This window comes from Streptomyces sp. NPDC003023, from assembly GCF_042888225.1.
Classification (GTDB): Bacteria; Actinomycetota; Actinomycetes; order Streptomycetales; family Streptomycetaceae; genus Streptomyces.
In genome coordinates, this window is record NZ_JBIAPL010000006.1 from 1 (window position 1) to 57,251 (window position 57,251).

At 71.5% G+C, this 57,251-nt stretch carries 48 protein-coding genes (1 of these 48 running past the window's edge); 10 read left to right on the forward strand and 38 right to left on the reverse strand.

Going from position 1 to position 57,251, the window contains the following annotated elements:
• Positions 1–152: 152 nt before the first annotated feature.
• From ACFYV1_RS20375 to leuA, 8 genes are all read right to left on the reverse strand, one after another.
• Positions 153–671 (reverse strand): hypothetical protein, encoded by a 519-nt coding sequence (locus tag ACFYV1_RS20375; RefSeq protein WP_389396917.1) that lies wholly within the window; start codon positions 669–671, stop codon positions 153–155.
• Complete coding sequence (locus ACFYV1_RS20380; protein WP_389396918.1) at positions 668–991, reverse strand: hypothetical protein; 324 nt, start codon at positions 989–991, stop codon at positions 668–670. The genes ACFYV1_RS20375 and ACFYV1_RS20380 overlap by 4 nt, the downstream gene beginning before the upstream one ends.
• Positions 992–1,808: 817 nt before the next feature.
• Positions 1,809–2,690 (reverse strand): serine protease, encoded by an 882-nt coding sequence (locus ACFYV1_RS20385; protein ID WP_389396919.1) that lies wholly within the window; start codon positions 2,688–2,690, stop codon positions 1,809–1,811.
• 124 nt (positions 2,691–2,814) lie between these two features.
• Positions 2,815–3,546, reverse strand: coding sequence for a response regulator (locus ACFYV1_RS20390; RefSeq protein ID WP_389396920.1), 732 nt, complete (start codon positions 3,544–3,546; stop codon positions 2,815–2,817).
• Positions 3,543–4,952, reverse strand: a complete 1,410-nt coding sequence (locus ACFYV1_RS20395) for a sensor histidine kinase (protein ID WP_389396921.1) — start codon at positions 4,950–4,952, stop codon at positions 3,543–3,545. Before ACFYV1_RS20395 ends, ACFYV1_RS20390 begins: the two co-directional genes overlap by 4 nt.
• A gap of 62 nt (positions 4,953–5,014) precedes the next feature.
• Positions 5,015–7,039, reverse strand: coding sequence for an MMPL family transporter (locus ACFYV1_RS20400; RefSeq protein WP_389396922.1), 2,025 nt, complete (start codon positions 7,037–7,039; stop codon positions 5,015–5,017).
• A gap of 260 nt (positions 7,040–7,299) precedes the next feature.
• Positions 7,300–7,992 carry a TerB family tellurite resistance protein gene (locus tag ACFYV1_RS20405; protein WP_389396923.1) on the reverse strand — a complete coding sequence of 231 codons (693 nt, stop codon included), beginning with the start codon at positions 7,990–7,992 and terminating at the stop codon, positions 7,300–7,302.
• Between the two features lie 204 nt (positions 7,993–8,196).
• The gene (gene leuA, locus ACFYV1_RS20410; RefSeq protein ID WP_389396924.1) at positions 8,197–9,960 is read right to left on the reverse strand and encodes a 2-isopropylmalate synthase; all 1,764 of its coding nucleotides are present in this window, start codon (positions 9,958–9,960) and stop codon (positions 8,197–8,199) included.
• 293 nt (positions 9,961–10,253) lie between these two features.
• Here leuA and ACFYV1_RS20415 point away from each other — a divergent pair, with 293 nt between their 5' ends.
• Positions 10,254–11,309 carry a M4 family metallopeptidase gene (locus ACFYV1_RS20415; RefSeq protein WP_389396925.1) on the forward strand — a complete coding sequence of 352 codons (1,056 nt, stop codon included), beginning with the start codon at positions 10,254–10,256 and terminating at the stop codon, positions 11,307–11,309.
• 59 nt (positions 11,310–11,368) lie between these two features.
• Positions 11,369–11,635, forward strand: a complete 267-nt coding sequence (locus ACFYV1_RS20420) for a protealysin inhibitor emfourin (protein ID WP_389396926.1) — start codon at positions 11,369–11,371, stop codon at positions 11,633–11,635.
• Between the two features lie 36 nt (positions 11,636–11,671).
• On the opposite strand, the gene era is transcribed toward ACFYV1_RS20420, so the two are convergent.
• The 8 genes from era to ACFYV1_RS20460 all read right to left on the reverse strand — a co-directional run bounded on the left by era (position 11,672) and on the right by ACFYV1_RS20460 (position 19,947).
• Complete coding sequence (gene era, locus ACFYV1_RS20425; protein WP_389396927.1) at positions 11,672–12,613, reverse strand: GTPase Era; 942 nt, start codon at positions 12,611–12,613, stop codon at positions 11,672–11,674.
• A gap of 279 nt (positions 12,614–12,892) precedes the next feature.
• Positions 12,893–13,246 (reverse strand): cytidine deaminase, encoded by a 354-nt coding sequence (locus tag ACFYV1_RS20430; RefSeq protein WP_389396928.1) that lies wholly within the window; start codon positions 13,244–13,246, stop codon positions 12,893–12,895.
• Entirely contained in the window at positions 13,243–14,229 is a 987-nt protein-coding gene (locus ACFYV1_RS20435) for a helix-turn-helix transcriptional regulator (RefSeq protein ID WP_389396929.1), read from the reverse strand. Before ACFYV1_RS20435 ends, ACFYV1_RS20430 begins: the two co-directional genes overlap by 4 nt.
• A gap of 128 nt (positions 14,230–14,357) precedes the next feature.
• Positions 14,358–14,714, reverse strand: a complete 357-nt coding sequence (locus tag ACFYV1_RS20440) for an MmcQ/YjbR family DNA-binding protein (protein WP_389396930.1) — start codon at positions 14,712–14,714, stop codon at positions 14,358–14,360.
• Positions 14,715–14,718: 4 nt separating this feature from the next.
• Positions 14,719–16,020 carry a hemolysin family protein gene (locus tag ACFYV1_RS20445; protein WP_389396931.1) on the reverse strand — a complete coding sequence of 434 codons (1,302 nt, stop codon included), beginning with the start codon at positions 16,018–16,020 and terminating at the stop codon, positions 14,719–14,721.
• Positions 16,017–16,514 (reverse strand): rRNA maturation RNase YbeY, encoded by a 498-nt coding sequence (gene ybeY, locus ACFYV1_RS20450; RefSeq protein ID WP_389396932.1) that lies wholly within the window; start codon positions 16,512–16,514, stop codon positions 16,017–16,019. Before ybeY ends, ACFYV1_RS20445 begins: the two co-directional genes overlap by 4 nt.
• Before the next feature lie 12 nt (positions 16,515–16,526).
• Positions 16,527–18,542 carry a PhoH family protein gene (locus ACFYV1_RS20455; protein WP_389396933.1) on the reverse strand — a complete coding sequence of 672 codons (2,016 nt, stop codon included), beginning with the start codon at positions 18,540–18,542 and terminating at the stop codon, positions 16,527–16,529.
• Between the two features lie 271 nt (positions 18,543–18,813).
• Positions 18,814–19,947: a carbohydrate kinase family protein gene (locus ACFYV1_RS20460; protein ID WP_389396934.1), complete on the reverse strand. Its 1,134-nt coding sequence runs from the start codon at positions 19,945–19,947 to the stop codon at positions 18,814–18,816.
• A 184-nt stretch (positions 19,948–20,131) separates the two neighbouring features.
• Here ACFYV1_RS20460 and ACFYV1_RS20465 point away from each other — a divergent pair, with 184 nt between their 5' ends.
• Complete coding sequence (locus tag ACFYV1_RS20465) at positions 20,132–21,430, forward strand: glucarate dehydratase family protein (RefSeq protein ID WP_389396935.1); 1,299 nt, start codon at positions 20,132–20,134, stop codon at positions 21,428–21,430.
• Between the two features lie 36 nt (positions 21,431–21,466).
• Here ACFYV1_RS20465 and ACFYV1_RS20470 read toward each other — a convergent pair whose 3' ends face one another.
• Positions 21,467–22,114, reverse strand: a complete 648-nt coding sequence (locus ACFYV1_RS20470) for a TetR/AcrR family transcriptional regulator (protein WP_389396936.1) — start codon at positions 22,112–22,114, stop codon at positions 21,467–21,469.
• A gap of 152 nt (positions 22,115–22,266) precedes the next feature.
• Here ACFYV1_RS20470 and ACFYV1_RS20475 point away from each other — a divergent pair, with 152 nt between their 5' ends.
• Positions 22,267–23,541: a YncE family protein gene (locus tag ACFYV1_RS20475; protein WP_389396937.1), complete on the forward strand. Its 1,275-nt coding sequence runs from the start codon at positions 22,267–22,269 to the stop codon at positions 23,539–23,541.
• An 80-nt stretch (positions 23,542–23,621) separates the two neighbouring features.
• On the opposite strand, the gene ACFYV1_RS20480 is transcribed toward ACFYV1_RS20475, so the two are convergent.
• The 3 genes from ACFYV1_RS20480 to ACFYV1_RS20490 are packed head-to-tail and all read right to left on the reverse strand — an operon-like array spanning position 23,622 to position 25,932.
• Positions 23,622–24,623: an adenosine deaminase gene (locus ACFYV1_RS20480; protein WP_389396938.1), complete on the reverse strand. Its 1,002-nt coding sequence runs from the start codon at positions 24,621–24,623 to the stop codon at positions 23,622–23,624.
• A gap of 25 nt (positions 24,624–24,648) precedes the next feature.
• Positions 24,649–25,557, reverse strand: a complete 909-nt coding sequence (locus ACFYV1_RS20485; protein ID WP_389396939.1) for a ribonuclease Z — start codon at positions 25,555–25,557, stop codon at positions 24,649–24,651.
• A gap of 15 nt (positions 25,558–25,572) precedes the next feature.
• The gene (locus ACFYV1_RS20490; protein WP_389396940.1) at positions 25,573–25,932 is read right to left on the reverse strand and encodes a histidine triad nucleotide-binding protein; all 360 of its coding nucleotides are present in this window, start codon (positions 25,930–25,932) and stop codon (positions 25,573–25,575) included.
• Between the two features lie 168 nt (positions 25,933–26,100).
• Here ACFYV1_RS20490 and ACFYV1_RS20495 point away from each other — a divergent pair, with 168 nt between their 5' ends.
• Positions 26,101–26,286, forward strand: a complete 186-nt coding sequence (locus tag ACFYV1_RS20495) for a hypothetical protein (protein WP_389396941.1) — start codon at positions 26,101–26,103, stop codon at positions 26,284–26,286.
• A 164-nt stretch (positions 26,287–26,450) separates the two neighbouring features.
• Here the strand turns inward: ACFYV1_RS20495 and ACFYV1_RS20500 are convergent, their stop codons facing one another.
• Entirely contained in the window at positions 26,451–29,654 is a 3,204-nt protein-coding gene (locus tag ACFYV1_RS20500; RefSeq protein WP_389396942.1) for a S41 family peptidase, read from the reverse strand.
• A gap of 45 nt (positions 29,655–29,699) precedes the next feature.
• Positions 29,700–29,930, reverse strand: coding sequence for a hypothetical protein (locus ACFYV1_RS20505; protein WP_389396943.1), 231 nt, complete (start codon positions 29,928–29,930; stop codon positions 29,700–29,702).
• 391 nt (positions 29,931–30,321) lie between these two features.
• Between ACFYV1_RS20505 and ACFYV1_RS20510 the strand changes: the two genes are divergently transcribed.
• Positions 30,322–30,717, forward strand: coding sequence for a hypothetical protein (locus ACFYV1_RS20510; RefSeq protein ID WP_389396944.1), 396 nt, complete (start codon positions 30,322–30,324; stop codon positions 30,715–30,717).
• Positions 30,718–30,769: 52 nt separating this feature from the next.
• Here ACFYV1_RS20510 and ACFYV1_RS20515 read toward each other — a convergent pair whose 3' ends face one another.
• The 4 genes from ACFYV1_RS20515 to hrcA form a co-directional block, all read right to left on the reverse strand.
• The gene (locus ACFYV1_RS20515) at positions 30,770–31,513 is read right to left on the reverse strand and encodes a 16S rRNA (uracil(1498)-N(3))-methyltransferase (protein ID WP_389396945.1); all 744 of its coding nucleotides are present in this window, start codon (positions 31,511–31,513) and stop codon (positions 30,770–30,772) included.
• Positions 31,513–32,586, reverse strand: coding sequence for a nitronate monooxygenase (locus tag ACFYV1_RS20520; protein ID WP_389396946.1), 1,074 nt, complete (start codon positions 32,584–32,586; stop codon positions 31,513–31,515). The genes ACFYV1_RS20515 and ACFYV1_RS20520 overlap by 1 nt, the downstream gene beginning before the upstream one ends.
• A gap of 177 nt (positions 32,587–32,763) precedes the next feature.
• Entirely contained in the window at positions 32,764–33,900 is a 1,137-nt protein-coding gene (dnaJ, locus tag ACFYV1_RS20525; protein ID WP_389396947.1) for a molecular chaperone DnaJ, read from the reverse strand.
• The gene (gene hrcA, locus ACFYV1_RS20530; RefSeq protein WP_389396948.1) at positions 33,901–34,926 is read right to left on the reverse strand and encodes a heat-inducible transcriptional repressor HrcA; all 1,026 of its coding nucleotides are present in this window, start codon (positions 34,924–34,926) and stop codon (positions 33,901–33,903) included.
• Positions 34,927–35,112: 186 nt separating this feature from the next.
• Here hrcA and ACFYV1_RS20535 point away from each other — a divergent pair, with 186 nt between their 5' ends.
• Positions 35,113–35,835 carry an MBL fold metallo-hydrolase gene (locus ACFYV1_RS20535; RefSeq protein ID WP_389396949.1) on the forward strand — a complete coding sequence of 241 codons (723 nt, stop codon included), beginning with the start codon at positions 35,113–35,115 and terminating at the stop codon, positions 35,833–35,835.
• A 39-nt stretch (positions 35,836–35,874) separates the two neighbouring features.
• Positions 35,875–36,687 (forward strand): DUF3097 domain-containing protein, encoded by an 813-nt coding sequence (locus tag ACFYV1_RS20540; protein WP_389396950.1) that lies wholly within the window; start codon positions 35,875–35,877, stop codon positions 36,685–36,687.
• A 171-nt stretch (positions 36,688–36,858) separates the two neighbouring features.
• On the opposite strand, the gene hemW is transcribed toward ACFYV1_RS20540, so the two are convergent.
• The 4 genes from hemW to lepA form a co-directional block, all read right to left on the reverse strand.
• On the reverse strand, positions 36,859–38,091 hold the full coding sequence (gene hemW, locus ACFYV1_RS20545) for a radical SAM family heme chaperone HemW (RefSeq protein ID WP_389396951.1): 1,233 nt from the start codon (positions 38,089–38,091) through the stop codon (positions 36,859–36,861).
• A gap of 14 nt (positions 38,092–38,105) precedes the next feature.
• Positions 38,106–40,268: a SpoIIE family protein phosphatase gene (locus ACFYV1_RS20550; RefSeq protein WP_389397287.1), complete on the reverse strand. Its 2,163-nt coding sequence runs from the start codon at positions 40,266–40,268 to the stop codon at positions 38,106–38,108.
• Positions 40,269–40,505: 237 nt separating this feature from the next.
• Complete coding sequence (locus ACFYV1_RS20555; protein ID WP_389396952.1) at positions 40,506–42,395, reverse strand: AMP-dependent synthetase/ligase; 1,890 nt, start codon at positions 42,393–42,395, stop codon at positions 40,506–40,508.
• A gap of 269 nt (positions 42,396–42,664) precedes the next feature.
• The gene (gene lepA / locus ACFYV1_RS20560) at positions 42,665–44,530 is read right to left on the reverse strand and encodes a translation elongation factor 4 (RefSeq protein WP_389396953.1); all 1,866 of its coding nucleotides are present in this window, start codon (positions 44,528–44,530) and stop codon (positions 42,665–42,667) included.
• A 258-nt stretch (positions 44,531–44,788) separates the two neighbouring features.
• On the opposite strand from lepA, the gene rpsT reads away from it, so the two are divergent.
• Complete coding sequence (rpsT, locus tag ACFYV1_RS20565) at positions 44,789–45,055, forward strand: 30S ribosomal protein S20 (protein WP_389396954.1); 267 nt, start codon at positions 44,789–44,791, stop codon at positions 45,053–45,055.
• A gap of 457 nt (positions 45,056–45,512) precedes the next feature.
• On the opposite strand, the gene holA is transcribed toward rpsT, so the two are convergent.
• The 3 genes from holA to ACFYV1_RS20580 form a co-directional block, all read right to left on the reverse strand.
• On the reverse strand, positions 45,513–46,496 hold the full coding sequence (gene holA, locus ACFYV1_RS20570) for a DNA polymerase III subunit delta (protein ID WP_389396955.1): 984 nt from the start codon (positions 46,494–46,496) through the stop codon (positions 45,513–45,515).
• Between the two features lie 108 nt (positions 46,497–46,604).
• Positions 46,605–46,850, reverse strand: coding sequence for a hypothetical protein (locus ACFYV1_RS20575; RefSeq protein ID WP_389396956.1), 246 nt, complete (start codon positions 46,848–46,850; stop codon positions 46,605–46,607).
• A 58-nt stretch (positions 46,851–46,908) separates the two neighbouring features.
• Positions 46,909–47,766, reverse strand: coding sequence for an arylamine N-acetyltransferase (locus tag ACFYV1_RS20580; protein ID WP_389396957.1), 858 nt, complete (start codon positions 47,764–47,766; stop codon positions 46,909–46,911).
• Positions 47,767–47,900: 134 nt separating this feature from the next.
• On the opposite strand from ACFYV1_RS20580, the gene ACFYV1_RS20585 reads away from it, so the two are divergent.
• Positions 47,901–48,356 (forward strand): pyridoxamine 5'-phosphate oxidase family protein, encoded by a 456-nt coding sequence (locus ACFYV1_RS20585; RefSeq protein ID WP_389396958.1) that lies wholly within the window; start codon positions 47,901–47,903, stop codon positions 48,354–48,356.
• Between the two features lie 107 nt (positions 48,357–48,463).
• On the opposite strand, the gene ACFYV1_RS20590 is transcribed toward ACFYV1_RS20585, so the two are convergent.
• From ACFYV1_RS20590 to leuS, 5 genes are all read right to left on the reverse strand, one after another.
• Positions 48,464–51,013, reverse strand: coding sequence for a ComEC/Rec2 family competence protein (locus tag ACFYV1_RS20590; protein ID WP_389396959.1), 2,550 nt, complete (start codon positions 51,011–51,013; stop codon positions 48,464–48,466).
• Entirely contained in the window at positions 51,010–51,678 is a 669-nt protein-coding gene (locus ACFYV1_RS20595) for a helix-hairpin-helix domain-containing protein (protein WP_389396960.1), read from the reverse strand. The genes ACFYV1_RS20590 and ACFYV1_RS20595 overlap by 4 nt, the downstream gene beginning before the upstream one ends.
• An 892-nt stretch (positions 51,679–52,570) precedes the next feature.
• Complete coding sequence (locus ACFYV1_RS20600; protein ID WP_389396961.1) at positions 52,571–53,416, reverse strand: DegV family protein; 846 nt, start codon at positions 53,414–53,416, stop codon at positions 52,571–52,573.
• Positions 53,417–53,504: 88 nt separating this feature from the next.
• Positions 53,505–54,365: a hypothetical protein gene (locus ACFYV1_RS20605; RefSeq protein ID WP_389396962.1), complete on the reverse strand. Its 861-nt coding sequence runs from the start codon at positions 54,363–54,365 to the stop codon at positions 53,505–53,507.
• Between the two features lie 117 nt (positions 54,366–54,482).
• Positions 54,483–57,251: the 3' portion of a leucine--tRNA ligase gene (gene leuS / locus ACFYV1_RS20610; RefSeq protein ID WP_389396963.1), read on the reverse strand. The gene runs 84 nt beyond the window's last position; the window shows 2,769 of its 2,853 coding nt (coding positions 85–2,853); the start codon falls outside the window, past its right edge — the gene reads right to left on this strand; its stop codon occupies positions 54,483–54,485.

A 57,251-nucleotide genomic window follows, 5' to 3' on the forward strand; every position in this document is an offset into this window, starting at 1 on the left:
GGGGGGGGGGGGGGGGTGGGGGTGGTTGGGGGGGGGGGGGTGGCGCGGCGGGGGGGGGGGGGGCGCCGCCCCCCCCCCCCCCCGCCGGCGGGGGGGGGGGGGGCGCGGCCCCGGGGGGCCCCCCCCCACCGCCGGTCTGCGCGCAGCGGGTCCTACCGGAGGTCGGCGCAGCGCTCGTTCGCCATGTCGAGGAAGTCGTCACGGCTCATCGTGGACGTGCCGCCGTCACCGTCGGACGTGAGCACCTCTCCTTCGGAGAGATCCTTCAACCGGTCGATACCGAAAGCGACCTTGCCGCTGACACCCCTGCCGTTGACGCCACCGTCGACGTCCGCGAAATAGCTGCCGCCCGGCGTGAAGCCCGTGAGGTCCGACACCTCACCGGCCCATCCCTCCGGCGCGTGGAACACCCGCACGGCGTCGACGTCAAAAGCCCCGGGTCCGCGTCGCACAGACCACGAGCGCAGGACGTCGCTCTCGTCGTCCAGATAGACGCCGAACGACTGGCCCGTGTACTCGGGGCAGGTCATCGTGAGAAGCCGGGCCCCGCCCTCGCCGTCGGACTCGACGGCGAGGATCTCCTTCGGGGCCGGCGAGCACGAGGCCGTCGCCCCCACGGCCACCGCCACCACGACGCACGCGCGGCCCAACGCGCTCAGCCGACGCCTCATGACACCGGTCCCATCGTCGGAGGTCCCCACGTCGCGTATCCGCCCCACCACAGATTCGCCTCTTGCTCGAACTTGTTGCTGCCGTATGCCGTGTCAGTGTCCCACCATGAGGAAACGGACTCCCTGGTGCAGTCGCGAAGGTACCCGGCGGTGCTGTCGTAGCGCGCCCACTGCTTGGAGTGCACCGCCTCGTGCTTGAGGATGTCGGGGCCGAACTTCTCGGCGGCCTTCTTGCCCGCCTGTGACTCGATCCAGCTGCGCTCGCCCTTGTCGTTCTGCATCCGGCACTGCAACGCCAAGAGCCCGAACTCGTTCCTCACCGACAAACCCTTCTTCGTGAAGAACAACCAGAACGGCTCCAACGACAAGGCCCAGTGGCTCTGGCGGTTCTGGAGTAACGGCGAGTGCGAGCGCGGCAAGTGGCAGGGCATCTGCTACGAGGGCTCACCCGGCGGCGAGCCGGAGAGGGCTGCTCACCGAGCGCGGGTCGGCGCACCGCTGCGAGGAGGGCGTCCACGCCTCGGTGAAACGCTGGTGCCCGTCGTAGGCGAAGCACTGGGTCTCGGCGGAAGAGGTGCCTCCGAGGGTCGTGGGGTCGGCGATGGACGTGGGCGGAGTAGTCCGCGTAGCAGACAGCCGGTGCTGCCGCCGATGGAGGTGACCTGTCCGAGGCCGGTGTAGCCGAACTGGACGATCTCAAAGAGCAGTCCGCCGAGGGCGGGCTCCGTGGTGTTCTGCAGGGTGCCGTCGATGTTGTAGGGGCTGGAGAGCTCGACGGACAACGGGCCTCCGGCCACGACGATCGGATCGTCGGCCGGCAGGGTGAGCCGGGTGGTGACGGGACGGGCCATGCTGTCGAAGGCGGTGACCGTCCGGGTGTACGCCTTGCCGGTCCTGCCGCCCAGACAGCGGGTGCTGGTGGCGGGCTGCCCCTTGAGGACCGTGTCGTAGGTGAAACCGGTCAGCTGGTTGGCGTCGGTTCTGGAACCCTCCCAGGTCAGGGGGGTACGGCCCAGGGCATCATATTGACCGGGTGGTCAAGGCCACCGACGCCCGCGACAGCAGTGTCCTGACCGGACCGCGGAAGCCGGGCCGGCAAGGGCCGGCCCGGCAGTCCTCCTCACCCCGCTCCACGCGCTACGGCTTGGGCACCGTGCAGCCCGCGCGGTTCAGGTCGATACGGCTGCCCGGCCCGATGCAGGCGGCCAGTGTGTACGTCTGCTGCCCGTAGTTGATGCCCTCGCGGACCGTGACGTTGCCGCTCTCGTCCACCTCGCAGGGGTTGTTGTCGGTGCAGCGGCCGCCGCTCTCGTTGCCGGTGTTGTTGACGGCCACCACCTTTCCGGTGGCGGTGTCGACGACGGGCGAGCCGGAGGTGCCCCCGATGGTGTTGCAGCTCGAGGTGTAGCGGACCGAGTCCTTCCAGGTCCAGGCGCCCTCCTTGAGACGGTAGGCGAAGCCGTCGACGGCGCAGCTGTAGATCCGCTTCCAGTACCCGGAGACGACCTTGATGTCGGTGCCCTGGGCGGGGCGGGCGGCACTCAGCTCCAGGGCCTTGATGCCGTAGCGCGACTCGATCTGGCCGTAGCTGGTGGTGAGTTGGTACAACGAGACATCGGTGTCGGTCATCGTCCCGTACGCGATCTTGCTCGCCCGGAGCGTGGCGACGCGGGTACCGGCCGAGTTGAGCAGGCCGAAGCTGCGGGAGGAGGCGCGGTCGAGCACGACCTCGCCAGGCGCGGGAAATCCGGTCTCCAGGCAGTGGCCGTTGGACATGACGAGCGCGGGGTCGCTCGGCAGGGACGCGGCCGTACGGACCACGGAGCCGGAGCAGTTGCTGAGCGCGACCGTACCGGCGAAGTCCACCGCCTCAACGGCGACGTCCTTCACAGCGACGTCCTTCACAGCGGCGTTCTTGACGGCGACGCCGGGTTCGGCGGGTGCGGCGGCGACGGCGGGTGCGGCGCCCGCTCCGAGGAGCGTGAGGGCGAGCAGCGCGCCGGCGAGAGGCTTGTTCATGTGGGGGTCCCCTCAATGCGACGGGTGTGGCCGGAGGATCACTCCGACTTGTCATGCGCATTGTTGGGGCGTGGGCCTGAGCCGACAAGGCAACGTTTTCGGCCACCCGGTGATCTCGACGACCTCACCGACGCGGCCCGGTCGGCGGGCCGCACCGCTCGGCCCCGGATCCCTGCTGTCCCCCGCCCGGCGTCACCAGGCCGGACTCGTAGGCGATGATGACCAGTTGGGCCCGGTCTCGGGCGCCCAGTTTGCTCATGATGCGGCTGACGTGCGTTTTGGCCGTCAGAGGGCTCAGGCCCAACGACTCGGCGATCTCCGTGTTGTTCAGCCCCCGGGCCACCAGAGTCAGGACCTGGCGTTCCCGGTCCGTGAGGCCGTCGGGGCCGCCCGCCACGTTCCGGGGAACGACCGGAGCGGAGAGCACCCGGGCGATCAGGCGCGACGTCGGTCCCGGCGAGAGCAGCGCCTCGCCGGCGGCGACCGTGCGGATCGCCGCCAGCAGATCGGCCGGCTTGGTGTCCTTCACCAGAAACCCCGACGCCCCGGCGCGCAGCGCCTCGAGGATGTGCTCGTCGGTGTCGTACGTCGTCAGAACCAGGACCTTGACGCCCGCCAGGTCGTCGTCGGCGGCGATCAGGCGGGTGGCCTCGATACCGTCGAGCTCCGGCATGCGGATGTCCATGACGACCACGTCGGCCCGTTCGCCGCGGGCCAGTTCGACGGCCTCCGCTCCCGTGCCGGCCTGGCCGACGACCTCCATGTCGCGGGCCGACTCCACCAGCATCGCGAACGCCGCCCGCACCAGCGTCTGGTCGTCGGCGAGCAGGACACGGATCGGGTTCACGGTGTTCATACGGCCTCCGACGGCTGCAGGGGCAAGATCGCGGCAACTTCGAAACCGGGCCGGTCCCCGCGCGGGCCGGCCGCCAGCGTGCCGCCCACGCTACGCGCCCGCTCCCTCATGCCGAGGATGCCGAAGCCCGAACCCGCCGTCGGCGCCGGTGCGTTGCCGTCGTCGGTGACCTCCACCCGGAGGGCGTCGTCGTCCCTGACCACCGTCACCATCACACGCACGCCCGACCCGCCGTGCCGCACCGCGTTCGTCAGCGACTCCTGCACGATCCGGTACGCGGCCGACGCCACGGCGGGCGGCATCGGAGCCTCCCCGACGCGCAGCGTCAGCTCGGCGCCCGCCCCCGCCGTCCGAACGAGATCGGGGAGCGCCGCCAGGTCCGGCAGCGGGCCGTCGCAGTCGGGGCCGTCGGTCCGCAGTACCTCCAGCGTGGTGCGCAGTTCACCGCGCGCGGTACGGCAGGTCTCCGCGATGTCGTCGAGCGCCTTGGCGATCGCGGCCCGGTCGAGGCGGTCGGGGTCGACGGTCAGGATGTGGGAGGCGACGGAGGTCTGCACGCCGATGAGCGTGATGGAGTGCGCGAGCAGGTCGTGCAGATCTCGGGCGATCCGCAGCCGCTCCTCCGCGACCCGCCGGGCCGCCTCCTCCTCACGGGTGCGCTCGGCACGTTCGGCGCGGCCCACCACGGAGGCGATGTAGCGGCGGTAGGTGCGTACGTCGACGCCGCAGACGAGCACGGCGAGGATCCAGCCGGAGGTGCGCAGCGACTCCAGTCCCTCGTGGGTCCCCACGTTGAACATGATCGTGAGGGTGATGCCCATGACGAGGCAGCCGACGAAGAACGTGTACAGGGGCCGTGCGGTGACGGCCAGGGTGTAGAGCGCGACGAGGGACGCCGGTACGGGAGCGGCATGGGTGTTGTCGAGAGCGTGGTACGGCCCGACGCAGACGAGCACCGCGATCAGGACGGGGCCGGGGTGCGCCCGCCGCCACACCAGGGGCACGACGCTTCCGGCGAGCAGTACCCAGCCGAGGGCGTCGGGCCTGCGGGCGTCGTCCACGAGGAGCGCGAGCAGGACGGAGAGCACCCCGATCGCCGCGGCGGCGAGGGCGTCGTTGCGGGTGCGGTTGGGAACGGTGAGCGGGTCGCGGCTGACCGCGTTCAGTACGCGCTCGCCGAGGCGGGGGCGGGGTGGTGTGTGCGGCACGGGTCCATCCTGGGCGGCTGTTGAGTTTGTCCCCACCCCGCCCCTCCCCGAACCGGGGCACGCCCCGCGGCACGAACCGACCCGCTCACGGGGGCGACTTCGGCCCAGCCGGCGTTTGAGGCGCGGGGATACGGGGGCCGAGCCCCCGAAACACCGCGCGGAGCGCGGTGAACGGGTCCGGGCGGCGGAGCCGCACATCGGCACAAAGGGGAAGGGGCGGGCAGGGGAAGGGCACCCGCAGGGCTACCACCGCGGCAGGGCTACCGCCGCGCCACCCCCTCCCCCGCCCGTCCCAGCGGCCCCGGCCACCACACCCGCCGCCCCAGCAGCAGACTCGCCGACGTCACCAGATACGTACGCACCAGGAACGTGTCCAGCAGGACGCCCACCGCCACCAGGAAGCCCATCTCGACGAGCGGCACCAGTGGCAGGTTCATCAGGACCGTGAACGTCGCGGCGAGGACGATGCCCGCCGATGCGATCACGCCACCCGTGGTGCGCAGCGCGGTGAGCGCCGCCTCCGCCGGCTCCGCGCCCGACAGGGACTCCTCGCGCATCCGGTGCATCAGGAAGATGCCGTAGTCGACGCCGAGGGCGACGAGGAAGACGAACGACAGCAGCGGCATGCCCGGGTCGAGCCCCTCGAACCCGAAGACCGGTTCGAAGAGGAGCCCGCCGAGGCCCATGACCGCTCCCCACACCGCGACCACCGCCGCGGTGAGCATCACAGGCGCGACGAGACTGCGCAGCAGCACGACGAGGATCAGCAGCACCGCGCCGAGGACGAGCGGGATGACGATCTTCTGGTCGCGGGCGTTGGTGTCGGCGAGGTCCAGCTGCTGGGCGCTGGGACCGCCGACGTGGCTGCCTTCGAGACCCGCGCGCAGCGCCTCGATGGTCGCGGTCTCGCCCGCTGTCCCGGGCGCGTCCTTCGCGAAGACCGTGATCTCCGTCCAGCCGCCGCCCGAGCGGCCGGGAAGGGCCGAGGCGACGCCCTCGGTCCCGCGTGCCTCGGCCAGCACGGCCCGCGCGCTGTCGGAGGGCGCGACGACGCCGATGGGCTGGCTGCTGCGCTCCGGATAGGCCTCGGCGAGGATTTTCATCGCGGTGACGGACCCGGGCTGCTCGGTGAAGGTGTCCTCCTGGGCGAGGTTGCCCGGCAGGTTGAACGCTCCCAGGGCCAGTGCGCCGAGGAGCAGCACACCCGAGACGAGTACGGTGGCGGGCCGCCGTCCGGCGGAGCCGCCCATCACGGCGAACAGCGAGCGGCGCTGCTTGGGCCGGGAGCCGTACGCGGGGACCAGCGGCCAGAACACGCGGCGCCCGAGCAGGACGAGGACGGCGGGCAGCAGCGTGAGCATGGCGGCGAGTGCGCACACGACACCGACGGCGCCGACGGGTCCGAGGCCGCTCGCACTGTTGAGGTCGGCGGCGAGCAGGCAGAGCAGGCCGGCGGCGACTGTGCCGGAGGAGGCGAGAACGGCCGGTCCGCAACCGCGCAGGGCGGCGAGCATCGCGTCGTACGGCTGCTCGACGCGGCGCAGTTCCTCGCGGTAGCGGGCGACGAGCAGCAGGGCGTAGTCGGTGCCCGCCCCGAAGACGAGCACGGTCATGATCGCGGCGCTCTGGCTGGTGACGGTGAGGTCGAAGCCCTGGATGAGGCCGTACACGAGGGCGCGGGAGGCCACTGCGGCGAAGCCGACGACGGTGAGCGGGACGAGCCACAGGAACGGGCTGCGGTAGGTGATGATCAGCAGCACGGCGACGACGAGGACGGTCGCGATCATGAGTGTGCCGTCGATCGTCTCGAAGACCTTCTCCATGTCGGTCATCAGGGCGCCCGGTCCGCCGAGTTGTGCGTCCAGTCCTGCGACGGGATCGGCCGCGAGCCGTTCGCGTACGTCGTCGACGAGGGCGATGCGGGCGTCGTTGTCGCTGCCGGGTTCGGTGGTCGACAGCGGGTACATCAGGGTCGTGCCGTCCCTGGACGGGATGCCCGTCGGCGGTCCGCTGTCGAACTCGTGGGCGCCGGTGATGGCTTCGGTCTGCGCTCGCGCGTGGGCGAGGTCGTCGGCGGTGAGCCCGGTGTCACGGTGGTAGACGACGACCAGTTCGGTCGACTCGCCACCGGGCAGGGCCTGTTCGATCATGGCGACCTGGGTGGAGTCGGCGCTCGCGGGGAGGTAGTCGACGATGTTGTCGCGCTGCGCGTCACCGAGCTTCCCGGCGAAGGGGACGGAGAGGGCCACAACGGCGATCCACAGGGCCAGGATCGCCCAGGGCACAACCGTGCGCCGTGAAGAGGCCGCCCTCCCCGGCGGTGACGGCGGTGACGGTGGTGCGGTCGCGGTCGCGGTCGGTACGGGCCCCATGGGTGTCTCCCCTTCGTCACGGGCGTCCGGTGGCTGGATCCGTCACCAGGCTCCCGCCGTCGAGGGGCGGTTTCGTCGCGCGTGGGGTCGAGATGGGGGTTACTGCGCAGGGTGGCACAGGAGGCGCCGTACTCCTGCGGGAGTACCGCGGGCGGAGCAGGCGGCGGTCGTGCTCAGAACGGCGTGCGCGCCGTCTCCAGGAGCCGCACCGTGTCGTCGTCGCAGAGCTGCAGGGCCGCGCCGACCGTGGTGAGCACCTCGCGCTCGGCCGGTGTGTACGGGCCGTCGGCGAGCGCGATCCGGGCGCCCTGCAACAGGATCGACTCCCGCCCGGCGGGAGCCAGGTGCGGGGCGAGGGGTTCGAGTGCCTCGTGGAGTTCGATGGCGAGGGCCGCGCCGTAGGGCCCGGCGTCCACGACGAACCGGCCGGTGTCGGCGGCAAGCGCTTCGATCAGCGAGGTGAGCTGGTCCTCCGTGCAGTCGTCGAGCCCGGCGGCGCGCACCGCGTGGACGGCGGTCTCACGGACCGTGCGCGAGGAGGTGCCGCCGGAGGCGAGGACGGCGAGGGCGACGGTGTGCACCGCGTCCCTGAGCATCGCGGAGAAGCGGCTGGTGGTGGGGTGGTCGAGGGCGTCCATGCCGAAGTGGCTGTGACAGGCGGCGCATTCGACGACCGGCCCGGCGAGGCCGCGGGGCAGCAGGGGCACCCCGAGGACGGTGAAGCGGCGGCGGCCGGTACGGCGGCGGTAGTTGCGGTCGCCTCCGCACGCGGAGCAGAAGAACTCGCCGTCGCCGATGGTGTTCCAGGACGTGTGAACGCCGCATACCCGCAGTTTTCGGACGAACATTCTCCGGGCTGGCAGCACGTCGCACCTCCATGAAGCTGCGGCAACGCTGCCGCGTTGACGTGATGTTAGCCACACGAACGATGTCGCGTCAGCACCCGGGCGAGGGTGCGAATCGACATGGCCGATTCCGCTCCCTGGGACAAGTGCGGGCACATCACCGCAAAACGCCGGGCCTGCTCGAGATCGAGCAGGCCCGGCGTCCGGAAGGAATCAGCGGTGTGTTCAGCGGGCCGCGCGGTTGACGGCCGAGACGACCGCCTTCAGCGAGGCGCGCGTGGTGTTGGCGTCGATGCCGATGCCCCACAGCACCTTTCCGTCGATGGCGCACTCGATGTACGAGGCTGCCTGCGCGGACGCGCCCTCGCTCATCGTGTGCTCCTGGTAGTCCAGCAGGCGTACGTCGACGCCCACGCCGTTCAGCGCCTCGAAGAACGCGGAGATCGGGCCGTTGCCCGTGCCGGTCAGCACCGTCTCCGTGCCGTCGACGACGGCCTCGACGGTCAGCGTGTCGACGCCGTCCTTGTCGGTGGTGGTCTGTCCGGAACGGATCTGGATGCGCCCCCACGGGTTCTCGGGGTTCGGCAGGTACTCGTCCCGGAAGACGGACCAGATCGCGCCCGGGGTGACCTCGCCGCCCTCGGTGTCGGTCTTGGCCTGGATGATCCTCGAGAACTCGATCTGCATCCGGCGCGGCAGGTCCAGCTTGTGGTCGTTCTTCAGGACGTAGGCGATACCGCCCTTGCCGGACTGCGAGTTGACGCGGATGACCGCCTCGTACGAACGGCCGACGTCCTTCGGGTCGATCGGCAGGTACGGCACGGCCCACTCGATGTCGTCGACGGTCTTGCCGGCGGCGGCCGCGTCGGCCTCCATCGCGTCGAAGCCCTTCTTGATGGCGTCCTGGTGGGAGCCGGAGAAGGCGGTGTAGACCAGGTCTCCCGCGTAGGGGTGGCGCGGGTGGACCTCCATCTGGTTGCAGTACTCGCTGGTGCGGCGGATCTCGTCGATCTGCGAGAAGTCGATCTGCGGGTCGACGCCCTGCGAGAAGAGGTTCATGCCCAGGGTGACCAGGTCGACGTTGCCGGTGCGCTCGCCCTGCCCGAACAGGCAGCCCTCGATACGGTCCGCTCCCGCCATGATCGCCAGTTCGGCGGCTGCGACGGCGGTGCCGCGGTCGTTGTGCGGGTGGACGGACAGGCAGACGTGCTCGCGGCGGGTCAGGTTCCGCGACATCCACTCGAAGCGGTCGGCGTGCGTGGACGGCGTGGAACGCTCCACCGTGGCGGGCAGGTTGAGGATGATCTCGCGGCCGGGGCCGGGCTGCCACACGTCGCAGACCGCCTCGCAGACCTCGAGGGCGAAGTCCAGCTCGGTGTCGGTGAAGATCTCCGGGCTGTACTGGTAGCCGAAGGCGGTCTCGTCGCCCAGCAGCTTCTCCGCGTACTCCATCACCAGGCGGGTGCCGTCGACGGCGATCTGCTTGATGTCGTCCTTCGAGCCGCGGAAGACGACGCGGCGGAAGGTGGGCGCGGTGGCGTTGTACAGATGGACCGTGGCGCGCTTGGCGCCGACCAGGGACTCGACGGTCCGCTCGATCAGATCCTCACGGGCCTGTGTCAGCACCGAGATGGTGACGTCGTCGGGGACCGCGCCCTCTTCGATGATGGAGCGCACGAAGTTGAAGTCGGTCTCGCCGGAGGACGGGAAGCCGACCTCGATCTCCTTGTAGCCCATGCGTACCAGCAGGTCGAACATCTCGCGCTTGCGCGCCGGGCTCATGGGGTCGATCAGCGCCTGGTTGCCGTCACGCAGGTCGGTGGACAGCCAGCGCGGGGCCTTGGTGATCCGCTGCTCGGGCCAGGTGCGGTCGGGGATGGCGACGGCCTCGTACCGGCCGTACTTGTGGATCGGCATCCCGGAGGGCTGCTGCGTGTGCGTCTGGCTGGTGATCGGGGTGGGGCGGCCGATCCACTGCGACTGAGACATTGCGTAGGGCTCCTCTGATCCTGCAGGAAGGGGGCCGACTGAGTCGAAGCAGCACCAGACTCCGCGGGGAGGGGGTCGGCCTACGACTACAGGCCCTCGCCGCGGCAGCTAAGGAGAAGCAGCCCGAAACGCATGATGCGAAGAAGACTAACCGAGCCTCGGCGGGAGCGTGGGTCCCGTTTCAGTATGCGGGACGACCGATCAGTAACGGTCAAATGTGGCTCATCACTCCATTTCATTAACCGGACTCGCTTTTCGTGACAGCACAATCACGCTGTGTCACATTGCCGGACATGGACATTCGCACCCCGGTCTTCTGCGGCATCGTGCCGCCGCACATCCTCGACAAGCTCGCCCGCTCCGGCGACCCGGCCGTCTCCGGGCCGGCGCGCCGCACCCTCCAGGCCGATGCCGCACACCGCACCGGCCGCCGGCTGACCACCGTTCTTGGCGCGCCCGCACGCACGGTCGCCTCCCCGGCCGACGGGCCGCGCCGCACCGTCCACGACGCGCACAACGGCACGGCGCTGCCGGGCACCAAGGCCCGCGGCGAGGGCGAGGAGGCCGTGAAGGACGCCACCGTCAACCGCGCCTACGCCGGCCTCGGCGCGACCTTCGAACTGCTGACCGCGTACGGACGCAACTCCGTCGACGGCGCCGGACTGCCGCTGGACGCGTCCGTCCACTACGACGAGAAGTACGGCAACGCCTTCTGGAACGGCGAACAGATGGTGTTCGGGGACGGTGACGGCGAGATCTTCCTCGACTTCACCGTGGCGGTCGACGTGATCGCCCACGAACTGGCGCACGGCCTGACCCAGTACACGGCCAATCTCAGCTACTTCGGCCAGCCCGGCGCCCTCAACGAGTCGGTGTCCGACGTACTGGGCGCCCTGGTCAAGCAGCGCACCCTGGGCCAGAGCGCCGACGAGGCCGACTGGCTGATCGGCGCGGGTCTGCTCGCCCCGCGGGTCGAGGGGGTCGCGCTGCGCTCCATGAAGGCGCCGGGCACCGCGTACGACGACGACGTGCTCGGCAAGGACCCGCAGCCCGCCACGATGGAGGACTACGTCAGCACCGGCCGCGACAACGGCGGTGTCCACATCAACTCCGGCATCCCCAACCACGCCTTCTACCTGCTCGCCACCCGGCTCGGCGGGCGCGCGTGGGAGCGGGCGGGCCAGATCTGGTTCGACGTGCTGACCGGCGGCGAACTGCCGGTGGACGCCGACTTCGGCAGCTTCGCCCGGCTGACGGCCGCCGCGGCGAAGGCGCGTTACGGCGAGGGCGAGGAGCTGGAGGCCGTGCTGAAGGCGTGGTCCCAGGTCGGCGTGAAAACGGCCGAGTGAGCGCCGGGGCCGGGCGGCCCGGCTGTCGCCCGGCCCCGTTCCGTACTAGAACGGGAACCATGCGTATCCAGGTAAGGCGTACGGGCGGCTTCGCCGGGATCGAGCGCCACGCCGAGGTCCAGACCTCGGGGCGGACCGATGCGGACGAGGTGCGGGCTCTCGCGGAACGGGCGATGGCCGACGGCCGGGAGACCCCGCCCATCGGGGTCCCGGACGGGTTCACCTATCAGCTCACCGTCGACGAGCGCACGGTCTACTGCTCCGATCCCCGGCTGACCGACGCTCAGCGGCGGCTGATCTCGCTCGTGCTCGAGGAAGGCTCCTGACCAGGGCGGAGAGCACCGCCCCGAAGACGGGTGCGCTCAGAAGCCCAGCTTGCGCAGCTGCTTCGGGTCGCGCTGCCAGTCCTTCGCGACCTTCACATGGAGGTCCAGGAAGACCGGCGTGCCCAGCAGTGCCTCGATGTGCTTGCGGGACTTGATGCCGACCTCCTTCAGGCGCTGGCCCTTCGGGCCGATGATGATGCCCTTCTGGCTGGGGCGCTCGATGTAGACGTTGGCGTGGATGTCCAGCAGCGGCCGGTCCGCCGGGCGGTCCTCACGCGGCAGCATCTCCTCGACGACCACCGCGATCGAGTGCGGCAGCTCGTCCCGTACGCCCTCCAGCGCGGCCTCCCGGATCAGCTCGGCGACCATGACCTGCTCGGGCTCGTCCGTGAGATCGCCCTCCGGGTAGAGCGGAGGGCTCTCGGGAAGCATCGGGATCAGCAGGTCGGCGACCAGCTGCACCTGCTTGTCGCCCACGGCGGAGACCGGCACGATCTCGGCCCACTCGATGCCGAGCTCCTTGCCGAGCCGGTCGATGGCGATGAGCTGCTCGGCGAGGGTCTTGGAGTCGACGAGGTCGGTCTTGGTGATGATCGCGACCTTCGGGGTCTTCCGGATCCCGGCGAGTTCCTTGGCGATGAACCGGTCGCCGGGACCGAGCTTCTGGTCGGCGGGCAGGCAGAAGCCGATCACGTCGACCTCCGCCCAGGTGGTGCGCACCACGTCGTTCAGACGCTCGCCGAGCAGCGTGCGCGGCTTGTGCAGTCCGGGGGTGTCCACCAGGATCAGCTGCGCGTCCTCGCGGTGCACGATGCCACGCACCGTGTGCCGGGTGGTCTGGGGACGGCTGGAGGTGATCGCCACCTTCTGGCCGACCAGAGCGTTCGTGAGAGTGGACTTGCCCGCGTTGGGGCGGCCGACGAAGCAGGCGAAACCGGCCCGATGGGGGGCTTCGGAAGACTGGGTACGAGCGCTCATGGCGCCCATTGTCCCTGATCCAACGGGCCTCCGGTCACGCGCGCCCGCGCCCCACCGGAGAACTCGCTCCGGAGGGAGTGCTCTCACGGGCTCCGGCGGAGATCCGGACCTTCACGGCACCCGGCGGCGCGGCACCGGGCGTCGACCCTCAGCAGGGCCGCCGACGGGCTTCGCCGCCCACCGGGAGCTCATGCCCGCCGCGGTCGCCGGCGGCGGGAGCCGGGGGTCATGCACCGCGGACACCCTCGTGGCCCGGCGCGAGACCTTGGTGCGGCGGTCTCAGCCCGCCGTGACGGCGGCCTTCAGCTCCCCGTCCGGGCCCGCCAGCAGCACCGGCGTACCGGCGCCGCCCAGGTCCCGCACCGCCGCCCGGTCCTCGTCACAGGCGGCTTCGGCCTCGGAGACGACCGCGGCGGCCTCCAGCGACTGTGCGCCGCTGGCCACGGCCATGGCGACGGCGGTCCGCAGCGCACTGAGCTTCAGCGAGTCCAGGGACACCGTCCCGGCGACATAGGTGCGGCCGGTCTCGTCGCGCACCGCGGCGCCCTCCGGCACCCCGTTGCGGGCCCGGGCGCTGCGCGCCAGCGTGATGATCTTGCGGTCCTCGGGGCCGAGGTCGGAACTCTGCGTCATGCCCCGAGCATAGATCGGCTCCGGGACCGGCCCGCCGGCGGATACACGGATCCGCGCCGGCCCTCGGGGCTCGCCAGCCACGCGAGCTTCGCCGCCGTGTCGGTCGTGTGCGCCGGGTCCGACACGTCCGGCGAATCCGTCGCACCCGGCGGATCGGCCACCGGGTCCGCCAGCGGCGTGTGCATCACGATGACCAGGTCCGGCCGGGCCGGCACCCTCAGCTGCGTCGACTCCAGGATCAACCGGCCCACCAGCGGATGCTCGAACTCCTTTCGGATCTGCCCGCCGGGCGCGATGTCGCGCCGCTCCCACAGCTCGGCGAACTCGGCGCTGCCCGCCTTCGCCTCCGCGATCAGCGACGGGAAGCCCTCGTCGTCGGGATGCTCCGAACACGCGGCACGGAACTGCGCGACGACCTGCGGCGCGATCTCCTCCCAGCGGGAGCTGCGGGAACGGTGGACGGGGTCCGTGAAGTAGGCGATCAGGCAGTTCTGCACGATGCCGGGTCGCATCCCCAGCACCGCTGCCGCGGCGTCGTTGTACACGACGATGTTCCAGTAGGCGTCCATGATGTGCGCCGGGTACGGCATCCACGCGTCGATCAGCCGCCGCAGTCCGGCAGACATGCCCCGGTCGCCCGGATCGACCTCCGGTGCGGGCGGGTTGAGACCGGCGAGGACGTAGAGGTGGCGGCGTTCCGCACTGCTGAGCCTGAGCACGCGGCCGACCGAGTCCAGGACCTGCGGCGAGACGCTGATGTCGCGTCCCTGCTCCAGCCACTGGTACCAGGAGACCCCCACGCCGGCGAGGACCGCGACCTCCTCCCGTCGCAGCCCCGGCGTACGGCGACGGGCGCCGCCGGCCGGAAGGCCCGCCTGCGCGGGTGTGATCCGGGCACGCCTGCTCATCAGGAACTCGCGCAGTTCGCCCAGGCGGTGCGCCTTCATGGCCTGCGTGGCGCCCTGTCCGGTCGGCGTGGCCATGTACTCCCCCTGTACGTCCGGCTGGTGGTGCGGCCAACAGGATAAGTTCCCGCTCCCCAGGGCCGGTTCGGCCGCCGGGGGTGGTGCCCGTGGCCGTGCTCCAGGGGCGGGGCGGGTCCCGGGAGGGCCTACGGGTGGTCGAGGCGGAGCCGGTCCGCCTTCGGCAGGCCCGCCACCACCAGGTCGTACGAGTCCTCGACGAGCTCCCGCACCGTCCGGTCCGGGAGGCGGCCCACCGTCACCGTGTTCCAGTGCCTCTTGTTCATGTGCCAGCCGGGCAGGATCACGCCCGGATGCTCCGCGCGCAGCTGCACCGCGAGGTCCGGCTCGCACTTGAGGTTGACGGTCAGGGGCGTCGAGTCCAGCGCGCTGAGGGCGAACATCCTGCCCAGGACCTTGAAGACCGACGTCTCCGGCCCGAAGGGGAACTCCTCCACCGCCGCGTTGAATTCCAGACAGAACGCCCTCAGCTGCTGCGCCTTCATCGCGTCACCCGCTCCGCTCCTCCGGCACCGGTTCCACCGGCTCCGACAGCACCGTCACGATCTTGTTCCGGCGGCCGGCCGGGGACTCCGCCGTCAGCCGCAGGGCCCGTCCGTCCGGCAGGTCCACGACGGCCGCCGCGCCCGCGATCGGTACCCGGCCGAGCGCCTTGGCCAGCAGGCCGCCGACCGTCTCCACGTCCTCGTCGTCGAGCTCGTCGGCGCCGAGACCGTAGAGCTCCCCGAGGTCGCCGATGTCGAGGCGGGCGGTCACACGGAAACGGCTGTCGCCCAGTTCCTCGACCGGCGGCAGCTCGCGGTCGTACTCGTCGGTGATCTCGCCGACGATCTCCTCGAGGATGTCCTCGATGGTGACGATGCCCGCCGTGCCGCCGTACTCGTCGATGACGACGGCGACGTGGTTGCGCTTCTGCTGCATCTCACGCAGCAGGTCCCCCGCGTTCTTCGTGTCCGGTACGAACACGGCGGGCCGCATCGCCGTGGAGACCAGGTCGGCCTCGGCGTCGCGGTTGATGTGGGTCTTGCGGACCAGGTCCTTGAGGTAGACGACGCCGACGATGTCGTCCTCGTTCTCCCCGGTGACGGGGATACGGGAGAACCCGGAGCGCAGTGCGAGGGTCAGTGCCTGGCGGACGGTCTTGTAGCGCTCGATGGAGACGAGGTCGGTGCGCGGCACCATCACCTCGCGGACCAGGGTGTCACCCAGCTCGAAGACGGAGTGCACCATGCGGCGCTCCTCGTCCTCGATCAGCGACTCCTGTTCCGCCAGGTCGACCATCGCCCGAAGCTCGGCCTCGGAGGCGAACGGTCCCTTGCGGAAGCCCTTTCCGGGCGTCAGGGCGTTGCCGATGAGGATGAGCAGCTGCGGTACGGGGCCCATGACGCGGGCCAGCGGCAGCAGCACGTACGCGGAGGCGGTCGCCGTGTTGAGCGGGTGCTGGCGGCCGATGGTGCGCGGGGAGACGCCGACGGCGACGTAACTCACCAGCACCATCACCGCGATGGCGACGAGCAGTGCCGACCAGGTCTCGTCGAGTTCCTCGAGGCAGACATAGGTCACGAGCACGCCGGCCGCCATCTCGCAGGCCACCCGCACCAGCAGGGCGACGTTGAGGTAGCGGGTCGGGTCGGCGGCGACCTGCTCCAGCTTCTCGGCGCCGCGCCGCCCGGACCGTACGGCCTCAGCGGCGCGGAAACTGGAGACGCGGGCGAGGCCGGCCTCCGCGCAGGCGGCCAGCCAGGCGACGACGACCAGGGCGACGGCGCCGACGATCAGTTGACCGGTCATGAGACGGTCGGCGCCGGGGAGGGGCCGGTGAAGCCCTTCTCCGTCCGCCAGCCGTCGACGATCGCGGCCTGCAGACCGAACATCTCGGCCTTCTCGTCGGGCTCTTCATGGTCGTAACCGAGCAGGTGCAGCACTCCGTGGACGGTCAGGAGCTGGAGCTCCTCGTCCATGGAGTGCTGCGTCGGGGCTTCCTCGCCCTGCCTCTTGGCGACCTCGGGGCAGAGCACGATGTCACCGAGGAGCCCCTGCGGGGGCTCCTCGTCGTCCTTGACCGGCGGACGGAGCTCGTCCATCGGGAAGGACATGACATCCGTCGGACCCGGCAGGTCCATCCACTGGATGTGCAGCTGCTCCATGGCTTCCGCGTCCACGACGATCACCGAGAGCTCGGAGAGCGGGTGGATTCGCATCCGCGCGAGGGCGTAGCGGGCGATGTCGAGGATCGCCTGCTCGTCGACCTCGGCTCCGGACTCGTTGTTGACGTCGATCGACATGGTGCGCGTTGACTACTTCCCGTTTTGGCCGTCGTACTTCTCGTACGCGTCGACGATACGGCCGACCAGCTTGTGCCGAACGACATCCTGCGACGTGAGCCGTGAGAAGTGGACGTCGGGAACGCCGTCCAGGATGTCCTGGACCTGACGCAGCCCGCTCTTCGTGCCGCCCGGCAGGTCGACCTGGGTCACGTCGCCGGTGATCACGATCTTCGATTCGAAACCGAGCCTGGTGAGGAACATCTTCATCTGCTCGGGGTTCGTGTTCTGCGCCTCGTCGAGGATGATGAACGCGTCGTTGAGCGTGTTGTGCGTCAGCAGGTAATCCTGCGTGACGTACAGCGAGTCCTCGGCCGCGACCTGGATGCAGACCGTCTCCTCTCGCCCCGCGGGCTCGATGGAGTCGATGAATCGCATGGGTCGACCGCCACCACCGGCCGCGCGGTACGCGTCCCGCTTGCGAGCGAGGCGGAAAGGCTCGATGCCTTCGGGAAGGCGAATGTCGACGACGTGGGAGTCGTAGCGGTGCTTGCCCAGAGCGCTGCCTTGCGGACGCCCCTCGGCCTCGCGACGCCGGGTGTACGCGACACCGCCGAGCGACCTGACCAGCGCGATCACGTCGTCGCGGAGGACGATCGATGTGGTCGAGTACTGGATCCGGCAGGTACGGTCTTTCTGCGTCACCGGACCGCCGTCGGCGTCCAGCAGCCCCTGGAGAACCGCGAGCCTGATCTCGGACGAGTTGGACAGGTACTGGTCCGGGACGAACTTCGAGTGGGACCGGGTACCGAGGAGGTCGAGCTGTCGGAGTATCCCCGTCACGGGGTTCTCCAAGGTGACGACGTCGCCGGGTGCCTTGGCCCTGTTCAGGACGTAGTCCGGACCGCCCTTCGCCCGGACCATTACGCCGGGCAGCGCTCCTTCCAGCGCCTCGGCGAGTTCGCGATCCTCGCTGGAGAAGGTCGGTGTAGTGGACCCGGTGAGGCAGCCGTCCCCGAGCAGCAGACCCAGCGCGTACGGATCCATCGGAACCTCGCGCTCCGGCAATTCCACAGGCGCTGTGAGCAGTGGCAGCTCGTACCGGCGGGCATGGGCAGCCCGCAGGTCGCCGATCATTTCCTGGGTCTCCAGGACACGCCACGGCTTGTCCCCGCGCTTGTCCGAAGCCGTACGGACCGTCCACAAGTGCTCGCCGCAGCAGAGGGTCCAGGAGCCGTCCTGGGCGGAGACCCGGTAGACGTCCCTTTCGCCCTGCGGGTAGACACCGAGGACGGGCGTCGGCTCACCATTGGAGCCGATGACCAGATCACCCACCTGAAGGTCACCGATGGGACGCCAGCCGTCCGGCGTCAACACATTCGTGAAGACAGGTTGACTGCGGCCGCGCATGTAGGCCAGGGGCGCGACCTCGATCGTGCCCGCCGCCATCAGGCGCGGGATGGAGTCGGGGTCGAGCATGTCGTGCAGCGCGTCGTACAGCGGCCGCAGATACGGGTCGATCTTCTCGTACAGCGTGCCGGGGAGGAAGCCGAGGCGCTCACCGGCCTCCACGGCGGGGCGGGTCAGGATGATGCGGTTGACCTGCTTCGACTGCAGCGCCTGAACGGCCTTGGCCATGGCGAGATAGGTCTTGCCGGTGCCCGCGGGACCGATACCGAAGACGATCGTGTGCTTGTCGATCGCGTCGACGTAGTGCTTCTGGTTGAGGGTCTTGGGGCGGATGGTGCGGCCGCGGCTGGAGAGGATGTTCTGCGTGAGTACCTCTGCCGGGGTCTCGGGCACGGCGTCCCCCGAGCCCTCCTCGGCCGCTCTGAGCATGGCGATCGAGCGTTCCACTGCGTCCTCCGTCATCGGCTGCCCGGTGCGGAGCACGAGCATCATCTCGTCGAACAGGCGCTGGATCAGAGCGACTTCCCGCGCGTCTCCGACCGCGCTGACCTGATTTCCCCGGACATGGATGTCGGCCGCCGGGAAGGCCTGCTCGATCACGCGCAGCAGGGCGTCACCCGAGCCGAGGACCGTCACCATCGGATGCTTGGCGGGGACGGTGAAGTGGGCTCGCGCCTGGCCCGGCGCTGGAGGTCCCCCCGCGCCATCAGGGCGCTGGGAGCGTGTCTGGTCTGTGGGTGTGTGAGTCATGGGCCGGCTCTGTGGCCTGCACATACCTCCCGTTGCGGGGTTCTCGCCGCTCGACAACCTCTGGACCCAGAGTACGTCGTGCGACTGACAGGGCCGAAGGCTTTTCGCTCTCCTCCGCGGCCCCCTCGCCAGCGGCTCAGACAGCGGCTCAGACAGCGGTTCAGACCGAGCGGCCGAAACCGATCGTCGGCACCGCGCGACGCAGTGGCCAGGGCCTGGCCGGCGCGGGCAGCAGGCGCTCGAGGAAGCCGTAGCGGCGCAGTGCGGCCGGGTCCTGGCCGGGCGCCGCCTGGACGTGCTGCCACCAGGCCGCGACCTCCGACCAGCCTGGCGCGGAGAGCGATCCGCCGAACTCCTGCACCGACAGGGCGGCGGTGAGGCCGGCGAAGGCGAGCCGGTCGGCGAGGGGCCAGCCCGCCAGTGTCCCGGTGATGAATCCGGCCACGAACACGTCTCCCGCTCCCGTGGGATCGAGCGCCTCCACCTGGATCGCGGGGACCGCCGCGCTCTCGCCGGTGGCCCCGTCCACGGCGTAGGCGCCCTCCGCACCGAGGGTGACGACGGCGAGCGGGACCCGGTCGGTCAGGGCGCGGGCGGCGGCGCGCGGGCAGTCGGTGCGGGTGTAGCGCATCGCCTCCGCGGCGTTGGGCAGGAAGGCCTCGCAGTGCTCCAGGTCGGTCAGGTCGTCGGGATCCCAGCGGCCCGAGTCGTCCCAGCCGACGTCGGCGAAGATCCGGGTGCCCGTGCGGGCGGCCTGCGCGATCCACTCGGCGCGGGTGCCGGGGGCGAGGGAGGCGACCGCGGCGCGGGCGGGGGGCGGGCAGTCGGGCGCCGGCTCAGGGGGCGGGGCCTCGTGGCCGTGGCTGACCATGGTGCGCTCGCCCTCGTACGCCATGGAGACGGTGACCGGGGAGTGCCAGCCGGGGACGGTGCGGGACAGCGTCAGGTCGATGCCCTCACCCTGTTCGAGGGCGTCCCAGCAGTACTCGCCGTAGTGGTCGTCCCCGAAGGCCGCGGCCAGGGACGTGCGCAGGCCCAGGCGGGCGAGTGCGGTGGCCATGTTGGCGACGCCGCCGGGGCTGGATCCCATGCCGCGGGCCCATGACTCGGTGCCGCGGACGGGGGCGGAGTCGAGGCCGGTGAAGACGATGTCCAGGAAGACGCTGCCGGTGAGGTACACGTCGCAGTCGGGATCCGCGGGCGTCCGGACGCCCGCGAGGGGATCGAGGCAGGTGCCCGCGAGGGGGTCGGGGCAGGTCGGCCGCGGCAGTTGGTCTCCGTTGCGAGTGGTCACCGTGTGCGCTCCCGTACGTGGTGCAGTTCCAGCCAGTCTGCCGGACGGCACCGACACGGGGGCGCAGGCGATGTCCTCGCCCCCATGGCGCGCGGGGCGGGACTGCGGCACCGTTGACGCTCGGGCGTTCGCCTACTTAATCTCTGTTCTCATACGTGCACGTAACCTCTGCGAGGAGCCAGCCATGGGGCAGGACCTGACCATCACCGAGGTACGGCTCACCCCGATCCTGGTCGCCGACCCCCCGCTGCTGAACACTCAGGGAGTGCACCAGCCGTACACACCGCGGCTGATCGTCGAGGTCGTCACGGCCGGCGGTGTGACCGGTGTCGGCGAGACCTACGGCGACACGAAGTACCTGGATCTGGCCGCGCCGTTGGCCGACGCGCTGCCCGGCCGGTCCGTCTCCGACGTCAACGGGCTGCACCGGCTGGCCGCACGCGTCTGCGGCGACTCCCCGGAGGCGACGGGCGCGGAGGCCGTCGACGTCGGCGGACTCCGCGGCGTGCAGACCGCCGGCAAACTGCGGCTGTCGGTGGTGTCGGGCTTCGAGGTGGCCTGCCTCGACGCACTCGGCAAGAGTCTCGGACTGCCCGTGCACGCCCTGCTCGGCGGCAAGGTGCGCGACCGGGTCGACTACAGCGCGTACCTCTTCTACCGCTGGGCCGAACACCCGGGCGGCGCGGGCGAGTCCGACGACTGGGGTGCCGCGCTCGACCCGGACGGCATCGTCGCCCAGGCCGGGCGCTTCGCCCGCGAGTACGGCTTCACCTCCTTCAAGCTGAAGGGCGGCGTCTTCGAACCCGAGCAGGAGGTCGCCGCCGTACGCGCGCTGGCGGAGGCGTTCCCCGGACGGCACCTTCGGCTCGACCCCAACGGCGCCTGGTCGGTCGCGACCTCGCTCGAGGTCGCGGGCCGGCTCGGCGACGTACTGCAGTACCTGGAGGATCCGGCGAGCGGCACGGCCCGGATGGCGGAGGTGGCCGCCGGCACGGACGTGCCGCTGGCGACGAACATGTGCGTCACCACGTTCGACGAGATTCCAGAGGCGTTCTCGCGCGGCGCCGTGCGGATCGTCCTGTCCGACCACCACTACTGGGGCGGGCTGCTGGCCACCCGCGAACTGGCCGCGGTCTGCCGGACGTTCGGCGTGGGTCTCTCGATGCACTCCAACACGCACCTCGGGATCAGTCTGGCCGCGATGACGCATGTGGCCGCGGTCGTACCGAACCTGGACCACGCGTGCGACAGCCACTACCCCTGGCAGACCGAGGACGTCATCACCGAGCGGCTCGCCTTCAGGGACGGGAGCCTTGCGGTGAGCGACCTGCCGGGACTCGGCGTCGAGCTCGACCGCGACAGGCTGGCCCGGCTGCACCGGCGCTGGCTGGACGACGACGGGACGATGCGCGAGCGGGACGACGCGGCGGCGATGCGGGTGGCCGAACCGGGGTGGACCACGCCGGTGGTGCCCCGCTGGTGAGCGGGGCCGGGTGTCCAGCCGGCTGAACTGCAGGCGTCACAGGGGTACCGGGCGGAGGATGCCCAGCAGCATCCGGACCAGTTCGTCGACGATCTCGTCGAGCGTCGCGTCCACCCATCCGGCTGTCCAGTCGTGGAGCAGCCCGTTGACGCTGCCGATGAACGCCGCCGCCGCGATCCGGTGGTCGCGCGGCTCCGCCTCGCCGCGCTCGACCGCCCGCGCCGCCTCCGCGCAGATGAAGTCGACCCAGCGGGACCGGCGCGCCAGCCGCTGCCGTTCCATCTGCGGACTGACCCCGATGATCTCGAGGAAAGTGATCCGGATGCGCCGCGGATCACCCGTCACGTTCGCCGCGTAGGCGCGGAAGACCGCCGCCGCGCGCTCCGCCACCGGCAGTGGTGCGGCCTGCGCGAGCGCGGCGAGCGCCGCCTCTTCCGCCCAGTCGTTGACCTGGAGGTGCAGAGCGGCCAGCACGTCCTCGAGGGTGCGGAACTCCTCGTAGAACTGCCGGGTGGACAGTCCGGCCGCCTCACTCAGCGCGGCGACGGTCGTCGCCCGGTAGCCCGGCGTGTCGCCGAAGAGCTGAAGGCCGGCGTCGAGGAACCGGCGACGCCGCTCGGCCTGGCGTTCCTCGGCGGACCTGCCGCCGTAACGGCCGGTCGGCTGTCTGAACCTGCCCGCCACGGGCGCCTCCCTCGTCGATCGCGGACTCATTTTCACGTGTCCGGGGTCTTGTGCAGCCTGCCACCCCTCGTTACTTTCCAGTAGCCAAATCTGAACGGTCACATTTTCAGACTGCTGCCCGCGCATGGGGCCGCCACCGCGGAAGGAACGAGATGTCTCTGTCCAGCACCAGGCGGGCCGTGGGTGCGGCCGTCGCCGCCCTGGCCCTGGCCTGCACCGGTTCGGTCACCGCGACCGCAGCGGACACGACCGGCCCCGAAGGCTCCGCGGGCCCGGCAGGACTGCGAGAGGTGATGTTCGTCGGCAACAACTGGGACGGCACCGCCGACGTCATCGAGGCCCGGGGCGACTTCGCGAGGATCGGACGCGTCGACGTCATCCCCGACAAGGAGGAACGGCTCAAGGAGATCTACCTCAACCCGGTGAAGCTGGCCTTCTTCCTCGGCATCCGCCAGGGCCCCGGCGAAGGACACGACCAGTTCGTCGACGACATGTACTCGACCCCCGACGGGTCGGCCATGGTCGTCTCCCGTCCCAGCTTCGCCGACGTGGTCTCCGTCGACCTCGCCACCGGAGAGATCAACTGGCGGTTCCCCGTCTCGGGCTTCCGCTCCGACCACATGGCCGTCTCCCCCGACGGCACACACGTCGCCGTCTCCGCGTCGACGTCCAACACGGTGCACGTCCTCGACATCGTGACCGGCGAACAGACCGGATCGTTCGCGACCGGGGACAAGCCGCACGAGAACGTCTTCACCGACGGCGGCAGGTACCTGTGGAACATGTCCATCGGTGAGGTCAACACCGCGCTCGACGCTCCCTGGCTCGACTGGACCAAGGGCGACCGACGCATCACCGTCGTCGACACCCGCACCTTCGAGCAGGTGAAGGTCATCGACATGCGCGAACGGCTCGACGCCTTCGGCCGCGAGGACCTCTCCGACTCCATCAGGCCCGTCGCCCTCACCCCGGACGAGTCCAAGCTGTACTTCCAGGTGTCCTTCTTCAACGGCTTCGTCGAGTACGACGTGGCCACCGACAAGGTCACCAGGGTGAAGACACTGCCCAAGAACCCGGCGACCAGCGAGGACCGCACCACCTGGGTCAACGACTCCCGCCACCACGGCATGTCCATGAGCCCCAAGGGGGACAAGCTCTGCGTCGCGGGGACCATGGACGACTACGTCACCGTCGTCGACCGGGCCACCTTGCAGGAGAGCCCGCCCGTGACCGCCTCCAAGCCCTACTGGGCGACGGTCAGCGGCGACGGCAAGTCGTGCGTCATCTCGGAGAGCGGCTCCGACGCCGTCACCGCGATCGACTTCGCCACCGGGAAGAAGGTGGCGACCGTGTCCGTCGGGGACCATCCGCAGCGGGTGCGCATCGCCCATGTGCCGGCCACCTGGACCGGCCCCGCCGCACGCTAGTGCCCCTCCCGGCACCAGTGGCGTGAGGGGCTCACCGGAGCGGGTCCGGACCGGCCGGCACGGGGCCGGTCCGGACCTTCCTACCCGTCGTGCTCGAACTCGTACGCCTCGACCTCGGCCAGATACCGGGCGCGGCGCTCCTCGTCGTCGTCCAGGAACGCCGCCAGGAACGAGTTGCGCGCCAGTTCGCGCAGCTGCTCGTCACCGAGCCGCAGCGCCTCGTGCACCGCGTGGAAGGTGTCGCCGACGTAGCCGCCGAAGTAGGCCGGGTCGTCGGAGTTGACCGTGCACATCAGCCCGGCTTCCATCATCCGCCCCAGCGGATGGTCCTCCAGCACGTCCACGGCCCGCAGCCGTACGTTGGACAGCGGGCACAGCGTCAGCGGGATCCGCTCGCGCGCCAGCCGGGTCACCAGCTCCTCGTCCTCCATGCAGCGCAGCCCGTGGTCGACCCGCTCCACGCCGAGGACGTCCAGTGCCTCCCTGATGTACGCGGGCGGCCCCTCCTCCCCGGCGTGCGCGACCTTGCGCAGGCCGAGCGCCGCGGCCGCCTCGTACACCTCGCGGAACTTCGCCGGCGGGTGGCCGGCCTCGGCGGAGTCGAGGCCCACGCCGGTGATCCGGTGCAGATACGGCTTCGCCGCCTCGAGCGTCGCGAGCGCCGATTCGGCCGGCTGGTCCCGCAGGAAGCACATGATCAGCCGGGTGGAGACGCCGTACCGCTCCTCCGCCCGGTCGAGCGAACGGGCCAGCCCCTCCACGACCGTGCCGAACGGGACGCCCCGGGCCGTGTGCGCCTGCGGGTCGAAGAAGATCTCCGCGTGCCTCACGCCCTGCGCGGCCGCGCGCTCCAGGTAGGCGTCCGCCAGGTCGGCGAAGTCCTCCTCCGTGCGCAGCACCACCATCAGCCCGTAGTACAGGTCGAGGAACGACTGGAGGTCCTTGAACAGGTAGGCGCGGCGCAGCTCCTCCGCGTCCGCGTAGGGCAGCGCGACACCGTTGCGCGCGGCGAGCGCGAAGGCGAGATCGGGTTCCAGGGTGCCTTCGACATGCAGGTGGAGTTCGGCCTTGGGGAGCGACATGATCCCATCCTAGGCCGGTGCCGCCTCAGGACCGCCGGGGTACGGGGACGCGCGACAGGTCCTTGGCGACGGTCACCTCGCCGTCGAAACCGGCCGCTCTCGCCTGCCGCTCGAACTCGGCGGCGGCATCGGTGTAGCGCTGGGAGAAGTGGGTCAGCACCAGGTGGCGCACGCCCGCCTCGTGGGCCGCGCCGCCCGCCTGGCCTGCCGTCAGGTGACCGTGGTCGGCCGCCAGTTGCGCGTCCTCGTCGAGGAACGTCGACTCGATGACGAGCATGTCGCAGTCCTTCGCGAGCGTGCGGACTCCGTCGCAGAGCCGGGTGTCCATCACGAAGGCGAACCGCTGCCCGCGGCGCACCTCACTCACGTCGTCGAGGGTGACACCGCCGAGCGCGCCCTCGCGCTGGATCCGGCCGACGTCCGGGCCCTTGATGCCGTACGCGGCCAGTTTCCCCGGCAGCATCCGGCGGCCGTCCGGCTCCACGAGGCGGTAGCCGTACGACTCGACCGGGTGGGACAGCCTGTGCGCGTACAGGGTGTACGCGCCGGTCCGCGCGACGACACCGTCGGCCGAGACGGGGGCCTCCACGAGTTTCACCGTCTCCCGGTACGCCGTCGCGTACCGCAGGCGGTCGAAGAAGCGCTGCCCGCTCTTCGGGTAGTGCGCGGACACCGGGTGCGGGACCTGGTCCAGATTGATCCGCTGGATCACACCGGCGACGCCGAGGGAATGGTCACCGTGGAAGTGCGTGACGCAGATCCGGTTGATGTCGTGCGCGGACACACCGGCGCGCAGCATCTGGCGCTGGGTGCCCTCACCGGGATCGAAGAGGAGACCCTCGCCGTCCCACCGCAGGAGGTAGCCGTTGTGGTTGCGGTGCCGGGTCGGGACCTGGCTGGCAGTGCCGAGCACCACGAGTTCGCGTACGGACAAGGCGCCGGCTTCCCGTTATCCGGGCGGCCACTCGAGGCCGCGGCCACCGAGCACGTGCGCATGGGCGTGGAAGACGGTCTGACCGGCGCCGGAACCGGTGTTGAAGACGACGCGGTAGCCGCTGTCCGCCGTCTTCTCTTCGGCGGCGACCTCACCCGCCTCGCGCAGCACGTCGGCGGCGAGATCCGGAGCGGCCGCGGCGAGGGCGGCGGCGTCCTTGTAGTGCGCCTTGGGGATCACGAGGACGTGGATGGGGGCCTGGGGGTTTATGTCGCGGAAGGCGAGGGTGGTCTCCGTCTCGCGTACGACGGTCGCGGGCACCTCCCCGGCGACGATCTTGCAGAACAGGCAGTCAGCCTGCGGTTCTCCGGCCATGCCCCGGTCCCTCCTGGTGCTTTGACGACTTGCAGGGGCATCGTATCGGCCGGTGCCCGGACCGGGGTTGATGCCCGGACCGGTTGATGCCGGGACCTGTTGACGACCGCACCGGTGACGACCGCACCGGTGACGACCGACCGGGGTCGGTGCCCGGGGCCCGGGTCGATGCCCGGCCCCGTTCAGCTTCAGCGGTGGCGGGCGGGTGGCACCGCGCCCGACATCTTCTCCTTCGACGACGACGACCGCCTCGTGTACGAGGCCGCCCCCTCGGACACCTGCGCGACGACGCCCGGAGGGCAGCCGCTCGTCTGCCCGATGCGGGCCGTCACCGTCACCCGGGGCACGCCGTGAGACGCGCCTCCGCCCCGGTCTCAGGCTGGTGACCGCGGGCGCTTGTCGGCCCCGGTCCCGAACGGCGGCGGGTCCCGGCCCGGGTGCCGAACGCGGCGGGGTCCCGGCCCCGGCTGCGCGGCAAGGCCGCCGGGGCCGTCAGGCCGTGAAGGGAGCGGGTCCGGCTACGGGAGCGACGGCGGTTGCTTCGCCGGGTTCTCCGCGAGGGACTCGAGCGCCAGGCGGATCGCCTCGTCCAGCTGCGGGTCACGCCCCGCCGCCTGGTCCTGCGGTGTCGTGACGACCTCGACGTCCGGGTCCACGCCCCGGTTCTCCACGTCCCAGCCGTAACCCTCCAGCCAGAAGGCGTACTTGGGCTGGGTGACCAGCGTGCCGTCCACGAGGGAGTAGCGGCTGTCGATGCCCACGACACCGCCCCAGGTGCGCGTGCCGACGACAGGCCCGATGCCGAGCGCCTTGATCGCCGCGTTGACGATGTCGCCGTCGGAGCCCGAGAACTCGTTGGCGACGGCGACGACCGGACCCCGGGGGGCGTCCAGCGGGTAGCTGGACGGCTGCATCCCGCGCGGCAGGTCCCAGCCGACGATGCGGCGGGCCAGCTTCTCGATCACGAGCTGGGACGTGTGTCCGCCACGGTTCTCCCGTACGTCCACGACGAGCCCCTCCCGCGCCACCTCGACCCTCAGGTCGCGGTGGATCTGCGCCCAGCCGGGCGCCTGCATGTCGGGGACGTGCAGATAGCCGAGGCGGCCGCCGGACTTCTCGTGGACATGGGCACGCCGGCTCGCGACCCACGCGTGATACCGCAGCGGCTCCTCGTCGGCGATGGGGACGACGACGGCGTGCCGCGCGTCGCCGCCGCCCGCGGGCGACACCGTCAGTTCGACGGGCTTGCCTGCCGCCCCGACGAGCAGCGGACCGGGACCCTTGACCGGGTCGACCGGCCGGCCGTCCACGGCGAGCAGCGTGTCGCCGGCGCGCAGGGCGACGCCGGGCGCGGCGAGCGGCGAGTGCGCGTGGGGGTCCGAGCTCTCCGACGGCAGGATGCGGTCGATGCGCCATGTGCCCTCGGCGGTGCGGGAGATGTCCGCGCCGAGCAGGCCCTGCCTGGTGGACGCGTCACCGTGCCCGCCCGGAGCCATGACGTACGCGTGCGAGGTGCCGAGCTCGCCCTGCACCTCCCACAGCAGGTCGACGAGGTCGTCGTGGGTCGCGACCCGCTCGAGGACGGGCCGGTAGCGCTCCAGAACCCCGTTCCAGTCCACGCCGCCGAGATCGGCCCGCCAGAAGTGGTCGCGCATGAGCCGCCCGGCCTCGTCGTACATCTGCCGCCACTCGGCGGCGGGCTCGACGGTGCCGCGGATGCGGGACAGATCGACCGTGACGCTCGCGGAGCCGTCGTTGTCGCTGTCGTCGTGCGAGACGTCACGGTCGCTGGGGACGACCTTGAGCTTGGCGCCGCTCCACAGCAGCACCCGCTTGCCGTCGCCGCTCACCCGGAAGTACGAGGCGTCGGAGGAGAGTTCCTCCACGCGCTGCTGCCCGAGGTCGTACCGCTCGAGGACGGTCCTCGGCCCCGGGTCCTCGGGCGTGGCGCGGGTGGTGCCGAGGACACCGCGCAACGGGTGGCGCAGCCAGAGCAGGCCGTCCTTGGCCGCGCGCAGGGTGGAGTAGCTGGCGGCCTCGACGGGGAACGGGATTATGCGGTCGGCGAGTCCGTCGAGGTCGATACGGGTGACGGGTGCCGCCGCGTCGTCCGACTCCGGCGTGCCGTCCTTGTCGGCGTCGAACGGCCGGCCGTGCCGCTGCGGCCCGAACGGCGAGGGCGTGGTCGCCGCGAGCGTGATCAGATGCGGTCGGCATCCGCCCACGAACGCCAGGTCGAAGACATGGGCGTCGTAGACGGGGTCGAAGGCGCGCTCGGAGAGGAACGCGAGGTGCTTGCCGTCGAGGGTGAAGGCCGGCTGGAAGTCGGCGAACCGCAGCGGCGTCGCCTCGGAGACCGTCAGGTCACCCGTGTTGGCGAGCTTGATCTGCCGCAGCGGGCTGGGACCGGGATGCGACCAGGCGAGCCAGGCCGAGTCCGGCGAGAAGACGAGGCCGTCGGCGTCGCCGTGCTCGCTGCGGTCCACCTCGCGCACCTCCCCCGTCTCCCGCTCCACGAGGAGCACACGGCCGTCGTGCGAGGCGACCGCGGCCCGGCTGCCGTCGGGGGCGACCGCCAGGTTCAGCACCCGTCCCAGCCTGCCCGCGGCGAGCCGGCGCGGTGTGGCGCCGGCGGCGGTCCCGGTGGCGGGCGCGAACTCGAGCGCGTCGTCGCCCTCCGCGTCGGTCACCCAGACGACGTGCTGCTCGCCGTCGACCTGGAAGGTGCGCGGCAGCCTCGCCCGCACACCGGGCTCCGCGGCGAGGGAACGTGCCGGTCCTTCGCGGTGGGTGAGCCAGTGGACGGCGCCCCTGACCTCCACGGCACTGCCGCGGCCGGTGTGGTCGGGGGCGGCGGCGCCGACGTCCTGGGCGGCGTCGACCGGCCGGGGCTGCAGGTCGGTGCGCTGTCCGCCGAGCCGCAGGTCCAGGCGGCGCGGTTCGGCGTCGTCCAGGTCGTCGAGGAGCCACAGTTCGCCGGCGCTCGCGTAGGCGACGCGGGTGCCGTCGGTGGCGGCGTGGCGGGCGTAGAAGCCGTCGAGACCGGTGTGGCGGCGCAGGTCGGAGCCGTCGGGCAGGGACGAGTACAGGGCGCCGGTGCCCTCGTGGTCGGAGAGGAAGGCGACGCGGTCGCCCACCCACAGCGGGTACTCGATGTTCCCGTCGACGTTCTCGTGGAGGCGGGTGAACTCACCGTCGCCCTCCCGGTCGATCCACAACTTGCCCGCGGTGCCGCCCCGGTAGCGCTTCCAGGCCGCTGCCTCGCGGCCCATGGTGGCCGACAGCAGCAGGGTGTGCGGCCCGTACGCGAGGCCGCCGACCGGCCCGTACGGAAGGACCTCGGCGGGCCCGCCGTCCAGCGGAACCGCCCGCGCCCAGGAGCGGCGCAGTGACGCCTGCCCGTGGGTGGTGAGCGCCAGGACCCGGCCGTCGGGGGTCCAGCCCCGTACGGAGGTCCGGTGGCTGCCCCAGTGGGTGAGCCGGTCCGACGGACCACCGTCGACGGACGCCACATGGACCTCGGGCGCGCCGTCGCGGTACGAGGTCCAGGCGATACGGGTGCCGTCGGGCGAGATCCTCGGATGGTTCACGGGCATGTTGTCGGCGCTGACGCGCCACGCCCGGCCGCCGTCGAGCGGCGCGACCCAGACGTCGTCCTCGGCGGTGAAGGCGATCAATTCACCGTGCAGATGCGGATACCGGAGGTAGGCAGGGTGCGTCACACCGTCACCCTAGGCAGGTGGAAGCCCCGAGGTGAGGGTTTTGGATCACTTGGCCGGAACGGCGGTCACGGTTTCCGTCACGGTCACCGTGACCGTGGGCCGAGCCGGTTCGGGTTCGGTGGTTCGGCCCGGCGCCGGGGTGGCGGGGCTGCCGCTCGGTGCGGCGCCGCAGTCCCCGAGCATGGTCGCCCGGAACACGATCTTCTTCTCGATCCTCGCGGTCAGATCCCCGCGGACGCACTTGCCCGCACGCTCCTCCGTCACCTTGCCGGTCACGGTGATGTCCTGCCCCGATCCGGTCTCGCCCTGGCAGTCGACGGTGGCGCTGCCGGGTGCCGAGGGCGCGCTGCCGGGCGAAGCGGTGCCGGGCGAAGCGGTGCCGCCCGCACCCGACGTTGGCCGTACAGCTCAGCCAGGCCACGTCGAACGTCAGCCGCTCGAGCGTGCTGGTCACGGTCCGGTCGGTGGTGAGCGCCACGGCGGCGGAGTCGAGGCCCCCGGCGGTGGGCCCACAGGCGGTCAGGGCGCCGACTGCCGTTGCTGCTGCGGCGGTTGCTACGAGCGCGCGCCGCGCTCTTGTCCGGGCGGGCATGACGTCAGAGTGCCACCGGCCGCCCCCGTGGAAAAGGGTGGTTGTGGCCACGGTGCAGCCCGTACGGTCGGGCTCATGACCAAGAAGCCGGACCGTGTGCGCCGCCTGGTGGTCGACGCGGAGACCGCCTGGATCTGGTCCGTACGGCACGGGCACACCCGCGTCGGGGACCGTGTCGGCGACTGCCGTACGACACTGGGCCTGCGGCGTGAAGGCACGCAGCAGCGGCTGGCGATCGTCTTCCGTGAAGGGCCGGGGCGGGTCGTCTCCGGTGGCTACTGGCATTTCGGCGCGGTCGCCTCGGGCGACAGTTGGCTCAATCTGCACCAACCGGGTGCGGCGAGGCGGCTGCTGGACGCGGCCGCGGCGCGCGGCCTGCTGCCGGACCGGCCGGGGACGACGGAGGTCGACGGATGGTCGCTGCTCGGCGCCGCGGCGGCGTCCGCCCAGGAACCGGGTGACGCCGCCTGAACCGCCGCCCCCGCCGTCCTGGTTCAGGACCAGCGGCCGGTGCCGTCCCGGTTCAGGACCAGCGGCCGGTGCGGCCCAGCAGGAGAGCCGTCGCCGCCGTGCCCGCCGTGGAGGTGCGCAGCACGCTGCGGCCCAGCCGGTACGGCTTCGCGCCCGCCTCCGCGAACACGGCGAGCTCCTCCGGTGAGACGCCGCCCTCCGGTCCGACCACCAGCACGATCGAGCCCTCGGCCGGAAGTTCTGCCGTCGCCAGCGGCTCCGCGCCCTCCTCGTGCAGCACCGCCGCGAAGTCCGCCGCCGCCAGAAGTGCCGCGACCTGCTTGGTCGTCGCCGTGTCCGCGACGTCGGGGAACCGCAGCCTGCGCGACTGCTTGCCCGCCTCGCGGGCCGTCGCCCGCCACTTGGCCAGCGACTTGGCCCCGCGCTCGCCCTTCCACTGAGTGATGCAGCGCGCCGCGGACCACGGCACGACGGCGTCCACACCGGTCTCCGTCATGGTCTCCACGGCGAGTTCACCGCGGTCGCCCTTGGGCAACGCCTGTACGACGGTGATACGGGGCACCGGCTGCTGCTCCTGCGGGCACTCGCCCACCTCGACGACCAGCCGGTCCTTGCCCTCGGTCGAGACGACGGACCCCGAGGCGCCACGGCCCTGGCCGTCCGTGAGGACGATGTCCTCGCCGGGCTGGAGTCTGCGCACGGAGACGGCGTGCCGCCCCTCCGGGCCGTCGAGCGTGACGGCCGTACCAGGCGTGACGCCTTCGAGCGAGTCGACGAGAAAGACTGGAGCAGTCATCACACACCACCTCCGAGTGCGAACGCGGCACGGGCCGAGTCGACTTCCGCGGCCAGCACCCCCACCAGTTGGGCGGCCGGCATCTCACGCGACAGCCGGTGGCCCTGGCCCGCCCACAAAGACATGCCCTGAGCGTCGCCCGCCTTCGCCGCGGCCTTGCGCAGACCACCCGTCAGATGGTGCACCTCGGGATACGCGGCAGGCGCGTACGGCCCGTGCTCCCGCATGAACCTGTTGACCAGGCCGCGCGCGGGACGCCCGGAGAACGCACGGGTCAGCTCGGTGCGGACGAACAACGGGTTGGTCATCGCCTGCTTGTGCAGCGCGTGCGCCCCCGACTCGGGGCAGACCAGGAACGCGGTGCCGAGCTGCGCGGCGCTCGCGCCGGCGGCCAGTACCGCGGCGATCTGGCTGCCGCGCATCAGGCCCCCGGTGGCGATGACGGGCAACTCGACGGTCCGCCCGACCAGTTCGAGAAGCGTGAGCAGACCGTAGCCGGTCCCGTCCGTCGCGGGGTCGTCCCGGTGCGTGCCCTGGTGACCGCCCGCCTCGATGCCCTGGACGCACACGGCGTCGGCACCTGCCCACTGGGCCGCCTGCGCCTCCTCGGGCGTCGTGACGGTCACGATCGTGTACGTCCCCGCCTTGGTGAAGGACTCCAGCACGCTGCGCGTGGGACAGCCGAAGGTGAACGACACCACCGGGACCGGATCGTCGAGCAGTATCGCGAGCTTCGCCTCGTAGCCGTCGTCGCGGCCACTGTCCGGATCGCCCAGCGGCGTCTCGTACCAGGTGGACTCACCGGCCAGCTGATCCCGGTAGACACCGACGGCGGCGGGGTCGGCCGTACCGGGCTGCGGCATGAACAGGTTGACGCCGAAGGGGCGGGCGGTGAGCCCGCGGACCTGCTTGACCTCCTGGTACATCCCGTCCGCCGTCTTGTACCCGGCGGCGAGGAAACCCAGCCCACCCGTCTCGGACACGGCAGCGCACAGTTGCGGGCAGGAAGCGCCGCCGGCCATGGGGGCCTGCACGATGGGATGCCGGAAGAGATCGGTCAGCGCGGAGGACATGCAGGCATCGTGCCATGTCCCCACGGCCTGGCCGAATCTCCCATTCCGGTCCCGCCCGACGCTCGGCGGCGCGGGGCGCCGTCCCCTACCCGCTCCACCGCGCGAAGCGCGGTACAGCGGGTGGGAACGGGAAGGGACAAGGCCGCCGCAGGCGCCACGCGCCTGCCGCGCCCCCGTCTAACGCCCGTTGAACGCGTCCTTCAGGCGCGAGAACAGCCCCTGCTGCCCCGGCTGGAACTGCCCCGTCGGCCGCTCCTCGCCCCGCAGCTTCGCCAGGTCCCGCAGCAGCCGTTCCTGCTCCACGTCCATCTTCGTCGGCGTCGTCACCTCGACGTGCACGATCAGGTCGCCGCGACCGCCGCCCCGCAGGTGCGTGATGCCGCGACCGTGCAGCGGGATCGACTGACCGGACTGGGTACCGGGGCGGATGTCGATCTCCTCCACGCCGTCGAGCGTCTCGAGCGGACACTTCGTGCCCAGTGCCGCCGCCGTCATCGGAATGGTCACCGTGCAGTGCAGGTCGTCCCCGCGCCGCTGGAAGACGGGGTGGGCGATCTCGTGGATCTCGACGTACAGGTCGCCCGCGGGGCCACCGCCCGGGCCGACCTCGCCCTCGCCCGCGAGCTGGATCCGCGTGCCGTTGTCGACACCGGCCGGGATCTTCACCGTCAGCGTCCGCCGCGAGCGCACCCGCCCGTCGCCCGCGCACTCGGGGCACGGCGTCGGCACGACCGTGCCGAAGCCCTGGCACTGCGGGCAGGGCCGCGAGGTCATGACCTGGCCGAGGAAGGACCGCGTCACCTGCGACACCTCGCCGCGGCCGCGGCACATGTCACACGTCTGCGCGGAGGTACCGGGCGCCGCGCCCTCGCCCGAGCAGGTCGTGCACACGACGGCCGTGTCGACCTGGATGTCCTTCGTCGTGCCGAAGGCGGCCTCGTTGAGCTCGATCTCCAGGCGGATCATCGCGTCCTGGCCGCGCCGCGTCCGCGAGCGGGGCCCGCGCTGCGACGCCGTGCCGAAGAACGCGTCCATGATGTCGGAGAAGTTGCCGAAGCCACCTGCTCCGAAGCCGCCCGCACCGCCGCCTCCGGCCTGGGAGAGCGGGTCTCCGCCGAGGTCGTAGACCTGCTTCTTCTGCGGGTCCGAGAGCACCTCGTACGCGGCGTTGATCTCCTTGAAGCGCTCCTGCGTCTTCGGATCCGGATTAACGTCCGGGTGGAGTTCGCGCGCGAGGCGGCGGAAGGCCTTCTTGATCTCGTCCTGCGATGCGTCGCGGCGCACGCCGAGTACGGCGTAGTAGTCCGTGGCCACTTACGACTCCGCCAGGATCTGTCCGACGTAACGTGCCACTGCGCGTACCGCTCCCATCGTTCCGGGGTAGTCCATGCGGGTCGGTCCGACCACGCCGAGTTTGGCAACTGCCTCGTCGCCCGAACCGTAGCCGACCGAGACGACGGACGTGGAGTTGAGTCCTTCATGGGCGTTCTCGTGACCGATCCGTACGGTCATGCCCATACCACCCGACTCATTCGCCTCGCCGAGCAGCTTGAGCAGCACCACGTGCTCCTCGAGCGCTTCGAGCACCGGGCGGATGGTCAGGGGGAAGTCGTGCCCGAAGCGCGTCAGATTGGCGGTGCCGCCGATCACGAGCCGCTCCTCGGTCTCCTCGACCAGGGTCTCGAGCAGAGTGGACAGCACCGTGGAGACGGTGCCGCGGTCCTCGTGCTCGAAGGAGTCGGGGAGTTCCTGCACCAGCTGCGGCACGTCCGCGAAGCGGCGTCCCACGATCCGGCTGTTGAGCCGGGCCCGCAGGTCCGCGAGGGAGGTGTCGCCGAACGGCGCGGGGCAGTCGATCATGCGCTGTTCGACCCGGCCGGTGTCCGTGATCAGCACGAGCATCAGGCGGGCGGGCGCGAGGGAGAGAAGTTCCACATGCCTGACCGTCGACCGGGTCAGCGAGGGGTACTGGACGACCGCGACCTGCCGGGTCAGCTGCGCCAGCAGCCGGACCGTGCGCCCCACGACGTCGTCGAGGTCGACCGCCCCGTCCAGGAAGTTCTGGATGGCGCGACGCTCGGGCGACGACAGCGGCTTGACGCCCGCCAGCCGGTCGACGAAGAGCCGGTACCCCTTGTCGGTGGGGATCCGGCCGGCGCTGGTGTGCGGCTGGGCGATGAAGCCCTCCTCCTCCAGCACGGCCATGTCGTTGCGGACGGTGGCCGGTGAGACGCCGAGCTTGTGCCGCTCGGTGAGGGCTTTGGAGCCGACGGGCTCCTCGGTGCCGACATAGTCCTGGACGATGGCGCGCAGCACCTCGAGCCTGCGTTCGCTGAGCATCCGCGCACCTCCAGTGGTTCCTCGGTGTGGCCTGGCACTCGATGCGTCCGAGTGCCAGCATTCCCCCGGCCAGTGTACGGCTGCCGGGTACACGGGTAGCAAGGGTGGCAGACCATGCGGTCGGACATGTCGCCGGGCGCGGCCCGCACGGGTCGGTGCGGGTGCGATGCGGATAGCGTCGTCCCTATGGACCTCGGTTGGGAAGACTTCGGCTGGGAGCGGCTGGCCCCCGGCGTCGGCCGCCGCCGTCTGCCGGGCTGGGACGCGACCGTCGGCCTGGTGGTCGGCGAGGACGCCGTGCTGCTGTACGACACCGGCTCGACGCTCCGCGAGGGCGCCGAGGTACGGGCTCAGGCACAGGCGTTGCTGGGCGGGCGCCGCGTGACGCACATCGCACTGAGCCACCCGCACTTCGACCATGTCCTCGGCACCGCGGCCTTCGCGGGCGCGGAGGTCTACGGCGCGGTGGGCCTGGACACCCTGCTGGACCGGGAACGGGACGAGATCCGGGCCGACGCGGTCCGCCACGGGGTCCCGGCCGACGACGCGGCCGAAGCGGCTGACCTGCTGGTCGCCCCGCACCACCCGGTGTGCGGGGAGTGGACGCTCGAGCTGGGCGGACGCCAGGTGCTGCTGGCGAACGTCGGCCCCGGCCACTCGGGCCACGACCTGGTGCTGCTGGTGCCGGGTGAGCCGGAGATCGTGTTCTGCGGGGACCTCGTGGAGGAGTCCGGCGAGCCGCAGGCGGGCCGGGACGCCTTCCCGTCCCGCTGGCCGGCCGCACTGGACCGGCTGCTCGATCTCGGCGGCGAGGACGCCCTGTACGTCCCGGGGCACGGCGCCGTCGTCGACGCGGCGTTCGTGCGGGCGCAGCGCGGCGAACTGGCGGCGCGTTTCAACGTGTCGTGACGGCGTGTCGTAGTGGCGTGCGGCCGTATCGTCGTCCGAATGCGCAGCTACAGCCCTGATCTCACGCCGCCGTGGAAGCGGTCGAAGCCCGTCGCCGAGGTGCCGGCCGAGCCTGATCTGGTGGTCGAGGAGGTGTCGACCGGCTTCTGCGGTGCGGTGATCCGCTGCGAGGCCGGGACCGTGACCCTGGAGGACCGTTTCGGCAAGCACCGTGTCTTCCCGCTCGAGCCGCGCGGCTTCCTGCTGGAGGGCAAGGTCGTCACCCTGGTCCGCCCGGCCGCGGCGACCCCCTCCCGCCCGACCCGTACGGCCTCCGGTTCGATCTCCGTGCCCGGAGCACGGGCACGGGTCGCCCGGGCCGGCCGCATCTACGTGGAGGGCCGTCACGACGCGGAACTCGTGGAGCGGGTGTGGGGCGACGACCTGCGGATCGAGGGCGTGGTCGTGGAGTACCTCGAGGGCATCGACGACCTGCCGGCGATCGTCGGGGAGTTCGCCCCCGGCCCGGACGCCCGCCTCGGCGTCCTGGTGGACCATCTGGTCGAGGGCTCGAAGGAGTCCCGTATCGCGGCGTCGGTCACCGATCCGCACGTACTGGTCGTGGGCCATCCCTACATCGACGTCTGGGAGGCGGTGAAGCCGTCCTCGGTCGGCATCCCGGCGTGGCCGACCGTCCCGAGGGGCCAGGACTGGAAGAAGGGCGTGTGCCGGGCGCTCGGCTGGCCGGACAACACCGGCGCGGCCTGGCAGCACATCCTGTCGAAGGTGACGAGCTACAGGGACCTGGAACCGTCACTGCTGGGCCGGGTGGAGGAGCTGATCGACTTCGTCACGGCCGGCGGTGAGGCCTGACTTCGGGGAGAGTGCCGGATCCGCCGGTGTCCGGCTTGCCGCCGAGTACGTCCAGCGGAGTCGCCGAACGTCGTCACTCGCTGGGCGCGTGCTGGACGGCGCGACGGGGCTTGCCGGGAGGGCACCAGGCACGGACGTGGTGTCTCGGCACCGATTCACTTCGGCGGGGGATCAGTCCACCAGGTCCCGCACCACCCCGTCCGCCAGCAGCCGTCCCCGCAGCGTCAGGACCGCGCGGCCCGCGTCGTACGGTCCGGGCTCCAGCAGCCCGTCGGCGAGCGCCCGCCCGGCCGACGCCAGTCCCGCCTCTCGCAGCAGTTCCAGCGGTACGCCCTCCCGCAGCCGCAGCTCCAGCAGGATGCGCTCGACACGGCGGTCCTCGGCCGACAGGAGCTCGCGGCCCGCGCCCGGGGAACGGCCCTTTGCCAGCGCGGCAGCGTACGCACCCGGATGCTTCACGTTCCACCAGCGCACGCCGCCCACATGGCTGTGCGCGCCCGGACCGGCGCCCCACCAGTCGGCTCCCCGCCAGTACAACTCGTTGTGCAGACAGCGGCCCTCGGGCGTCGTGGCCCAGTTGGAGACCTCGTACCAGTCGAAACCCGCGGAGCCGAGCACCTCGTCCGCGATCAGATAGCGGTCGGCGTGGACGTCGTCGTCCGTCATCGGCACCTCGCCGCGGCGGATGCGGCGCGCGAGCTGGGTGCCCTCCTCCACGATCAGCGCGTACGCGGAGATGTGGTCCGGCCCCGCGCCGACCGCGGCCTCCAGCGAGGCCCTCCAGTCGTCGTCGCTCTCACCGGGCGTGCCGTAGATCAGGTCGAGGTTCACATGGTCGAAGCCCGCCGCCCGCGCCTCGCCGACGCACGCCTCGGGCCTGCCGGGCGTGTGGGTGCGGTCGAGCACCTTCAGGACGTGCTGCCGGGCGCTCTGCATACCGAAGGAGACCCGGTTGAAGCCGCCCTCCCGCAGGGCCGCCAGGTACGCCGGGTCGACGGACTCCGGATTCGCCTCAGTGGTCACCTCTGCGTCGTCCGCGAGGGAGAACTCCTGACGGACCACGTCCAGCATCCGTACGAGGTCGTCGGCCGCCAGGAGCGTCGGGGTGCCCCCGCCGACGAAGACGGTTTGCACCGGCCGCGGGTCGTCGCCGAGGACCTTGCGGGCGAGGCGGACCTCGTCCGCGAGCGTCTGCGCGTAGTTGTCGCGGGAGGCGAGCACGCCGCCGGAGCCGCGCAGCTCCGTGGCCGTGTAGGTGTTGAAGTCGCAGTAGCCGCAGCGCGTGGCGCAGTACGGCACATGCAGGTAGAAGGCCAGCGGGCGGGCTTCGGCGCCGTGCAGGGCGGACGCGGGCAGCGCGCCGTCCTCGGGCATGGGCTCGCCGTCAGGCAGTACGGAAGGCATGCCCTCATTGTCCGTCACCCACGGGCACGCCCCGCCTGGAACACCAGCAGCGCCAGATCGTCACCCGGCGGAGTGGGCGCGAACGTGTGCACCGCCGCCCTGATCCGCTCGGCCACGCCCTGCGCCGTGAGACCGGCACACCCGGCGAGGACCACCGCGAGACCGTCCTCGTCGTCGAACATCCGCGGCCCCGAGCGCCGCTCCGTCACCCCGTCGGTGACGCACAGCAGAGTGTCACCGGGCTCCAGGTCGAAGCTGTGGCTCTGGTACGCGACGTCGTCGACGACCCCGAGCAGCACCTGCGGCTCGGCCGGCGTGCGGACGGAGCCGTCGGGGCGCAGCAGCAGCGGCAGGGGGTGCCCGGCGCTGGCCAGGGTGCAGCGGACGCCGCCGTCGCCGGACGACGAGGGCACGACCTCGCCGTAGAGCAGCGACAGGAAGCGGGAGTGCCGGCCTTCCGGCAGGCCGGGCCCGTGGCCGCCGGTGGCCGGCAGCGCCTCCGCCGCCTCCATCGCGTCGTCGAGCAGCAGGCCGTTCAGCCGGTCGAGGACCTGGCCGACCTCGTAGCCCTCGCGGGCGAGCAACCGCAGCCAGGGCCTGGCGAGCCCGGTGACGACGGCGGCCTCCGGGCCGCTGCCCTGTACGTCGCCGAGCATGAAGCACCAGCGGTCGCCGGAACCGGCGGGAAAGACGTCGTAGAAGTCCCCGCCGGCGACACCGTCGTCGCTGGGCTCGTAGACCAGGAACGTGTCGACGCCGGGGATCTGCCCCACCCGGCTGGGGAGCAGGCCGCGCTGGAGGACCCGGCTGATGGTGGCCTGCCGGGTGTACCTGCGGGCGGCGCCCACGGCCAGGGCGACCCGGCGGGCGAAGTCCTCGATCAGCGCGGCCACTTCGGCCGGGACGGACTCGTCGCCGCTCTGCGCCACCAGCAGTACCCCGAGCCTTCCGCCCGCGGTGCTCAGCGGGTACGCCAGGGCGGTGGAGGCATCGATCGGGCCGGCCTGGTCCGCAGGACCCACCGGGCCCGCCAGGTCAGCACGGTCCTGGTCCAGCACATCAGCCGCGTCCGGGTCCGCGGCGGCCGGGAGCCCCTCCCCCGGCTCGTCCCGGGACGCTCCGGCCTCAGCCGCCCGTAGGCCGTGACCGGCGAGGCGATCGGCCGCCTCGGCCGAGCAGGGCGCGACAGCGTCGGGCAGGCCCGCGGTCGCACCGGTGAGGGCCCCGGACGCACCGTCCGTCACCGGGCCCTCCGGCCACGCCACCCGCACCGGGCCGGTGCCCGCCGCGGCCGGCAGCGGCGGTGGCCCGGCGCCCAGCGCCTCCCGCAGCGGCTCCACCCGCGACTCGTCGCTGTGCCACACGCCGACGAGCCGAGGCGCGGTCTTGCCACCGCCGTCCCCCGATCCGCCGCCGTGCCCCTTGGCCCCGCCGTCGAGCCAGATCGCGCACCGGTCGGCGAGCCGCGGCACCAGCAACTGGCCCGCCAGTGCCGCGACCATGTCCTCGTCCAGCTGACCGGCGAGCAGGTCGGACGCCTCCGCGAGGAACGCCGGCGCCCCGCGGCTCACCCAGTCCAGGTCGTCCCGTCCGGCGTTGCCGACCGCCGTGAACACCTCGGAGCCGACAGCCTCATGGCGCTCGGAGAAATCGGTGAACGCGGCGGCGGGCGGCAGGACCTCGCGGCCGTCGAGCGGCAGGCGGGCCCACACCGTCTTGAGCGCGGCGTGGAAGGTCACTCCCCAGCGTTCCGCGAGGGTGGCGACGAGATGGAGGCCGCGGCCGTGGTCGGGAGTGCCCGACCGGTCCGCGCTGTGACTTCCGCCGCTGACTCCGCTCGCGGGATGGTGGTCGGAGACCTCGATCACCACGGCGCCCGGCTCGTCCTGCGTCGTCTCCTCGAAGCGGCAGCGCAGTTCGGCCGCGGTGCCGGCGTGCACGACGGCGTTGGTGACGAGTTCGCTGACGACCACGGCCGCGTCGTCGGCCAGCCGGCCGGTGCGACGGCCGCCGGGCAGGAACCCGAGACCCGTCCATTCGGCGACGGCGTCGCGCACGAAGCGGCGCCCGGCGGCCGGGGCCAGAAGGTTGCCGGGCAGGACGGTGTACGCGACCGGCCCGGAGTCGACCCGTGCCGGTCGCACGGAGGTCGATCGGTTGCCGGTTTCGCGCTGCATCGGAATGGACCCCACGTGCGGCTCCTGATCGGTGCTGGCGGGCGCCGTTCATGACACCGACAGAGTGACAGACCGAGCGCGTCCATAAGCACCGAGTCACCGAAGTGGGTGGAAGGAAACCGGTCGGGGGGAACGAGATGAACGGGCGGGAGCGCCGGAGCGGCTGCCTCGAGAGCCCCTGCCCGGGCCCTTCCGGCATCGCTCCCGCGCTCCCGCCCGGTCACGTGTTTTCTGAGGTCACGCCTCGCGGGAACCCGCGTACATCTCGTCGATCAGGTGCTTGTACTCGCGCTCCACCACCGGGCGCTTGAGCTTGAGGCTGGGCGTCAGCTCGCCGTGCTCGATGTCGAGGTCGCGCGGGAGGAGCCTGAACTTCTTGATGGTCTGCCAGCGCTGGAGACCCTCGTTGAGGCGCTGCACATAGCCCTCGATGAGCTGCTCGGCCTGCGGGGAGGCGACGACCTCCGCGTAGCTCTTGCCGCCGAGGCCGTTCTCCTTGGCCCAGCCGAGGATCGTCGGCTCGTCCAGGGCGATCAGCGCGGTGCAGAAGTTACGGTCCGCGCCGTGCACCAGGATGTTGGATACGAACGGGCACACCGCCTTGAACTGGCCCTCGACCTCGGCCGGCGCGATGTACTTGCCGCCGGAGGTCTTGATCAGGTCCTTCTTGCGGTCCGTGATCCGCAGGTAGCCGTCGGCCGACAGCTCGCCGATGTCGCCGGTGTGGAACCAGCCGTCGGACTCGAGGACTTCGGCCGTCTTCTCGGGCAGCTTGTGGTAGCCCTGCATGATGCCGGGGCCACGGAGGAGGATCTCGCCGTCGTCCGCGATGCGCACCTCACAGCCGGGCAGCGGCTTGCCGACCGTGCCGGTGCGGTAGGCCTCGCCCGGGTTGACGAAGGATGCGGCGCTCGACTCGGTCAGTCCGTAGCCCTCGAGGATGTGGATGCCGGCACCGGCGAAGAAGTAGCCGATGTCGGGTGCGAGCGCGGCGGACCCGGAGACCGCGGCGCGCAGCCTGCCACCGAACGCATCGCGCAGCTTGGAATAGACGAGGGTGTCGGCGACCTTGTGCTTGGCGCTCAGCCCGAAGGGGGCGGAGGCGTTGCCGGTGCGGCGGAAGTTGTCCTGGGTGACCTTCGCGTATTCGCGGGCGACGCCGGCCGCCCACTGGAAGATCTTGTACTTGGCGCCGCCGCCGGCCCGGGCCTTGGCCGCGACTCCGTTGTAGACCTTCTCGAAGATGCGGGGTACGGCCGCCATGTAGGTCGGCTGGACGACCGGAAGGTTCTCGATGATCTTGTCCACGCGGCCGTCGACCGCCGTGACATGGCCGACCTCGATCTGTCCGGAGGTCAGCACCTTGCCGAAGACATGGGCGAGGGGCAGCCAGAGATACTGCACGTCGTCCTTGGTGACCAGCCCGGTCGCGGCGATGGCCTTCGCCATGTAGGACCAGTTGTCGTGCGGCAGCCGCACGCCCTTGGGCCGACCGGTGGTGCCCGAGGTGTAGATGAGCGTCGCCAGCTGGTCGGACGTGATCGCCGCGACCCGCTCCTTGACGGCCTCCGGGTTCCTGGCGAGGTACTTCGCGCCACGGGCCTCGAGATCGGCGAGGGTGACGACCCAGCCCTCCGGGTCGGCGGCGTCCGGCTCCACGCCCTCCGGGTCGATGACGACCACGTGCTTCAGCTCCGGCAGATCGGCACGCTTCTCGCGTGCCTTCGCCAGCTGGGAGGCGTCCTCCGCGATGAGCACCCGGCTCTCGGAGTCGGAGAGGATGTACGCCGACTCCTCGGCGTTGGTGGACGGGTAGACCGTCGTGGTGGCGCCGCCGGCGCACATCACTCCGAGGTCGGCGAGGATCCACTCGACACGGGTGGAGGAGGCGAGCGCGACCCGCTCCTCGGCGCCCACCCCGAGGTCGATCAGTCCGGCGGCAATGGCGTGGACCCGCTCGGCGGCCTGCCCCCAGCTCAGGGACTTCCAGTCGTCGGGACCCGAGCCTGAGGCGGCGGGCACCGGATAGCGGTAGGCCTCGCCGTCCGGCGTGGCTGCCACGCGCTCGGTGAAGAGGGTCGCCACCGAGGGCGGCCGGTTCTCGATCAGGGTCTGGGTTTCGCTCACGACGTCCTCCGGGCCGGCGGCAGCACTGCACGACTGACTGGTTGTTTAACTGGCGAGTAACCTTCGAGTCGTGCTCAGGGTAAAGCCCGTTCGACCGGCGCGTAAGTGCCTGCGGGCCGCCGCTTCATAACGAACGGAACGCGGATCCACCGCTTGGAGCAGCGGATCAATGCAACAAGCACATACCGATTGGTACGGTTCCGCAAGACCGAAAAGCGCCCATCCCTGAACGGGACGGGCGCTTTTGGGAACCCAGCGTGACGCGGCGGCTACTTCTTGCTCTTGCCGCCTTCGTCGCTGGAGAGCACCGCGATGAAGGCCTCCTGCGGGACCTCCACGGAACCCACCATCTTCATCCGCTTCTTGCCCTCCTTCTGCTTCTCCAGCAGCTTCCGCTTACGGGAGATGTCGCCGCCGTAGCACTTGGCGAGGACGTCCTTGCGGATGGCGCGGATGGTCTCGCGGGCGATGACCCGCGAACCGATGGCCGCCTGGATCGGCACCTCGAAGGCCTGCCGCGGAATCAGCTCCCGCAGCTTGGCGACGAGCCGCACGCCGTACGCGTAGGCGGCGTCCTTGTGGGTGATGGCCGAGAAGGCGTCGACCTTGTCGCCGTGCAGCAGGATGTCGACCTTGACCAGGCTGGAGGCCTGCTCGCCGGTGGGCTCGTAGTCGAGGGACGCGTAACCGCGTGTCTTGGACTTCAACTGGTCGAAGAAGTCGAAGACGATCTCGGCGAGCGGCAGGGTGTAGCGGATCTCGACCCGGTCCTCGGAGAGGTAGTCCATGCCGAGCAGGGTGCCCCGGCGGGTCTGGCACAGCTCCATGATCGAGCCGATGAACTCGCTGGGCGCCAGGATCGTGGCGCGCACCACCGGCTCGTGGACCTCGTCGATCTTGCCCTCGGGGAACTCGCTCGGGTTGGTGACCGTGTGCTCCGTGCCGTCCTCCATGGTCACGCGGTAGACCACGTTCGGGGCGGTGGCGATCAGGTCCAGGCCGAACTCGCGCTCCAGCCGCTCCCGGATCACGTCCAGGTGCAGCAGACCGAGGAAGCCCACGCGGAAGCCGAAGCCGAGCGCCGCGGAGGTCTCCGGCTCGTACACCAGCGCGGCATCGTTGAGCTGGAGCTTGTCCAGGGCGTCACGCAGCTCCGGGTAGTCGCTGCCGTCCAGCGGATACAGGCCCGAGAAGACCATCGGCTTCGGGTCCTTGTACCCGCCGAGGGCTTCGGTGGCTCCCTTGTGCAGGCTGGTGATCGTGTCACCGACCTTGGACTGGCGGACGTCCTTCACACCGGTGATGAGGTAACCCACCTCGCCGACGCCGAGACCGTCGGCCGGCAGCATCTCCGGCGAGTTGGTGCCGATCTCCAGCAGCTCGTGCGTGGCGTTGGTGGACATCATCCGGATCCGCTCACGCTTGTTGAGCTGTCCGTCGATGACACGCACGTACGTCACGACACCGCGGTACGAGTCGTAGACGGAGTCGAAGATCATCGCGCGGGCGGGGGCGTCCGCGACACCCACCGGGGCCGGGACGTCCTTGACCACCCGGTCCAGCAGCGCCTCGACACCCAGACCGGTCTTGGCGGACACCCTGAGCACGTCGTCAGGGTCGCAGCCGACCAGGTTCGCCAGCTCCTCCGCGAACTTCTCCGGCTGGGCGGCCGGCAGGTCGATCTTGTTGAGCACCGGGACGATCGTCAGGTCGTTCTCCATCGCCAGGTACAGGTTGGCGAGGGTCTGTGCCTCGATGCCCTGAGCCGCGTCGACCAGCAGGACCGTGCCCTCGCAGGCCGCCAGGGACCGGGACACCTCATAGGTGAAGTCGACGTGCCCGGGGGTGTCGATCATGTTGAGGATGTGGGTCGTCCCCTGACCCTCACCCTCGGTGGGGGCCCAGGGCAGACGGACCGCCTGGGACTTGATCGTGATGCCGCGCTCGCGCTCGATGTCCATCCGGTCGAGGTACTGGGCGCGCATCTGCCGCTGTTCGACCACACCCGTCAGCTGGAGCATCCGGTCGGCAAGGGTCGACTTGCCGTGGTCGATGTGCGCGATGATGCAGAAGTTGCGGATCAGAGCCGGGGCGGTACGGCTCGGCTCGGGCACGTTGGTAGGAGTCGCGGGCACGCAGGGTCCTGATTCTTTGGCAGACGCCGGGTCGGTGAGCTCGACTCGGGCACGGCTCGGGTCGATGTCGGATCGATACGTAAGCTCCATGGTCCCATGGAGCGGGGACTGTGCCCGGTTTGGGCCGCCCGAGGGACGGCTGGTAGCCTGAGCAGCTGTGTCTCGTGCCCTCCCTCTCTGGGCGCGCCTCCCACACCCTGAGGGCTGCGGGAAAAGGGACACACACTCGAAGATCATCGATCCTGAAAAGGCTCTTTCGTGGCGAACATCAAGTCCCAGATCAAGCGGAACAAGACGAACGAGAAGGCGCGCCTGCGCAACAAGGCCGTCAAGTCTTCGCTCAAGACCTCGATCCGCAAGGCCCGTGAGGCTGTCGCCACTGGCGACGTCGAGCAGGCGACCGTGGCGGCCCGTGCCGCCTCCCGCCAGCTGGACAAGGCCGTCTCCAAGGGCGTCATCCACAAGAACGCCGCCGCCAACAAGAAGTCGGCGCTGGCTTCCAAGGTTGCCTCCCTCCAGGGCTGAGCACTGATGTGATCGCCGGAAGGGATTCAGCGGGCCCTCTCATCCGCTCCTGACCGGCACCCCAAGCGCCGCACGCGGCCTGCGTTCGCCACGCGGGTGCGGCGCACCAGAGCTCGACGCGAAGGCCCCGGCCACCGTCCTTCCCCAGGACGGCGACCGGGGCCTTCGCCATGCACCGCGGCGGGGCGCCCTCTAGCGGGGCGGTGCCCTGCGCGGGCCCGAACAGAGCCCGTCGTGGTCCGGCGACCAGGGGCCCCGGGGCCGGTCGGCATCCGCCCTGTGCGCCGACGGGGCTCAGCAGCCGGGACGGCCGCGCGGGCCGGGAGCCGTAAGCGACCCGGCCCGCGCGGGCCGGTATCCGTCAGCAGCACGGACGGCGCGGGACGGTATCCGTCAGCAGCACGGACGGCGCGGGACGGGAAGTCGGCGGCCCGGAACCCGGGCGGGGCGGCATTCGTCAGCGGCCCGAGCGGGCGGCCATCGCGATCGCCACCACGGCCTTCTCCAACGCGTACGCCGGGTCGTCGCCGCCGCCCTTGACGCCCGCGTCCGCCTCAGCCACCGCCCGCAGCGCCACGGCCACACCGTCGGGGGTCCAGCCGCGCATCTGCTGGCGGACACGGTCGATCTTCCACGGCGGCATGCCGAGCTCTCGCGCCAGATCGGCCGGCCTGCCGCCCCGCGCGGACGACAGCTTGCCGATCGCCCGTACGCCCTGCGCCAGCGCGCTGGTGATCAGCAGGGGCGCGACTCCCGTCGACAGGGACCAGCGCAATGCCTCCAGCGCCTCCGCCGCCCTGCCCTCCACCGCCCGGTCGGCGACGTTGAAGCTCGACGCCTCCGCACGGCCCGTGTAGTAGCGGCCGACGACCGCCTCGTCGACGGTTCCCTCCACATCCGACGTCAGCTGTGAAACCGCCGAAGCCAGCTCGCGCAGATCGCTGCCGATGGAGTCGACGAGGGCCTGGCAGGCTTCCGGCGTGGCGGACCTGCCCAGCGCGCGGAACTCGGAGCGCACGAAGCCCAGCCGCTCCGCGGGCTTGGTCGTCTTGGGGCAGGCGACCTCACGCGCTCCCGCCTTACGGGCCGCGTCGAGCAGGGCCTTGCCTTTGGCACCACCGGGATGCAGCAGCACGAGGATGATCTCCTCGGCCGGTGCCGCGATATACGCCTTGACGTCCTTGACCGTGTCGGCGGAGAGGTCCTGCGCATTGCGCACGACCACCACCTTGCGCTCGGCGAAGAGCGACGGACTGGTCAGCTCCGCGAGGGTGCCCGGCTGGAGCTGGTCGGCGGTGAGGTCGCGTACGTCGGTGTCCGGGTCTGCGGCCCGCGCCGCCGCCACCACCTGCTGAACGGCACGGTCGAGGAGCAGGTCCTCCTGGCCCACGGCAAGCGTCACGGGGGCGAGCGGATCGTCGGTCGAATTCTTGGTGGCCATCGCGCACCAGCATCCCACGCGCCACCGACAGCCCCCGCGAAACCCGGGGCCCGGTCACTTTGCCGCCGGCGGCGGGAGGAGCATAAGCGGTCCCGGCCCCGGCTGCGGTCAGTGTGCCTCGCGCCATCCGTCCCAGTCGGAGACGAACTCGTCGAGTGCGGCGGCGTCCAGCCTGCTCTCCGGGTCCTCGACGACCACCAGCCACTGCGCGTCCTCGGCGTCGTCCTCACCGGCCAGCGCGTCCCGCACCAACTGGGGCTCCTCGGCCACCGGGAAGTGGTCGCCGATCGTCTCGGCCACTTCTTCCGCCGCGTCACGGTCGGGCAGCACCAGAACATGTCTCACATCGCTCACCGCCATATTGTGCCGGGGCCCGTCGGCCCGGCGTCACGGCGGCCTGCGGGTTCCGCCGTCAGCGCGGGACCGGCCGGACCTCCGGCACCCGGTCGAGTTCCAGGCCGAAGTGACCGCGGTAGGCAGCGAGCACCTCGTCGTCGCTGTCCAGTGGCCGCTCCCGCCGTTCCCCGCCCTCGGTCGTGACGAGACTGCGGCCGGTCAGCGTGACGCGGCCCTTCTCGGTCAGCCGTGAGCAGACCAGCGAGCGGGTGAAGTGCGAGGCGGGCGAGGTGCGGTGCCACCAGGCACCGGCCTCGAAATCCGGCAGCTCACGCGGCCTGGTGTCCAGCCGGAACTGGGGCTTGCCGTCCCTGAGCACGTCGAGGTCCCCGTAGCCCGTCTCGACGATGCGGAACGTCCCCGCCGGGTCGGCCTGCTCACCCCGCTCGGCGAGGGCGAGTGGATGGTGGCTGTGGTCGCCGAACCCGACGTCCGCCAGCCACGGCCCTGTACCGTCCACGGTCTCCACCCGCAGCGCCATGTGGTCGTACGGGATGCCCAGCCGGCCGCCGTCGCCGTAGACCCTGGCCTGGAGCAGTGTCACGCCGAAGCCGAGGCCGCGCAGCAACGCGGCGAAGGCCCCGTTGAGTTCGTAGCAGAAGCCGCCGCGGCGTGCCGCGACGATCTTCTCGAGGAGCGGCGCGTCCTCCAGCACGAGAGGCTCGCCGAGGTGGATCGACAGGTTCTCGAACGGCACGGAGAGCAGGTGCCGCAGCTGGAGCTCCCGGAGCGCGGCGGCGTCGGCGCGCCCGGGGCGTCCGCTGCCGATGCGAGCCAGGTACGCGTCGACCGACGGCGGAGCGGTGCCGCCGCGCGGGGAGGCGGACGGTTCGGCGGACGGGGGAGCGTCGGACGAGGTCGGCGGTGTGTCCATGCACGCAGTCTCCTGCGCGATCGACCGCCGTGCCAGGCGTCGTTGGTCCTGGGCCCGGTCCTAGGTCCGATGGCGGAGAGCCCTCCGTCGTGGGCCCGACGCGACACGGTGCCGGCTCCCCGTAGCGTGCGGCCATGACGACTCGGGAGCCGGCGCGAAGCCGGGAAGAGCGCCGGCAGGACACCGTCGCAAGGCTCGTGGAGGACAAGGACGCCTGGGTCGCCACGGCCTCACCGGACGGACAGCCGTGCTTGATGCCCCTGTCGTTCGTCTGGGACGGCGCGACTCTGCTGATGTGCACCCGGCGCACCAATCCGACGGCGCGCAACCTGGTGCCACGAGGCGAGGTCGCGGTGACCCTCGGCCATACCCGTGACGTCGTGCATGTCGAGGGAACGGCCGAGGTGGTCGAGGGGTCCGCGCTGTCCGCAGCATCCGCCGACGCGTTCGCGGCGAAGCTCAAGTGGGATCCCCGGGACCGGCAGCCCTGGGTGTATCTGCGCATCACTCCTCATGTCGTCAAGGCATGGCGTGAGGTGAACGAACTGCCGGACCGGGTGATCATGCGGGACGGCCGCTGGCTCGACTGACGAGCGTGGCCACGCTCCCGCGTCCGATGCGGCGCTCGTTCCCCCTCCTTGTCCCTCCCTCCCCGCCCCTCCCACCCCTCCCGCCTCCCTTCCTATGCCGCTCCCTCTCATCCGGAGCCGCGCGCGACGGCCCTCAGGTCGTCCCCGGCGCCCAGGACCGCGATGGCCCCGTCCCGGTCCGTACGGAGCACGAGCGCGCCCTGCGCCCGCAGGGCGCCGACCGTGCGGGGTGCCGGGTGGCCGTACGGGTTCTCCCTTCCGCAGCTGATCAGCGCCAGCCGGGGCCGGGCACCGGCCAGCAGGGCCGGGTCCTGGTACGCCGACCCGTGGTGGGCGACCTTGAGGACGTCGACCGCGGGGAGCATCGGATGAGCCCGCATCAGCCGCCGTTGGGACGGCGGTTCGAGGTCCCCGAGGAGCAGCGTCGACAGACCGCCCGCCGCCCGGACGAGCAGCGCGACACTCGCGTCGTTGGGGCCCTGGGGCACGGCGCCCCGTGACAGGTCGGGCCACAGGACCTGCCAGGTGAGCAGCCCTGCGCGGCGCCGCTCCCCCGGTATCGCGTGGATCACCGGCACGCCGGCCGCGGCCGCCGTGCGACGGACGAACGCCACCTGCCACGGCGGTTCCTCGAAGGCGGTCGTCTGGATCGCTCCCACCGTCCGGCCGCGCAGCACTCCGGCCAGGCCGGCGACATGGTCGGCATGGAAGTGGGTCACCAGCAGCAGCGGGATCTCGCTGACACCCAGTTCGCTCAGACAGCGGTCTGTGAGCCGCGGGTCCGGCCCCGCGTCCACGACGACGGCCGCGCCGTCACCTGCCGCGAGCACCATGGCGTCGCCCTGTCCCACGTCGCACATCACCATCGCCCAGCCGGGCGGCGGCCAGCCCGTGAGGCGCTCGGTCAGTGGGGCGGGACGCACCACGGCGAGCAGGAGCAGCAGCCCGCAGAGGGCGGCCGCCCAGGGATGCCGTATCAGCCTCCGGACCAGGAGGAGGATCACGCCGGTGAGCGCCGCGAGCAGCAGTCCGCCGGGCCAGCCGCCAGGCCATTCGATCTGGGCGCCGGGCAGGGAGGCCCCGGCGCGTGCCACCGTGGCGATCCAGCCGGCCGGCCATCCGGCGCAGTGTGCCAGCAGCTCGGCGACCGGCATGGCCGACGGCGCCGCGGCCAAGGCGGCGAATCCGAGGACGGTCGCCGGGGCGACGGCGAGTTCGGTGACGAGGTTGCAGGGGATGGCGACCAGACTGACCCTCGCCGCGAAGACCGCCACCACGGGGGCGCAGACCGCCTGTGCCGCGGCTGCCGCCGCCAGGGCCTCGGCGAGCCTGCGCGGCACCCGGCGCCGCTGGAGCGCCTCGCTCCAGCGCGGGCCGATCGTGAGCAGCGAACCGGTGGCGAGGACGGACAGCAGGAAGCCGTAACTACGCGCCAGCCACGGGTCGTAGAGGACGAGCAGCAGGACGGCGGCGGCCAGCGCGGGGATGAGCGACCTGCGCCGTCCGGTGCCGATGGCCAGCAGGGTGATGAGCCCGCACGCCGCTGCCCGCAGCACACTGGGCTCCGGTCGGCACACGATCACGAAGGCGAGTGTGAGCGCGCCGCCGGCAAGCGCCGTCCCCCGCAGTGTGATGCCCAACCGGGGAGCCAGCCCGCGCCGTTCGGCCAGCAGGGCCGTGCCTGGCGGTCCGATCAGCAGGATGAGGACGATGGTGAGGTTGCTGCCTGATACGGCGAGGAGATGGGTCAGGTCGGTCGCCTCGAAGGCGTCCTGCAGGTCGGCCGGGATGCGTGAGGTGTCGCCGACGACCAGCCCCGGCAGCAGGGCACGGGCGTCCGGCGCCAGGCCGTCGGTTGCCTCGCGCAATCCGGCACGCAGGTCGCCGGCGACACGTTGCAGGGCGTTCGGCGGGGCGACGGTGAGGGGCGGACCGCCGTCGGCTCTCAGCACGGCCGCGAACGGGTCGTCCGGGCGCAGTGGCGGCGCGAGACGGCCGCCCACTCTCAGCCGTGTCGAGGGGAGGATCCGCTGCCAGGCCGCAGCCGCTTCGCCCGGGGACACGAGCAGCAGGACCGGGGTCCGGGTCGCGGTGACGGCTTCGCCGGGTGCGGTGACCCGGGTCGCGTCGGCGTTCAGCACGAGTCCGGGCGGTGCGGCCCGCTCGCCCACGACCTTGGAACGGGTGGGCCGCGGGTCGGAGGTGACGGTCAGCTCGAGTGTGACGCGGGCGTGCCGGTCCGCCAGATCGGGCAGCGGTCCACGGCTCAGGTCCGCCGCGTGCAACCCGGCGGAGGCGGCCCCCGCCGCGGCGCACAGCCCGACGGCGGCGAGGACGGTGGCGCTCCGCGGCCACCAACGGGCGCGGGGCGCGGCGGTGGACGGTGGTGCGGCGCACCGCCTGGACACCGGTGGTGCGGCAGCACGGCGCACCCGGCGCCGTACGGCCGCTTCCCGCAGCGGGAGCAGGGCCACGGCCACCAGGCAGATCGCCACACCGGCTGCCGTCCACCGGCCGGGCGTTCCCAGGGCAAGGGCGGACGCCGCCCAGGCCGCCAGCACGGGAGGTACGAGCCGCAGATCGGCCGGGCCGTCCTGGCGCGGGTCGGCGGCGCCGAGTCTGTGCCCTGCCCCTGCGTGGATCGCCACCCGGGTCATGGCCGCACCAGATTCCGGAGGTCCTCGAACCGGCGGTCACCGATCCCGTTGACGTCACGCAGTTCGTCGACCGAACGGAAGCCACCATGCTGTGTGCGGTGCTCGACGATGTGCTGCGCGAGCACCGGGCCGACTCCCGGCAGTGCCTCCAGTTGCTCCGTCGTGGCCGAGTTGAGGCTGATCGGCCGGGCGGCGGCCGCGGGACCGGACGCCGGAGCTCCTGTGACCCCGGTCGACGCCGGTGGGGCGGGGACGCCCACGACGACCTGTTCCCCGTCCATGAGCACCCGTGCCCGGTTGAGCCCGGTCAGGTCGGTGCCTTCCTTCACGCCTCCGGCTGCCGCGAGAGCGTCGGCGACTCTTGATCCGGGCGGCAGTTCGAGCACCCCCGGACGCCGCACCTTCCCGCTCACGTCGATGACGATCGGGGCCGCCTGCCGGGGCTCGGCGGGTGTCGCCCCGGGCGAGGGCGACGGTTCCGCCGCGGGGCCCTCGGGGACCGATACCGGTTGGGCGGCTCCGTGCCGGACCAGGTCGGGTGCGCGTACGGTCTGCGGCCGGCCCGTCCAGAAGTGCTGAGCCGCGAAGACGGCCGCCGCCACGAGGACCACGGCAAGCGCGGCAAGGGTCCTCGGCTCGAGCCCGCATCTCAACTGGACCCACACCGGCAGCCGGTCCCGCAGGGCGAGCCGCAGGCGCGGCAGTGTCCCGTGCCCGGATGCCTCCGTGTCGGTGGCGGGCCCGACGGCGTCCGGCCCGTCTCGGCCGTCGCAGGGGAGCGCAGCCGGTGAGGGTGAGGGTGACGGTGGCGGCCTGCGGGCGGTGGACTCCGGCGGCCAGGGCGGTGCCGCTGCTCGTACCCGGCCGCCGGCGCTGCTCCGCCCCGGCCCCGTGCCCGCCCCCGCACGCCGTCCCCGCGCATCATGGCCCGGCGCCCCAGGCGGGTCCGGTGCCGTCGCGGACGCGCTCGGCAGCGGCGTCGGACGTGGCACTGTGCGCGCGCCAGGAAGCGCAGCCGCCTCGGGGCGCCCGTCGTCGGCGCCCTCGGCACGCACACCCGCGCCCACTGTGTGCGGCCCGGCCGCGAACAGGGCGTCGGCCCGTCGGCGCAGGGCTGTCGCCTGTGCCGTCGGCGCGCGCCCTCCACGCAGCCGAACGGCTCGTAAGCCGCGCGGGTCCCCTCCCGGACCACGGCCGGGACGAACGCCTGCATCCGCGCCGGGCGCCGCCCCGTGCACCTGCCCCTGCCGCTGCCCCTGCCCCTGCCCCTGCCGCTGCCCCTGCGTACGGTCCGGCGCGTGCACCGGCTGATACACGGGCACGCGCCGCCGGACATGGCCGGGACCGTCCCCGTCGCGGAGGCCGTGACCATGGCGTGCGCGGCTGTCGGAGGCCGGGGCGCGGCCCGGGCCACTGGTTGCGTAACGTGATCGAAGAGCCATGCCACAGGACGGTAGGCACGATTGCCCGGACCTGCTGATCATGCTCAATTCCGGTGGAAAACGAACCCGTTGTGCATAACTCGCTCACCCTCGCGGGTGAGTGGCGCCGACTGCCTCAGCGCGGTGACACCACGACGCCCAGCAGCCCCGGCCCCGTGTGCGCCCCGATCACCGCGCCCACCTCGCTGACGTGCAGGTCGGCCAGTCCCGGTACGCGCTCGCGCAGCCGGTCGGACAGCGCCGCGGCCCGTTCCGGCGCCGCCAGGTGGTGGACCGCGATGTCCACCGGCGCGGTGCCGGCCTGCTCGGCGACGATCTCCTCGAGCCGGGCGATGGCCTTCGACGCCGTGCGCACCCGCTCCAGCATGTCGATGCGGCCCTCGTTCAGCTGGAGCAGCGGCTTCACCGCGAGCGCGGAGCCGAGCAGTGCCTGCGCGGCGCCGATCCGGCCTCCGCGGCGCAGGTAGTCGAGCGTGTCGACGTAGAAGTACGCGGATGTGCCCTCCGCCCGCTTCTCTGCCGCGGCCACCGCCTCGTCCAGCGAACCGCCCGCCTCGGACACCTCCGCGGCCGCCAGCGCACAGAATCCCAGGGCCATGGCGATCATTCCGGTGTCGACGACCCGCACCGGCACGGGCGCCTCCCTGGCGGCCAGCGCCGCCGCGTCGTACGTCCCGGACAGTTCCGAGGAGAGGTGCAGCGAGACGATTGCCGTGGCACCGGCGTCCGCGGCGGCCCGGTAGGCACGGCTGAACATTTCGGGGCTGGGTCGGGATGTCGTGACCGGACGCCGTTTCTGCAGGGCCACCGCGAGCGAGCGGGCCGAGATCTCGGTGCCCTCCTCCAGCGCCTGGTCCCCGAGCACGACGGTCAGTGGTACCGCCGTGATGCCGTGCCGTTCCATCGCCGTTGGCGGCAGGTAGGCCGTTGAATCGGTGACGATCGCGACATGGCGGGACATGAGCGGGAGGTTACCCGCAGGCGACGCCCTACGGCAGCCCGACCCCGTCCGCACGTCATGCCGACGTTTCCGCCGGGGCGGGGAGGCGTCAGTTCGTGGCCTCGGGGCGGGCGGCCTTCTGCCAGGGGTACGCGGTCCCGAGCCGCGGGTCCCGAGCGGTGATCGCCTGCGGCCGGCCGGGGGTCTCCGCATCCGGTTCCGGCCATGTCCGCGCGCCCGCGTCCGCCTGGGTGGCCTGCGCGCTCCCGGGCTCCGGGACCTCCGGCCACGGTGCCGGTTCGGCGCTTCCGCCGCCCGTGACCGAACCGCCCGTGACCGAACCGTCCGTGGCCGAGCCGTTCACAGCCGAGCCGGCCGCACCGCCGGCGGCCGAGTGGCCCGTGGGCGAGCCGTCCGCGCCGTCGACGGCCGACCAGTGCCGCAGCGCCCCTGCCTCCATGTCGATCTGTGCGCTCAGCGCGTCCAGATCGTCCTCGGCGAACTTCTGTGCCCGGTCCCGTGCCGCCCAGCGCAGCGATTCCGCGGAGTGCGTGATCCGTTCCGTACGCTCGCGCAGGCCGGGCATCAGCGAGGCGACCGTGGCGCGGTCGGGTTCCCGTTCCAGCCGCCTGAGTTCGGCGTCCAGCTCGTGCCCGTGGGCGCTGAGCCGCTGGAAGAGAGCCAGTGACTCGGACAGAGAGGCGTCCTCCGCCGCACCGGCGTTGAGCGCCTCCTGGGTCGCCCTCATCGACGTACGCAGCTTCAGGCGCAGCTGCGCGAGTTCACCGGAGACGCCGACCTGCCCGTAGCTCTTCGCACGCAGCGTGGTGTCCTCGACGGTCCGCCGCGCCTGGGTGACGGTGCGCTCCACCCCGCGCTTGGCGGCCTTGACGGCCTTCACGCCCGCATACACGCCCAGCGCCACGAAGGCGAGGAAGAGCAGCGCAAGGATCGTGATCGCGGTTGCCATGTGCGCCCTCCGGGGCTGTCGGTGGTACTCCCACGGTAAACGACAACGGGCAGGCCGTAGGTTCCATCGGAACCCCCAACCTGCCCGTAGGGGAAGTCCCCCGGCGCCGTCGTCCCGCTACGCGGTCACGATGTTCACCAGCTTCGGCGCCCGCACGATCACCTTGCGGATGCCCGCGCCGCCCAGCGCGCCGACGACCGCCTCGTCACCCAGGGCCAGTGCCTCCAACTCCTCGTCCGTGATGGACGGGGAGACCTCCAGACGTGCCTTGACCTTGCCCTTGATCTGCACGACGCAGGTGACCGTCTCGTCCACGACGTACGCGGGGTCGGCGACCGGGAAGCGGGCGTACACGACCGAGTCGTCGTGACCCAGCTTGCGCCACAGCTCCTCCGCGATGTGCGGCGCCAGCGGGGCGATCAGCAGCACCAGGCGCTCGGCGACCAACCGCGACAGCGGGCCGCCGGTCTTGGTCAGGTGGTTGTTCAGCTCGGTGATCTTGGCGATCGCCGTGTTGAACCGCATGTCGGCCAGGTCCTGGCCTGCGCCGTCGATCGCCTTGTGCAGGGCGCGCAGGGTGCTCTCGTCGGGCTCCGCGTCCACGACGGTGACCTCGCCGGTCGACTCGTCGACAATGTTGCGCCACAGCCGCTGCAGCAGGCGGTACTGGCCGACCACGGCGCGGGTGTCCCACGGGCGGGAGACGTCCAGGGGGCCCATCGCCATCTCGTACAGGCGCAGGGTGTCCGCACCGTACTCGGCGCACATCTCGTCCGGGGTGACCGCGTTCTTCAGCGACTTGCCCATCTTGCCCAGCTCGCGCTTGACCGGCTCGCCCTCGAAGAAGAACTTGCCGTCCCGCTCCTCGACCTCGGTGGCGGTCACCGGGAAGCCGCGGCTGTCCCGGTAGACGTACGCCTGGATCATGCCCTGGTTGTACAGCTTGTGGAACGGCTCGACGGACGAGACGTGTCCCAGGTCGAACAGCACCTTCGACCAGAAGCGGGCGTACAGCAGGTGCAGCACCGCGTGCTCCGCACCGCCCACGTACAGATCGACGCCGCCGTGCGGCTGCCCCTCGCGCGGCCCCATCCAGTACTGCTCGATCGCGGGGTCGACCAGCCGCTCGCTGTTGTGCGGGTCCAGGTAGCGCAGCTCGTACCAACAGGAACCGGCCCAGTTGGGCATGGTGTTGGTCTCGCGGCGGTACTTCTTCGGGCCGTCGCCCAGGTCCAGGGTCACGTTGACCCAGTCCTCGTTGCGCGACAGCGGCGTCTCCGGCCGGGTGTCGGCGTCGTCCGGGTCGAAGGTGCGCGGCGAGTAGTCGTCGACCTCCGGCAGCTCCAGCGGCAGCATCGACTCGGGCAGCGCGTGCGCGACCCCGTCCTCGTCGTAGGCGATCGGGAACGGCTCGCCCCAGTAGCGCTGCCGGCTGAACAGCCAGTCGCGCAGGCGGAAGTTGATGGTCCCCTCGCCGATGCCCTTGCCGACCAGCCATTCGGTGATCCGCGCCTTGGCCTCGGCAACGTCCAGGCCGTCCAGCGAGACCTCGTCGTTGGAGGAGTTGATCGCCGGGCCCTGCCCGGTGAACGCCTCGCCCTCCCAGTCCTCGGGCGGCTGGACGGTGCGGACGATCGGCAGCTCGAAGGCCTCGGCGAACTCCCAGTCGCGCTCGTCCTGGCCGGGCACGGCCATGATCGCGCCGGTTCCGTAGCCCATCAGCACGTAGTCGGCGGCGAAGACGGGGATACGGGTGCCGGTGACCGGGTTCAGCGCGTAGGCACCGGTGAAGACACCGGTCTTGTCCTTGTGCTCGGTCTGGCGCTCGACGTCGCTCTTCGTCTGGGCCTGCTTGCGGTACGCGGCCACGGCGTCGGCCGGGGTGGCGGCACCGCCGGTCCAGGCGTCCTTGACGCCCTCCGGCCACGCGGCGGGCAGGATCGAGTCGATCAGACCGTGCTCGGGCGCCAGCACCATGTAGGTGGCGCCGAACAGGGTGTCGGGGCGGGTGGTGAACACGGTGATCTTCGCGTCGGGGCTGCCGTCGACGGTGAAGTCGACGCGCGCGCCCTCCGAGCGGCCGATCCAGTTGCGCTGCTGCAGCTTGATGGCCTCGGGCCAGTCCAGCGCGTCCAGATCGTCCAGCAGCCGGTCGGCGTACGCGGTGATGCGCATGTTCCACTGGCGCAGCTTGGACTTGAAGACCGGGAAGTTGCCGCGCTCGGAACGGCCGTCGGCCGTCACCTCTTCGTTGGCCAGCACGGTGCCCAGCCCCGGGCACCAGTTGACGGGCGCGTCGGAGGCGTACGCCAGCCGGTACTCGCCCAGGACCTCGGCACGCTCACGGGAGCTCAGCGAGCTCCACGCCCGGCCTCCGGGCACCTCGCGGGTGCCGTCCTCGAACTGGCCGACCAGCTCGTCGATCGGGCGGGCCCTCTTCGCCTGCTCGTCGTACCAGGAGTTGAAGATCTGCAGGAAGATCCACTGGGTCCACTTGTAGTAGTCCGGGTCGATCGTCGCGACCGAGCGACGCTTGTCGTGGCCCAGACCCAGGCGGCGCAGCTGCGCCTTCATGTTCCGCATCGCCTCTTCGGTGGAGACCCGCGGGTGCGTGCCGGTGGCGACCGCGTGCTGCTCGGCCGGCAGGCCGAAGGCGTCGAAGCCCAGGGTGTGCAGGACGTTGTGCCCGGTCATGCGCTGGTGACGGGCGAAGACGTCGGTCGCGATGTACCCAAGGGGGTGGCCGACGTGCAGCCCCGAACCCGACGGGTACGGGAACATGTCCATGATGAATTTCTTGGGCCTGTCCACCTGGGCGGGGTCCCCGGCCAGGTCGCCGCTCGGGTTGGGCGCCTCATAGGTGCCCTCCGCGTCCCAGAAGTCCTG

Bases quoted from the DNA above. Each gene is read 5' to 3' on its own strand.
- ACFYV1_RS20375 (WP_389396917.1), bottom strand. From the start codon at position 671: ATGAGGCGTCGGCTGAGCGCGTTGGGCCGCGCGTGCGTCGTGGTGGCG.
- ACFYV1_RS20385 (WP_389396919.1), bottom strand. From the start codon at position 2,690: ATGAACAAGCCTCTCGCCGGCGCGCTGCTCGCCCTCACGCTCCTCGGA.
- ACFYV1_RS20390 (WP_389396920.1), bottom strand. From the start codon at position 3,546: ATGAACACCGTGAACCCGATCCGTGTCCTGCTCGCCGACGACCAGACG.
- ACFYV1_RS20395 (WP_389396921.1), bottom strand. From the start codon at position 4,952: ATGTGCGGCTCCGCCGCCCGGACCCGTTCACCGCGCTCCGCGCGGTGT.
- leuA (WP_389396924.1), bottom strand. From the start codon at position 9,960: ATGTCTCAGTCGCAGTGGATCGGCCGCCCCACCCCGATCACCAGCCAG.
- ACFYV1_RS20415 (WP_389396925.1), top strand. From the start codon at position 10,254: ATGGACATTCGCACCCCGGTCTTCTGCGGCATCGTGCCGCCGCACATC.
- ACFYV1_RS20420 (WP_389396926.1), top strand. From the start codon at position 11,369: ATGCGTATCCAGGTAAGGCGTACGGGCGGCTTCGCCGGGATCGAGCGC.
- era (WP_389396927.1), bottom strand. From the start codon at position 12,613: ATGAGCGCTCGTACCCAGTCTTCCGAAGCCCCCCATCGGGCCGGTTTC.
- ACFYV1_RS20430 (WP_389396928.1), bottom strand. From the start codon at position 13,246: ATGACGCAGAGTTCCGACCTCGGCCCCGAGGACCGCAAGATCATCACG.
- ACFYV1_RS20435 (WP_389396929.1), bottom strand. From the start codon at position 14,229: ATGGCCACGCCGACCGGACAGGGCGCCACGCAGGCCATGAAGGCGCAC.
- ACFYV1_RS20440 (WP_389396930.1), bottom strand. From the start codon at position 14,714: ATGAAGGCGCAGCAGCTGAGGGCGTTCTGTCTGGAATTCAACGCGGCG.
- ACFYV1_RS20445 (WP_389396931.1), bottom strand. From the start codon at position 16,020: ATGACCGGTCAACTGATCGTCGGCGCCGTCGCCCTGGTCGTCGTCGCC.
- ybeY (WP_389396932.1), bottom strand. From the start codon at position 16,514: ATGTCGATCGACGTCAACAACGAGTCCGGAGCCGAGGTCGACGAGCAG.
- ACFYV1_RS20455 (WP_389396933.1), bottom strand. From the start codon at position 18,542: ATGGTGACGGTCCTCGGCTCGGGTGACGCCCTGCTGCGCGTGATCGAG.
- ACFYV1_RS20465 (WP_389396935.1), top strand. From the start codon at position 20,132: ATGGGGCAGGACCTGACCATCACCGAGGTACGGCTCACCCCGATCCTG.
- ACFYV1_RS20475 (WP_389396937.1), top strand. From the start codon at position 22,267: ATGTCTCTGTCCAGCACCAGGCGGGCCGTGGGTGCGGCCGTCGCCGCC.
- ACFYV1_RS20480 (WP_389396938.1), bottom strand. From the start codon at position 24,623: ATGTCGCTCCCCAAGGCCGAACTCCACCTGCATGTCGAAGGCACCCTG.
- ACFYV1_RS20490 (WP_389396940.1), bottom strand. From the start codon at position 25,932: ATGGCCGGAGAACCGCAGGCTGACTGCCTGTTCTGCAAGATCGTCGCC.
- ACFYV1_RS20495 (WP_389396941.1), top strand. From the start codon at position 26,101: ATGCCCGGCCCCGTTCAGCTTCAGCGGTGGCGGGCGGGTGGCACCGCG.
- ACFYV1_RS20510 (WP_389396944.1), top strand. From the start codon at position 30,322: ATGACCAAGAAGCCGGACCGTGTGCGCCGCCTGGTGGTCGACGCGGAG.
- ACFYV1_RS20515 (WP_389396945.1), bottom strand. From the start codon at position 31,513: ATGACTGCTCCAGTCTTTCTCGTCGACTCGCTCGAAGGCGTCACGCCT.
- ACFYV1_RS20520 (WP_389396946.1), bottom strand. From the start codon at position 32,586: ATGTCCTCCGCGCTGACCGATCTCTTCCGGCATCCCATCGTGCAGGCC.
- hrcA (WP_389396948.1), bottom strand. From the start codon at position 34,926: ATGCTCAGCGAACGCAGGCTCGAGGTGCTGCGCGCCATCGTCCAGGAC.
- ACFYV1_RS20535 (WP_389396949.1), top strand. From the start codon at position 35,113: ATGGACCTCGGTTGGGAAGACTTCGGCTGGGAGCGGCTGGCCCCCGGC.
- ACFYV1_RS20540 (WP_389396950.1), top strand. From the start codon at position 35,875: ATGCGCAGCTACAGCCCTGATCTCACGCCGCCGTGGAAGCGGTCGAAG.
- hemW (WP_389396951.1), bottom strand. From the start codon at position 38,091: ATGCCTTCCGTACTGCCTGACGGCGAGCCCATGCCCGAGGACGGCGCG.
- ACFYV1_RS20550 (WP_389397287.1), bottom strand. From the start codon at position 40,268: ATGCAGCGCGAAACCGGCAACCGATCGACCTCCGTGCGACCGGCACGG.
- holA (WP_389396955.1), bottom strand. From the start codon at position 46,496: ATGGCCACCAAGAATTCGACCGACGATCCGCTCGCCCCCGTGACGCTT.
- ACFYV1_RS20580 (WP_389396957.1), bottom strand. From the start codon at position 47,766: ATGGACACACCGCCGACCTCGTCCGACGCTCCCCCGTCCGCCGAACCG.
- ACFYV1_RS20585 (WP_389396958.1), top strand. From the start codon at position 47,901: ATGACGACTCGGGAGCCGGCGCGAAGCCGGGAAGAGCGCCGGCAGGAC.
- ACFYV1_RS20590 (WP_389396959.1), bottom strand. From the start codon at position 51,013: ATGACCCGGGTGGCGATCCACGCAGGGGCAGGGCACAGACTCGGCGCC.
- ACFYV1_RS20600 (WP_389396961.1), bottom strand. From the start codon at position 53,416: ATGTCCCGCCATGTCGCGATCGTCACCGATTCAACGGCCTACCTGCCG.
- ACFYV1_RS20605 (WP_389396962.1), bottom strand. From the start codon at position 54,365: ATGGCAACCGCGATCACGATCCTTGCGCTGCTCTTCCTCGCCTTCGTG.